Here is a 57336-nt window from a genome sequence, read left to right on the forward strand (position 1 = left end):
CCCTAGCATCGCAGCCGTTGTCCATCGACCAAGAGGCATGGGTATGCGCGCAGCCACCAAGACAACGCGCTCCTCCCGCCTCGGGCTGCGAGCCACCCCCGAGCAAGAGGCCGTGCTGCGTCGCGCGGCAGACGTGGTCCACAAATCGCTGACTGACTTCATCCTCGACGCCGCCTATCAGGCTGCCGAGCAGACGCTTCTCGATCAGCGCCTTTTCCTGGTTTCCGGCGACCAATACCAGGACCTTCTGGAGATGCTGGACCGCCCGGAATCCGTCAATCCCGGCCTGGATAATCTGTTTTCGCGGCGGCCGCCGTGGGTTGAGAAGTGAGCTTATCGGCCCCTGTATCGCTTGACGTGCATCATGTTGCGGGTGGCTGGCCGGTGTTTCTCACACGCCCCTCAAGGCGTATGCTCTCACCATGGGAGGGCTTTGAAGTGTGGAGGGAACCGGGCTTGAAGTTTGAATGGAGCGGGACCAAGGCGATATCAAACCAACAGAAGCACGGTGTGAGTTTCGAAGAAGCAAGTACCGTGTTCGCAGATTTTCTGTCGATCACGGTTGCTGATCCTTTCCACCCATCCACAGAATCACGCTTCGTGACGGTTGGCCTATCAAAGGGACAACGGTTGCTCGTTGTTGTCCATAAGGATCAGGGGGACGTTATCCGACTGATATCCGCTAGGGTGGCGACAGCCCAGGAAAGAAAGAGGTACGAAAGCGATGGGTAAGGAAGACGACGAAATGCTAGGGGAATACGACTTTTCCCACGGTGTGCGCGGAAAATACGCAGAACGCTATCGGGAAGCCAGGAATATTGTCAGGCTGGATGACGATGTTGCCGCCATGTTTAGCAGTTCCCAGGAAGTCAACGAAGCCTTGAGGGCGCTCGGTAAGATCATCCGACAACATTCCGGCGGAACGGTTGAGAAATCAGACCAGGGTTGAGTTTGGCTGGGTGGTGTTCCTCACGCGCCCCTCAAGGCGTATGCTCGCAGACCAGGATGAGAGCTTCCTCACACGACCCGGGGAGGCGGGCTGGTCGCGTTCCACCCATGCAGCCCGCTCGGTCGAGGAGCCCATCTTCATGGGTATCATTGGATGTAGTAGGTCTGTTGGTCGATTGAGCAACACTTGAGGGTGTCACAATGGAACAGAAGCATCTCACCAAATACGTAAGACTGGCGATCGCAGGTCTGCTGGTCTCGGGAACGGTCTGGCTGGCTGGTTGTGGCCAGACCAGCTACACGGAAGAGGAACGGCTTGAGCGCGCTCGGGATTACCTGGCCACCGGCGAGGTGCGCGCCAGCATCATCGAATATCGCAACCTGTTGCAGGAAAACCCGGACCACGTGGATGCCCGCTGGGAACTGGGTCGGGTGCACCTGGAGATGGGTGAGCCGGCGGCAGCGCTCTCGGAGTTTCGCCGGGCGCATTCCCTGGGGTGGGATGATCCCGAATCGGTCATCTACATGGCCCGGGCGCGTCTGATGCAGGGTGAGTTCCAGACTGTTCGGGCGCAATTGCAGGCCCATGAGGCCAATGAATTCGAAGATCCTCTGGAATTTCACCTGCTGCTGGCCCGTGCCCATCTGGGGGTGAATGATCCGGAAGCGGCGGTCGCGGAGCTGGAAGCGGCACTGGAGTTGGATCCAGCGCATGCCCCCTCCCTGACCACCCTGGCCCAGGTGCGGGCCTTGCAGGGCGATATGGATCGGGCCAAGGCACTGTTGGCCGAGGCACTGGCGGAGGATCCGCAGCATGCGCCGGCCTGGTCGCTCTCCGGTGACATCCACCGCAGCGAGGGCAATCTGGAGGAGGCCGCCGAGGCCTATACGCGGGTGATCGAGTCGGCGCCCAACCCCTATATGGGGCATTTCAACCGCGCCCTCACGCGGGTGGCACTGCAATCCTTCGAGGATGCAAAGGTGGATCTGAAGGCCCTGCGCGAGCTGGGGCCGGATCTGCCGGCGACGTCTTATATCAGTGGTCTGGTGAGCTTCCATGAACAGGACCATCAGGCCGCGGTGAGGTCCATGGAGGAAACCCTGCGCCTCAATCCGGACTATCTGCCGGCCCGGTTCTTTGCTGGGGCGAGTCATTTTGCCCTGGGAAATACCCAGCAGGCCGATACGCATTTGTCTCGTTATCTACGGGGCAATCCGCAGTCTGCGGCAGCCAATCGCCTGCTGGCCGCCGTGCGCATGCAGAGCGGCCAGGTGGACGATGCCGAGGCCCTGCTGAAGCGGGTGCTGGCCGAGGACGAGGCGGATCGGGTGGCGCTTGAATTGATGGCGGGCGTGCATGCCTCCCGAGGCGATATGCAGGCCAGTATCGATCTGATGCGTCGGCGGGTGGATCTGGATCCCGACTCCTTGCAGGCACGCATGAACCTGGCCCGTGCGCTGATGCAGGGGGGCGATCGCGTGGGTGGTCTGCGTGAACTGGAGACCATCAGTGAAATGGCGCCCGAGGCGGAAGGTCTCGAATTGGCGGGTGTGGTGCGCATGCTCGAAGAGCGGCAGTTCGAACAGGCCTTGAGCAAGGCCGACGAGTTTGCTGAACAAAATCCCGATGCCCCCTCCATTCAGAACCTGAGGGCCATTGCCCTGTTCGGGCTTGGGCGCGCCGAGGAGGGTGTGGCGGCCTTCGAAGAGGCCCGTCGACTGGACCCGGGTAACGTGACGGCCACCCGCAACCTGGCCATGCTCAAGCTGCGTATGGAAGGTGCGGAGGAGGCGCGTGAGGTGATGGAGTCGGGCCTGGAGGCCAATCCCGAGAATGTGCGCCTGCTGATGTTGATGGCGGAGTTCGAGGTGGAGCAGGGTGAACCGGCCGAGGCCGGGCAGTACCTGCAGCGGGCGGTGGAGGCTGGCCCCGATGCCCTGGAACCTCGGATCGTGCTGGCTCGCTATCGTCTGCAGACGGGGGAGCCGGAAGAGGCCCTGACGGTGCTCGAGGGCGTTCAAGAACAGCACGGTGACAATGCCGCTGTGCTGGAAGTGCTGTCCATGGCCCAGGTGTCGGCGGGTCAGCTTGACCAGGGGATCACCACTCTGCGTCGTCTGGCCGAGTTGCGACCGGACTCCCCCGAGGTGAATTTCCGACTGGCCATTGCCCAGGGGCAGGCGGAGCGTCTCGGTGAGGCCCGCCGTTCCCTGGAGCGGGTGCTGGCGCGGGATGAAAACCATGCTGGAGCGCTGGTCACCCTGGCGCGTCTTGAGCGTCAGGAGGGACGTGAAGCGCAGGCCATGACCCTGGCGCGTCGCATGCAGGACCTGGATGCGACGCGGGCCGTGGGTCATCTCATGGAAGGGGATATCCTGGCCGCGAGGGAGGATTATGCGGAGGCGGCGAACGCCTACGCATCTTCCTATGAGGCGCAGGTGTCCAGTGAGGTGGCCATGAAGCGCTTTGAGGTCAAGCGCCGTGCCGGTGATGAGGCCGAGGCCCGCAAACAGATGCGTGAGCACCTGGAGAACTTCCCGGACGATCACCAATCGCGCATGATGCTGGCCACCACCGTGCTGAGTGCTGGTGATATGGCGGCAGCCCGGGAGGATTACGAGATCCTGGTCGAGCGTTTTCCCGACAACCCCATTGTGCTGAACAACCTCTCCTATATCTATCAGCGGCAAGGGGATGAGCGCTCTCTGGAACTGGCCCAGCGAGCCCATGAGTTGCAGCCGGAAAGCCCAAGCATCAAGGACACCCTGGGTATGGCCCTGCTAGATCATGGAGACCCGTCCCGGGCCCTGGAGTTGATCCGCGAGGCCCGTGAGGCCCTGCCTGATGAGGCCGCCGTCGGCTATCACTATGCTGTGGCCCTGGAGCGCAATGGCCGCCAGGATGAGGCCGCCTCAGTGCTGCGCGAACTGCTGGCCGAGGCCGGGGAGTTTACCGAGCGTCAGGAGGCGGAAGAGTTACTGAGTCGATTGGAATCCTGATGATTAATGTGAAGGAACCAGGGTTCGCTAGAGACGCTCCCTTCTCCCACTCGGGGGAGAAGGGCCGGGGATGAGGGGGTGGGGTAGGCACTGTGCCGGTCCTTCCCCCTCACCCCAACCCCTCTCCCCGGTGGGGAGAGGGGCTTGTAGCGTATCTTTCATCATCTGGGGTGACTCACCACCGTGATGCATGAGCGTTAACCCAGTTCATACTGCCGCAATTTCTTCCTCAACGTCCCCCGATTCAACCCCAGGTACTGGGCCGCGCGGCTCTGGTTGCCGTCGCAGTGGCGTAGCACGCATTCCAGCAGGGGGCGTTCCACTTCCTCGATCACCATTCGGTAGAGGTTGTCCGGTTCGTGCCCATCGAGCTTGGCAAAATATTCGGTCAGGGCCTGTTCCACGGCCACGGCCAGGGTTTCGCTTTCCTGGGTGCTCTCCAACATGGGCTGATTCATGCCGCAATGTCCTCGGCTTGGCAAAGCGTCTGGAAGTATTGGTCCAGGGGGGCCTGCTGGGCGGCGCGGGTCGGTGCTCGCAGGATCTCGGGGCGCACCTGCTCGGCGCCGGGGCGGCCGGCCAGGTACCAACCAATGTGCTTTCTTGCCACGCGCACACCCACCGATTCCCCATAGAATGCGTACAGGGCATCCAGGTGTTCGTTCATGATCGCCCGAACCTCCCTTAGCCCCGGTTCGGACGGGATCTCGCCTGTGGCCAGGGTTTGGGCGATGCGCCGGAAGATCCAGGGCTGCCCCTGGGCGCCGCGGCCGATCATGAGGGCGTCGGCGCCGGTGACTTCACGCGCGTGAAGTGCCTCTTCTGGGGTGCGGATGTCGCCATTGGCGATCACGGGTATCTGCACGGTCTGCTTCACCTGGGCAATCCCCGCGTAATCCACCGGGTCGGTGTAGCGGCAGGCGCCGGTGCGGCCGTGCACCGCCAGGGCCTGGATACCGCTGTGTTCGGCGATGCGGGCGATGATGGGGGCATTGACGTGGGCCCGGTCGATGCCCAGCCGGATCTTGAGTGTCACGGGCACGGAGGATGCCGCCACCACGGCCTTGAGTATCTGCCGCACCCGATCCTCATCCCCCAGCAGGGCCGCCCCGGCGGCGCGGTTCACCACCTTCTTGGCGGGGCAGCCCATGTTGATGTCGATGATCTGCGCCCCGCGCTCGATGGCGCCCGCTGCGGCCTGAGCCATCATGGTCGGATCATACCCGGCGATCTGCACGCTGCGGGGGCCTGCCTCGCCGCGCTGGTCCAGGCGCAGGCGGGATTTATCCGTGCTCCACAGCCGGGTATCCGAATGCACCATCTCGGACACGGCCAGGCCGGCGCCCAGGCGTCGGCAAAGTTGACGAAAGGGCCGGTCGGTGATGCCTGCCATGGGGGCCAGGATCAACGGGGTGTCCAGGATGTGGGGTCCGATCTGCATGGGTCCAGGGGGCGTTGGGAAGCACGACGGTGCGACGGACCGTTCATGATACCCATGGGGGGGCGGTGGTTAAAGCTTGACTCGCCGTCAATCAGAGGAATCGGAACTCGTAGGCCACCGCCTCGCCGCCCGGGTCCTTGAGTTCCAGTCGGAGTTCGGCACTTTGGCCCGGTGGGATGGGGGAGGCGGGGCCGGGCAGGTAGTCCAGGGGCTGGAAGCGACGGGCGGCCAGGGGGCGGCCCATCACGTCCATGAAGGTGAGCTCCACGATGGGGTGGGGCTGGGCGAATCCGGCCTGATTCTCGATGAGAGCCGTCACCATGAGGGCGTCGGGCTGGTCCGGGTGACTGGCGACCTGGCGCTGCGCGATGCGCAGGGCGCTCAGGTCGCGGCGTTCCGGCAGCGGGCAGTCCAGCGGGGTGCAGGCGGCGCGCACCCAGGGCTCCAGGGGTTCCATGGCCAGGAGTTGATAGCGCTCCTGATAGGCCACCTGGCCACCCAGCAGGAGGATAAGGGCCAGGCAGGCGCTGCCCCAGGCCAGGGTGCGGGCGGTGCTGCGTGTCCGGGTGCCCGAGCGTTCCAGATCCTCGCGCAGTGCATGAGGAATGCCAGGGTCTGCAGTCGAACCCGGCTCATCGGATACGGGTGGAAAGACGTCTTCGAAAGGGCTACTGGTCTGGCCTAGCGGCACCGCCGGCCGGGATTGGCCGGGGCGGTGGGTGTCGTCGTAGCGTTGTACGCCGAAGGCGCCGGGGTTGAGGGCGCGACGCCGGGGGCGGGGTGGGTCTTCCGGCGTGTTGGTGTCGTCGGTCATTGGTCCGGGTCGCCTTGTTCGCGGCCAGGGCCGCTCCCACAGGGGGTTCCTGCTATTGTCGGCGGGTGCCTTCCAGGAGGGTCCAGCCTTCCTGCTGGTCGGCGATGCGCATCTCGAACCAGCGTTCATAGCATGACATCAGGTCATTGGCCTGGCGGTCCAGCAGGCCGGCCAGGATGATCCGGCCACCGGGGCGAGTGCGTCCGGCCAAGGCCGGGGCCAGTGCCATCAGCGGGCTGGCCAGGATGTTGGCCAGGGTCAGATCAAAGCACGCATCCTCCGGGAGGACGTCCGGCAGGCCGGTGATCAGTTGCTCATCGGGGATGTCATTGCGCTGGGCATTCTCCCGGGTGGCGGTCATGGCCTGGGGGTCGATGTCCACGGCCCAGGTACTTTGGGCCCCCAGTTTCAGGGCGCCGATGGCCAGGATGCCGGAACCACAACCATAGTCCAGGACCTCCTGTTCCTGCGGTGGATGGGCGTCCAGCCAGCGCAGGCACATGGCCGTGGTGGGGTGGGTGCCGGTACCGAAGGCCAGGCCCGGGTCCAGGCGGATGTTCACAGCGTCGGCATCCGGGGTCTCGTGCCAGGTGGGTACGATCCACAGGCGCTGGCCAAAGCGGATGGGATGAAAGTCATCCATGCAGGCCCGCACCCAGTCACGGTCCGGCAGCACCTCATGGTGGATGCGCGAGGCGTCCATGGCCAGTTCCGCTGCCAGGATGTGGGTGAGTTCATCCAGGTCGATGTCGGGCTGGAACAGCCCGGTCACCAGCAGGTCTGGCCACAGGGGCTCCTCGCCGGGCAGCGGCTCCAGCAGCGGTACGTCACCGGCATCGCGCAGCATCACGGAGACCGCCCCATGACCCAGCAGGGCATCCTCGACGGCTTCAGTCTGTTCCGCCTTGGCGGGGAGGGTGATCTGAATCATGGGGTGTTCTCGCGTACTGCGTGCATGGCGCTCAAAGCTTGAGCTTCTTCTCGAGATAATGGATGTCGGTGCCGCCATTCTGGAAGGACACATCGGCCAGCAGATCCCGGTGCAAGGGGATGTTGGTCTTGATGCCTTCCACCACGATCTCCGACAGGGCGCCACGCATGCGGGCGATGGCGATGTCCCGGGTGGCTCCGAAGCTCACCAGCTTGCCGATCATGGAGTCGTAATAGGGCGGCACCTTGTAGCCATTATAGATATGGGTGTCCACACGGATACCGGGACCGCCGGGCGCATGGTACTGGCTGATGGTGCCCGGTGAGGGCATGAAGTTGGCTGGATCCTCCGCGTTGATGCGGCATTCGATGGAATGGCCGCGCAATACCACTTCCTCTTGAGTGATGCTCAAGGGGTGTCCCGCTGCCACCATGATCTGCTCACGGACGATATCCAGGCCGGTGACCATCTCCGTGACCGGGTGCTCCACCTGTACACGGGTGTTCATCTCGATGAAGAAGAACTCGCCGTCTTCGTAGAGAAACTCGAAGGTACCGGCGCCCCGGTAGCCGATGGTGCGGCAGGCCTCGGCACAGCGATCGCCGATGCGCTTGCGCTGTTCATCCGTGATGCCGGGGGCGGGGGCTTCCTCGATCACCTTCTGGTGGCGGCGCTGCATGGAGCAGTCCCGCTCGCCCAGGCTGATGGCGTTGCCATGCTCGTCGGCGATCACCTGGAATTCCACATGGCGGGGCTTTTCCAGGTATTTCTCCATGTAGACCACGGGGTTGTTGAAGGCCGAGGCGGCCTCGCTGCGGGTCAGGGAGATGGCGTTGATCAGTGCGCCGTCGGAATGCACCACGCGCATGCCGCGCCCGCCACCGCCACCGGCCGCCTTGATGATCACCGGGTAGCCGATCTTGCGGGCCAGTTCCAGGTTGGCTTCAGGGTCGTCGCCCAGGGCTCCGCCGGAGCCCGGCACGCAGGGCACGCCGGCTTTTTGCATGGCGTCCTTGGCGGAGACCTTGTCACCCATCAGGCGGATGGTGTCGGCTCGAGGGCCGATGAAGACAAAGCCGCTGGACTCCACCCGCTCGGCAAAATCCGCATTCTCCGAGAGGAAGCCGTAGCCCGGGTGGATGGCCTCGGCGTCGGTGACCTCGGCGGCGCTGATGATGGCGGGCACGTTCAGGTAACTGTCGGTGGAGCGGGCCGGGCCGATGCAGACGGACTCGTCCGCCAGGCGCACGTGCTTGAGGTCGCGGTCGGCATCGGAATGCACGGCCACGGTCTTGATGCCCATCTCTCTACAGGCCCGCAGGATGCGCAGGGCGATCTCGCCCCGGTTGGCAATCAGTATCTTGTCAAACATGGGTGGCTGCCCCTCAGTCGATGATGAACATGGGCTCGCCGTATTCCACCGGCTGGCCGTTTTCCACCAGCACGGCCTTGATCACGCCGGCCTTGTCCGCCTCGATCTGGTTGAGCATCTTCATGGCCTCGATGATGCAGAGGGTATCCCCTTCCTCCACCGACTGGCCCACCTCGACAAAGGATTTGGCGCCTGGTGTGGGCGCCCGGTAGAAGGTGCCCACCATGGGGGCGATCACCTGATGCCCGGTGGGCAGGCTGGTGCTGCTGTCGCTCTCGGTGGGCGCGGCTGCCGGGGTGGGGGGGGGCGCGGGTGCCGCCGCTTGCGGAGTGCCGCCGGGCACCATGAAGTTCTGCGGCATCATGAAGGCCTGACCGGTGTTCTGGGCCGCCCGGGTGATGCGCACGGATTCCTCTCCCTCCTGGATCTCGATCTCGTTAATGCCGGATTCTTCCAGTAGTTCGATGAGTTTCTTGATCTTTCTGATATCCATGGTGCTCAGCTTCGGGTTGTCTGTTGGATGGCCGCCTCCAGCGCCAGCGCGTATCCCTGTGGCCCCAGACCGATGATCACACCGGCTGCCACGTCCGAAAGATAGGAGTGGTGGCGAAAGGCCTCGCGGGCGAAGGTGTTGGACAGATGCACTTCGATGAAAGGAATGGCAACGCCCAGCAGGGCGTCGCGCAAGGCGATGCTGGTGTGCGTGAAGGCCCCGGGGTTGATGAGGATGCAGTCCACGCCCTGAGTGCGCGCCTCATGGATGCGATCGATGAGGGCATGCTCGGCGTTGGACTGGAAGGCCTCCAGGGCATGACCCGCGTGGTGTGCCTGTTGCTGCAGGGACTGGACGATGTCATCCAGCGTTTGCGCGCCATAAATGCCCGGCTCGCGAGTGCCCAGGAGGTTCAGGTTGGGACCGTTCAGCAGCAGGAACTTGGCCATGTGGATTCACGCACGCTTGAAAGTGGGAAATACCCGACCTTTGCGGGATGAAACCGCAGCGATGCGCAGAGAAAGGACACCCCCCAAAGGTGCCCAGGATTGTGCCTCAAGGGCAGGGAGCTGTCCAGCCGCTAAATAAGGGAACAATGATTTTGCCCGGAGTTTGGGGCAAGTTCCGCGGAATTTGTGACGAGATTGGGGTGGGGCACGAGCCCCTCTCCCGCTCGCGGGAGAGGGGTTGGGGTGAGGGCAGTCACCTCACGGGGCTCACAACAGGGGCTTCATCTCCCGCTCCAGCGTGCCCCGCTTCAGCTCGCCCGCATGGATGTACCGCACCTTGCCGTCCCGATCCAGCAGCACGCTGTAGGGCAGGCTGCCATAGCGGTTGCCATAGGCACTGGCCACATCCATGGCAGCGTCCTCACCGATGAGGACGGGGAAGTTGATGCCGTAGGTGTCGATGAAGTCACTCACTGCCTGGTGTTCATCCAGGGCCACGCCGACGATGGTCAGGCCCTGTTCCTCGTATTCTTCCTGGATTTCCACGAACAGGGGCATCTCCTTGCGGCACGGCGGGCACCAGGTGGCCCAGAAGTTCACCAGCACCACACGGTCGTCCCACTCGCTGATATGACGGGATTCGCCGTCCATGTCGGGCAGTTTGAAATCCGGCCGCTGCTGGCCCTGCATGCCGCCACCGGTGAGGCCGCTGTTGGCCTGCGCGGCGGCCGGGGCCAGGGAGGTCGCGGTGAGGGTCATGCCCCCGGCGATCAGGGCGAGGGAGAGCAGGGGGGTGAGAAGGTGTCTTGGGGTCATGATGGCCAGGATCCGTTGTGATGTGTGATGTCAATGAAGTCTGTGAGTGGAAATGAGCCCCCTCTACCGTTTGCGGGAGGGGCGTTGGGGTGTGGATGGACTTTGCATGCTGCCTTCCGTTTCCCCTCATCCCCGGCCCTTCTCCCCGGCGGGGAGAAGGGAGCCTTTTCCGTGGGGCAGGGGTCCATATTGCCCCTCTCCCGCTGGCGGGAGAGGGGTTGGGGTGAGGGTGCGCTGTTGCCAGCGTCACCCCCGTTCAAATGCCAGGTTCACATGCTCCAGGAACGGCTCGGCTGCCTTGTATCCCATCATCCGGTAAGCCCGCCGTTCCTCCCCCTCGGCATTGAAAAAGATCATGGCCGGTGGACCGAACAGCTCGAAGTGCCGCATCAACTCCCGGTGTTCGGGGGTGTTGCCGGTCACGTCCGCCTTGAGCAGACGGGCGCCGGAGAGGGCGGCTACCACGTCCGGGGCCTGGAAAGTGGTGCGTTCCATGCGAACGCAGTCCACACACCAGTCGGCGTAGAAGTCCAGGACCACCGGCTGGCCCGACTCGCGGGCTGCCTCCAGTTCACGCTCCAGATCCGACAGGCTCTCCACCGGGCGGAACGAGAGGCTGGCCTGCTCGCTGGCGGCGCTACCGCCGCTCAGGGCCAGCCCGCTCAGGGGGCGGAGCACATCCTTGCCCCCGGAGGCAGCGCCGATCATCAGGATCACGCCGTAGACCAGGATCACCAGGCCCAGGCCCTTCCACAGGGCTCGCCAGCCCCTGGCGGCGTCTGGCAGGGAGGTCAGCGCGCCCATGTACACGGCGGAGACGATCAACAGGGCCGACCACAGTAGCATGGTCACCTGTGCGGGCATCACCCGCTCCAGCAGCCAGATGCCCATGCCCAGCAGCAGCACACCGAACACCGCCTTGACGGTATCCATCCAGGCGCCGGCGCGGGGCAGAAGCTTCCCGGCTGAGGTGCCCAGGATCAGCAGCGGCAGCCCCATGCCCATGCTCAGGCTGAACAGCGCCAGCCCCCCCAGAAACGTATCACCGGTCTGGCTGATGTACAGCAGCGCCCCCACCAGCGGGGCGGTGACACAGGGGCCGACGATCAGGGCAGAGAGAAACCCCATGATGCCCGCGCCGACCAACGTGCCTCCCTGTTGCTGGTTGGAGACGGCGGAGAGCCGGGTCTGGATGGACGCGGGCATCTGCAGTTCGAAAAAGCCGAACATGGACAGGGCCAGGGCGATGAAGATGGCCACGAAGCCGCCGATGATCCAGGGGTTCTGGAAGGCCGCTTGCAGGTTGGCCCCGGCCAGGCCGGCTATCACGCCCGCCACGGTATAGGTGAGGGCCATGGCCAGCACGAACACCAGGGAGATGAGGAAGGCCTTGCGGGTGGTTAGATCCTTCTGTCCCAGGATGATGTTGGACAGGATGGGGATCATGGGAAACACGCAGGGCGTGAAGGTGAGCAGCAGGCCAAAACCAAAGAAGGCCAGGGCCACCAGCCAGACGCGACCATCCGCCAGTTGACCTGCCACACGATCCTGTTCCGAGATCGGGCCGGCGGGTGGGGCGTTAGTGGTGGTAGCGTCGTCTTCCACGGCGCCGCGGAGGTCGTTCAGATCCAGTGAGGCGGTCTGAAACTGCGGCGGATAGCACACGCCGATATCGGCGCAACCCTGGGACCGGGCCTGCAGGTCCAGAGTGTCCGGGGCGTCATCGGTGCGGGTGAGGGGGATTTGTACGCGGATACGATCCCGGTAGGTCTCCACCTGCCCGAAGAACTCGTCCTCTTTGGTGGTGCCCGCCGGACGCCGGGGCTCGCCCAGTTCGATGCCGTCAGTCTGCGATTCGAAACGGAACTGCTCGCCGTAAAGGTAATAGCCGTCGGCGATCACCCATTCCGCCACCACCGTGTCTGCGTCGGCCATGTAGGCATCGAAGGCAAAGGCCTGTTCCGGTGGCAGCAGTTCATCTTCCATTCCCATCTGCGCCAGTGCCGATCCCGACGGCACCAGCAGGAGAAGGAGGAGGGGAAGCAGAAGCCGTTTCAGCAGCGACAAATCCATCATGGGTCCGTGGTGTCCTCTATCCAGTCCAGGTAGCCTTCAAGTCCGTGGGTGATTGGAACCGCAATGATCTCCGGAAGTTCATAGGGGTGCTCGTCCAGCAGGGCCTCTTCCAGTGCCTCGTAGCACTCCGCCCGGGATTTGATCAGTAGCACATGTTCCGAGTCTTCCTGGATCTCGCCCTCCCATTCATAGATGGAAGTGGAGGCGGGCAACACGGTGACACAGGCCGCCAGGCGTTTTTCCACCAGGAGTCCGCCGATCTCCCGGGCGCGGGCCTCATCGTCCAGTGTGGTGATGATCAACAGGGGTTCTTGCATGGTCGCTCCAGGGGGTGCAACTGAGGATGAGGCTCGAGTGTAAGTGCTGCCTCAGGGTAGTACCACCCACGCCGACATCCCTGCGCGCAGCCGATGCCCCTCGGGTGGATCAAAGGCCACCCACACCTGGAAGGTATCCGGGGTGTCCTCACGGGACTCCAGTGACACCCGCCTGACCCGTCCCTGAAATTCCTGGTCTCCTACCCGCACGTGTGCCTCGGTGCCCGGTTCCAGTTCGGTGGCACCCTGGCTTGAGACCTCCAGTGTCGCCAGCATGGGGTGGGCCACGGCCAGGGTCACCAGGGGCTGTACCTGCAAGGTGTTTTGTATCACCTGGCCTGGATGCACATGCCGGGCTACCACCAGGGCCTCCATGGGCGCTTTCACCTGACTGTATTCCAGGTTCAGGCGCGCCTGGGTGAGTTCCGCCAGGGCGCCTTGGTGAGCGGCCCGGGCCATGGACTGATCGATCTCCGCCAGGGCCAGCTCCCGGCTGGAAATCAGGGCCTGGTCATACATCTCCCGGGTGCGTTCATATTCCCGTTCGGCCTCCTCGCGGGCCAGTTTGAGGCGCTGTGCCTGGGCTTGGGCGCGCTCCAGCTCGGCCCGGGAGGCGCGGCCATCCAGGGTCACCAGCAGATCTCCCGCAGCGACGCGATCCCCGGACTGAATCTTCACCGCCGTCACGGTCCCCGAGACCGGACTGCCCAGTTCCATCCGTGTCGACCAGTCCAGTCGGGCCGGTGTCTCGTTAGAGAGACCTTCCTCGGCCAGGGTGCTCAGGGGGATGAGCAGCAGGGTGATCAGGAAAAAAGGGAAGAAAGGGAAAAAAGGGGGCAAAAAAGGGGACAGACCCCTTTTCTGTGCGCGCCGCTGGCGCGCGGAAAAGGGGTCTGTCCCCTTTTTTGCCCCCTTTCTCATGTTTGTTATCCCCATCGTTGCGATCCCTTGGTTGGCTATTCGTGGTCGATGCCCGTGAGCGTTGGCAGGGAGGATTCCAGCGGGCTGAAGCCGGGTTGACGGGTGAGCAGGGCCAGACGTTCCCAGGCCAGAGCCAGCAGGAATTCGATCTCGGCGGTGAGCAGCAGGGCCTCGGACTGTCGGGTCATGGCATCACCCAGGTCGGTGGCCACTTCCATCTCGTACAGGCTGCGACTGCGGTCCAGATACAAATCCCGATAATCAGCATGGACCTGGGCCTGCTCGCGTCGGGTGGTCAGGTGCTGGATGCGCTGCCAGGTCTCCAGTACGTCCTGACGCAGGGTGTATTCCGCCTCGGCCAGGTCGGCCTGAGCCTCCAGGCGTTGAGCCTGCTCCCTGGCCGTGGCGGCATCCACGCGTCCGCCGGAATACAGGGGGATGTCGAGCACCAGCCCCAGGGCCAGCGGATTGCGGTCCCCACCGAATTCCCGGCTCCACCAGCCGGCTTCTGCCTCTGCATGCAGGAGGGGGCGGCCCTCGGCCCGCTGGGCGGCGACGCGTTGGCCGGCGGCCTCCACCTCCAGGCGCAAGGCACGCAGTTGCGGGTTGTGGTGCTCGGCGATATTCCACAAGGCTTCCAGATCCGGTAGATCCCGGTGATTGCCTGGCAGATCAGGCCGGCGCAGGCGATCCGGTATGTCATCGGGATACCCCAGGATCAAGGCCAATTGCTGGCGCGCGGCCCGGGTGCGTTGCAGGCTGGCATGGCGTTGTATTCGTGCGCCCTGGTAGCGATTCTCCCGGGCCATCAGATCGATGTCGGAGATCTGCTCCAGGGCGTGGCGCTCGCGCAATCGATTGAGTTCCACGAATTCCACCGCCATGGCCTCGTTGTCCCGGGCGTAGGTGAGATCCGCCAGCAATACCTGGAAATACGCTCGCATGATCTCCAGGCGCCGCTGGGCGCGGATGTCGGTCAGCGCCAGTGTCTCGCTCCTCAGGGTAGTCTCGGCGGCGGCCTGCTGATGACGGGTGCGGCCAAAGTCATGCAGCGTCTTGCGGGCCTGGAGCAGGGCGCGGGAGTCGTCGTGGCGATCAATGGGGGCCCGGTCGTTGGGTTCGATCCAGCGGGGGGTGAGTCGCAGCCCGATCTCCAGGTCATCGCGGCTCTCGGCCAGGGCTTTATCCGCCTCGGCCGACCGTTGACGGGCCTGCCCCTGGATCAGACGGGGATGGGTCGGGCTGGCCTGCTCCAGGGCATCCATGAGGGTGAGGGGGCGGGACAGTTCATTGGCCCGTATGGGGGGCTGCACGGGCAGCATCAGCGCGAGGCACACCAACGGGCCCAGGACCCGGATCGTGCGTTGAGGTTGCATGGGGTCGATCCGGACGCAGTTCAGCCGCCCCGGGCCTCCTGCTGGCGCTCACGCCGGTAACGGCTGAAAGACTGGTCTTCATAGTGACCGCCCTCCACGTATTCGCCCAGCCAGAGGAACTCCTCCACACTGGAGGTGGGGCCGGTCAGCCGGGCGATGGGTTCGCCGTCCAGGTTGAAGAACTGGAATACCGGCGTGGCCCGCACGCCGTGTTCCTCAAAGGCCCAGGCCTGTTCGGTGGTGGATTCACCCTGGAAGTCGGTGATCTGAATGGCGCCTTCCACATCCACGGAAAAGTTGGCGAAGTGGGCGTTGTAGTACTCCTGCACCTGGCGCTGATTGAGCACGTTGTCCTTCATGCGGTGGCAGAAGGGGCAGGCATCCATCTCGAAAAAGATAAGGATGCCCTTCTTGCCTTCGTCCCGAGCCAGTTCCAGTTCCCCCTGGAAATCGCCGAAGGTGGTGCGGAAGAAGTGCGCGTAAGGGTCGCGCTCCTCGGCCCCGACCTGGCTTGCCAGGGGCAGGATGAGGGCCAGGTTCAGCAGCAGGCTGATGAGCAGGGGCGGGCTGGGGTGGTCCGTTCTGGGGTGGCGGGTGCGCATGGCATATCTCCTGCGGTTCGATCCGTGAATGTCAATTTAATATATCCGCGGGAGATATGGAAAGAAGTTTTTGTTGGGGTGGGCGGTCGTCGGATTTGTGCCCGCCGCATTCCCCTCATCCCCGGCCCTTCTCCCCCGAGGGGAGAAGGGAGTCATGGTTTCCATGCTCTCCAAGGGAAGAGAGTCCTGGACTCTAAGCCCACCAGGGGAGGAAGAGGCATGGATCCTGTGCCCCGCAGGGAAAGGTGATTGAAGCCCCTCTCCCGCTGGCGGGAGAGGGGTTGGGGTGAGGGTGAGGGTGGAGGCTTACCGATCCCGATCCTTTTCCGGCGGTTCCACCTCCGGCCTGTTCTCCTCCTCTCGCTCCCATTCCCCATCGATGGTCTGCCCGCCCCCCGGGCGGCGCGGGTCGCCAGCTGGCCCGGCCCCGGGGTGCGGCCCCTGGCCCCGGTACTCGGTGTACACGTTCCGGGCATGGGTATGGGCCATGAACACGCCGCGACTGATCAGGTACTTGGCCATCACACGGCGGCTGCCCGGGAGCAGGCAGGCAAAGCCCGCCACGTCAGTGACAAACCCCGGGGTGAGCAGCAGGGCGCCGCCGACGATGAGGAAGAAGCCTTCCACCAGTTCGGTGGCCGGCAGTTGTCCGCGATCCATGCTTTGCTGCACCCGCGTGAGCGTAGCCAGGCCCTGGCGACGCAGCAGGGCGGCGCCGACCACTGCGGTGAGCACCACCAGGCCCACCGTCGCCCAGACGCCGATGATCCCGCCCACCTGGATCAGGACGTAGATTTCCACCAGCGGGACGGTGAAAAAGAAGATGAGGAGGATCGGAAAGACAGGCATGGCGAGGGGTTTCCGTTGGGTTTGGGTTGTTTATAACAGCGCCACGACGGGCGCGTAAACCGCGACCCCTGGGCTTGCAGTCAACGGGGACGGATTGAAATCCGTCCCTTGGCGCAGTGGGGGTGCAAGCCGCGGGCTCTGGGCTTGCCGTGAATGGGGACGGATTGAAATCCGTTCCCGTTAAGCTTTTTGTCGATTGTTCCCCCTTGACATCCCCAAGTGCGTTACTATCATTGGCACTCACCGAGGGGGAGTGCTAACAAGCCCCCGGGACAGACACGAAAAACCCGTCCAATTGATTTATTTGAGGAGTTAAGGCCCATGAATATCCGTCCGTTGCACGACCGGGTGATCATCAAGCGCATGGAAGAAGAGCGCACCAGCCCCGGTGGGATCGTGATCCCCGACAGTGCTGCCGAGAAGCCGATCCGCGGCGAAGTGGTGGCCGTTGGTCACGGCAAGATCCTCGAGAACGGCGACGTCCGTGCCCTGGATCTGAAGGTGGGTGACAAGGTCATCTTCGGCAAGTACTCCGGCACCGAAGTCAAGGTGGACGGTCAGGATCTCCTCGTCATGCGTGAGGAAGACGTGATGGCCGTGGTGGAAGGCTGATCAGGCCCTCCCCAAACCCCGAACAGAAACATTTGAAGAGGATCCAGCAAGTATGAGCGCAAAAGAAGTCCGTTTTGGTGATGACGCACGTGGCCGCATGGTCAAGGGCGTTAACGTTCTGGCCAACGCTGTCAAGGTGACCCTGGGCCCCAAGGGCCGTAACGTGGTCCTGGAAAAATCCTTCGGTGCCCCCACCGTGACCAAGGACGGCGTGTCCGTGGCCAAGGAAATCGAACTGGAAGACAAGTTCGAGAACATGGGCGCGCAGATGGTGAAGGAAGTCTCCTCGCAGACCTCCGACGTGGCCGGTGACGGCACCACCACCGCCACCGTGCTGGCCCAGGCCATCGTCCGTGAAGGCATGAAGGCCGTGACCGCCGGCATGAACCCCATGGACCTCAAGCGCGGTATCGACAAGGCCGTGATCGCCGCCGTGGCGGAGCTGGCCAAGCTGTCCAAGCCCTGCACCGACAACCGTGCCATTGCCCAGGTGGGCACCATCTCTGCCAACTCCGATGAGTCCGTGGGCGAGATCATCGCCGAGGCCATGGAGAAGGTGGGCAAGGAAGGCGTCATCACCGTGGAAGAAGGCTCCTCCCTGGAAAACCACCTGGACGTGGTGGAAGGCATGCAGTTCGACCGCGGCTACCTGTCCCCCTACTTCGTCAACAACCAGCAGAACATGTCCGCCGAGCTGGATGACTGCTTCGTGCTGCTGTGCGACAAGAAGATCTCCAACATCCGCGAACTGCTGCCCCTGCTGGAAGGAGTGGCCAAGTCCGGCAAGCCCCTGCTGATCATCGCCGAGGACATCGAAGGTGAGGCCCTGGCCACGTTGGTGGTGAACTCCATCCGCGGCATCGTCAAGGTCGCCGCTGTGAAGGCACCGGGCTTCGGCGATCGTCGCAAGGCCATGCTGCAGGATATCGCCGTACTCACCGGCGGTCAGGTCATCTCCGAAGAGGTGGGTCTGTCCCTGGAGAAGGCCACCGTGGACGACCTGGGTCAGGCCAAGCGCATCGTGGTCACCAAGGAAAACACCACCATCATCGACGGTGCCGGTCGCGAGGCAGAAATCAAGGCTCGCGTGGACCAGATCCGTGCCCAGATCGAAGAAGCCACCTCCGATTACGACAAGGAGAAGCTGCAGGAGCGCGTCGCCAAGCTGGCCGGCGGTGTGGCCGTGATCAAGGTGGGTGCTGCCACCGAAGTGGAAATGAAGGAGAAGAAGGCCCGCGTGGAAGACGCCCTGCACGCGACCCGTGCCGCGGTGGAAGAAGGCGTGGTGCCTGGCGGCGGTGTCGCTCTGGTGCGTGCCCTGGAAGGCATGAAGGACCTCAAGGGTGCCAACCACGATCAGGATATGGGCATCAGCCTGGCCAAGCTGGCCATGGAAGAGCCCCTGCGCCAGATCGTTTACAACTGCGGCGAAGAGCCGGCAGTGGTCATGAACAAGGTGCGTGAGCTCAAGGGCAACCAGGGCTACAATGCCGCCACCGGCGAGTTCGGCGACATGATCGAGATGGGTATCCTGGACCCCACCAAGGTGACCCGCACTGCGCTGCAGAACGCCGGTTCCGTGGCTGGTCTGATCATCACCACCGAGGCTATGGTGGCCGAACTGCCCAAGAAGGACGAGCCTGCCATGGGCGGCGGCGACATGGGTGGCATGGGCGGTATGGGTGGCATGGGCATGATGTAATCGCCCGCGTCATCAACGCGTGAATCTGCCCTTGGCAGTCTGCAAAGCCCCGCCTCGTGCGGGGCTTTGTTGTTGTGTGACCCGGGCCACTACGCATCCGGGCCTGATATCTTGTATCGTGTAATAGACGCGAAACGAAAGAAGGAGAAAAGAATATGCAAAAAATGACTTTGACCTGTGGCGTTGGGCTGGCCACCGTGCTGATGCTCACGGGCATTTCAACCGTGTCGGCCTCCACCGGTTACACCGTGGATCCGCGGGGCACCGTGGTGCGCGACGGCTCCGGTGGTTGCGTGCAGACGCCACGCTGGGAAAAGGATCTGGCCATCGAGGGTTGCCCCGGCTACGAGGCACCTGAGCCGGCACCGCGCGCCGAGCCTGAGCCTGCGCCTGCCCCTGAGCTGGCTCCGGAACCGCGTTATGAAACCATCACCCTGGGCTCCGAAGTGCTGTTCGCCACCGGCAAGCACGCACTGAGCCCTGCGGCCACCGCCGAGCTGGACGCCGTGGCCCGTCGCATCATGGATGCGGGTTCGGAACTGGAGCGGGTGATGATCTCCGGCCATACCGACAGCACCGGCCCCCGTTCCCTGAATGAGCGTCTGTCCCAGGATCGCGCTGATGCCGTCAAGGACTACCTGGTCGACCAGGGCGTGCCGGCCGATAAAATGCAGACCGTGGGCTATGGGCCGGATCGTCCGCAGGCCTATAACGACACGGCAGAAGGCCGCATGGCCAACCGTCGTGTCGAGATCCGCATCGAGAAGACCGAGCGGGTGAACTAAACTCCGCCGGCCCTCACCCCAGCCCCTCTCCCGCTAGCGGGAGAGGGGATTTACCCTAGCTGCCGATCCGTCATAACCTGAGCACTCCACTCAGTCGCCGGTCGGCCCATGTCCCATTCTTCCTCCTCTCCGAATACCTCCCAGCTGACACTCTCCGTCGGCGGTATGGGCTGCGCATCCTGCGTGGGACGCGTGGAAGATGCCCTGCGCGCAGTGCCTGGCGTGGATCGGGTCAGCGTCAACCTGGCCACCGAAAAGGCCACCCTCGAAAGCGACAATGACCTGCCCAACCCCGACGCCCTGCGCCAGGCGGTGAAGGACGCCGGCTATCAGGTCGAAACCGACTCGCTGGTGCTGGATGTGCAGGGCATGAACTGTGGTTCCTGCGCCAGTCGCGTGCAGCAGGTGCTGGATCAGTCACCGGGTGTGGTGGAGGCTGCAGTGAACCTGGCCAATGGTCAGGCTCGGGTGACGGTGCTGACGGGCTCAGTGACCGCCTCGGAACTGGCCGGCCGCGTGACCGAGGCAGGTTACCCCAGTCAACCCCTGGAAGCCGGTCCCGACCGAGAGGATCGCGAACGCGCCAAGCGCACGGCCGAACTCACCGGTTTGCGCCGTGCCGTGATCCTGGCCGCCACCCTGGCATTGCCTGTGGTGGTGCTGGATATGGGGGGGCATTTCATTCCTGCCTTTGGCGATGCTGTGCACGGTGCCCTGGGCACCCAGACGGTGTATCTGCTGTTTTTCGTGCTGGCCACCGTCGCGCAGTTCGGCCCTGGGCTACGTTTTTATCGCAAGGGGTGGCCGGCCTTGTTGCGTGGCGTCCCGGACATGAACTCACTGGTGATGCTGGGCACCTCGGCGGCCTATGGGTATTCGGTGGTGGCCACCTTCCTGCCCGGGGTGCTACCGGCGGAGTCGGTCCATGTGTACTACGAGGCCTCCATGGTGATCATCACCCTGGTGCTGGTGGGCCGCTTCCTGGAGGCCCGGGCCAAGGGCGCCACCTCCGAGGCCATCCGCAAACTCATGGGACTCAGGCCCCGCGGCGCCCGGGTGTGGCGAGATGGCGCCTGGCAGGACGTGGATGTGGAGCAGGTACAGGTGGACGAACGGATCCAGGTTCGGCCGGGAGAGCGCATCCCGGTGGATGGTGAGGTGGTGGAAGGGCAGTCCTGGGTGGATGAGTCCATGATCACCGGTGAGCCCATTCCAGTGGACAAGCAGGCAGGGGAGCAGGTGGTCGGGGGCACCATCAACGGGCAGGGAGCCCTGACCGTTCAGGCCACGCGAGTGGGTGCCGACACCGTGCTGGCGCAGATCATCCGGATGGTGGAGTCGGCCCAGGCGTCACGATTGCCGATCCAGAATCTGGTGGATCAGGTCACCCGCTATTTTGTGCCCGTGGTCATCGGCGTGGCCTTGCTTACCTTCATGGTATGGATGATTTTCGGACCCGCCCCGGCGCTCACCCTGGCCCTGGTCAATGCCGTGGCCGTGCTGATCATTGCCTGCCCCTGCGCCATGGGGTTGGCCACGCCCACCTCCATCATGGTGGGCACCGGCAAGGGTGCGGAGATGGGGGTGCTGTTTCGCGGGGGGGATGCCCTGCAGGCCCTCAGGGATGTGGATGTGGTGGCCATGGACAAGACCGGCACCCTCACCCAGGGGCGCCCGGAACTCACCGATGTGGTTGTCCAGGGGGGGCTGTCCCGGGATCGGGTACTGGCCCTGGCCGGGGCCCTGGAGTCCCGCTCCGAGCATCCGGTGGCTCAGGCCATTGTGCGGGCCGCCCAGGCGCCCGATGCGAACGCAGGGTCGCTGGAGGTGCAGGATTTTGAAGCCCTCCCTGGCAAGGGGGTGAGTGGTACGGTGGAGGGTGGTGCGGTGTGCATCGGCTCCTGGCGTTATTTGGAGGAATCGGGGGTGGATGCCGAATCGGCCCGTGAGGCCGCCGAGTCCCTGGCGGAGCAGGGTCGCACGCCATTGCTGATGGCCGTGGACGGGCAGTTGACGGCCCTGCTGGGCGTGGCCGATCCGCCCAAGGCGTCCGCCCGGCAAACGGTGCAGCGTTTGCACGACCTGGGTTTGAAGGTGGTGATGATCACCGGCGATAACCGCCGCACCGCCGAGGCGGTGGCCCGGGATCTGGGCATCGACCAGGTGCTGGCGGAGGTGCTGCCCGAGGGCAAGGCCGATGAGGTGGCTCGCCTGCGGGGCGACGGCAGTACCCGGGTGGCCTTTGTGGGGGATGGGATCAACGACGCCCCGGCCCTGGCAGGGGCGGATGTGGGCATCGCCATCGGCTCGGGCACGGATGTGGCCATGGAGTCGGCGGATGTGGTGCTCATGTCGGATGATCTGGGCAACGTGGTCAATGCCATCGCCTTGTCCCGGGCCACACTGCGCAACATCAAGCAGAACCTCTTCTGTGCCTTCGTCTACAACGTCACCTTGCTGCCGGTAGCCGCCGGGGTGCTGTATCCCGTGTTCGGGTTGCTGCTCTCGCCGGTGTTCGCGGCCGCCGCCATGTCCCTGTCTTCGGTGTCGGTGCTCAGCAACGCCCTGCGGCTCAAGCGATTCCGTCCAGAAAAAATGTCATCGGCGGCTTGACATGAAAATGAGAACGAGTATTATTTAAGTCGTGTGTCGCTTTTCTCTTCTCTTCTCGCATGCTTAGGGGCCCGGTCGGGCCCCTTTTTTTGTGTGCGACTTGCTGAGCTTGAGACCGACCTTGATGATGCGGTTGCCCGAGACTTCCCGCACCACCAGTTCCACACCGGTCAGTTGCAATCGGTCACCCACCACCGGCTGGGTGTTCAGGGAGCGGCGCAGGAACTCGTCCAGGGTGAGTCCGCGTGCCTCCTCGGGCACGGTGATTCCGTAGGCCAGGGACAGGTCATCCAGTATTGCCACCCCGTTGAGTACGAACTCCCCGAAGAACTGGCGTTCCGACAGGCGTTCGGGGGCCTCGCTGGCCACGAACAGACGGTCCAGGGCCTTCAAATCCTGGGGAGCGGCCATGAGATAGAGGTAGTCCCCCGCGCGCAGATCCAGCATGTTCAGGGCATCCAGCAACACCTTGTCGCGCAGGTGAGCCACGACCCGCACGCTGCGGGGCAGGGTGAAACTGGTCCACTTCTCGCGCACCACCGGGGTGGTTTCCACCAGCCGATACCCCACCAATTCCAGTTCCTGCTGCCCGGGGATGTCCAGTTCCACCCGCTGCACCAGATGGCTGGTGGGAGGCACTTCCAGCTTGAACAGGCGTGCGAAGGATGAGACCGTCCAGCCCTGGACCAGCAGCGAGATCAGCACTACGAAGAAGACGATGTTGAACAGCATCTCCGCCTCGTCAATCCCGGCCAGGAAGGGAAACAGGGCCAGGATGATGGGCACGGCCCCGCGCAGCCCCACCCAGCCCACAAAGACCTGTTCGCGCCAGGGGAAGCGAAATGGCAGCAGGCACAGCCAGACAGCGATGGGACGGGCCACCAGGATCAGCACGGCGGCGATGAGCAGGGCATCCACGGCCACCGGCACCAACTCGGAGGGCGTGACCAGTACCCCCAGCATCAGGAACATGCCGATCTGAGCGAGCTGGGCAATGCCGTCATGAAAGCGGTTGATGTACTGGGAGGCCTGTAGTGGTCGGTTGCCCAGCAGCAGGCCGGCCAGGTAGATGGCCAGAAAGCCACTGCCATCCATGATCGCGGCCACGCCAAAGATGCTCAGCCCCCCGGCCATGGCAGCCAGCGGATACAGGCCCTGGGGGATGTCCAGGCGGTTGATGAGCCAGGTCAGGCCCAGTCCGCCGGCCAGCCCCACCACGGCCCCCAGCCCGATCTGGCGGATAAACTCCCAGAGTACCGTCAGGCCCATGTTGCTGTGACCGCCCACGATGAGTTCAATGAAGGCGATGGTCAGAAAGATGGCCATGGGATCGTTGCTGCCGGATTCGATCTCCAGTGTGGCGCCGACGCGCTGCTTGAGCTCCAGCCCCCGGGAGTGGAGCAGGGAGAACACTGCGGCCGCGTCGGTGGAGCCGACAATGGCCCCCAGCAGCAGGCCCACCATCCAGTTCACTTCCAGCCACCAGGCCGCGAAGGCCCCGGTGAGGCCGGCGGTGATCATCACGCCGATGGTGGCCAGCCCCAGGGCCGGCTTGAGCCCCACCCGGAAGCTGGAGATGGGCGTGCGCATGCCCCCATCGAAGAGGATGATGGCCAGGGCCAGGCTGCCGAACAGATGCGCGATCTGCACATCCTTGAACTCGATGCCCCCGGGGCCTTCCTCCCCCATCAGCATGCCGATGAGCAGGAACACCAGCAGCAGGGGCACGCCCAGCCGCCGCGTGATCACGCCGGCCAGTACGCTGGCGAGCAGCACCAGGCTGCCCATGAGAATGATCTGATTGGTGAGATCCATCGTCAAATTCTATCAGTCGGACGTTTCATTACCTAACCTGATAAGGCTCAGCGCTCATGTATCACGGTGGTGAGTCACCCCGATGATGAAAGACACGCTCCAGGCCCCTCTCCCCTCAGGGGAGAGGGGTTGGGGTGAGGGGGCGAGGACTGGCACGGTGCCTGCCTCACCCCCTCATCCCCGGCCCTTCTCCCCCGTGGGGGAGAAGGGGGTGCCTGTAGTGGAACTGTGTTCTGTCGCGTTAACCCAGCAGGCTTTTCAGGTTGCTCAGGTGGGCCTTGCCGGTCAGCTTGACCTCCTCCGGGTCCTGAGGCTTGGCATCCGGCCATTCCAGGAATTCTTCCGGTAATTCCTGCAGGAAGCGACTGGGTTCACAGTCCACGATCTCGCCGTAACGGGTGCGTCGGCAAGCATAGGTGAGAGTGAGGCCCTTCTGGGCTCGGGTGATCCCCACATAGGCCAGGCGGCGTTCCTCCTCCAGTGTGTCTTCCTCCAAGCTCACCCGGTGGGGCAGCAATTCCTCTTCCATGCCCACCAGGAACACATAGGGGAACTCCAGGCCCTTGGCCGCGTGCAGGGTCATCAGGTGCACCCCGTCCGCCTCGGCCTCGCCCCCGGCCCGGTCCAGGATGTCCATCAGCGTCATATGCGCCACGATCTCGCCGATGTTCTTGCCTCCGGCGGCCCCCTCCCTGGAGAGCCTTCCCATCCAGTCCAGCACCTCGTTCACGTTCTCCATGCGCCGGCTGGCCGCCTTGGGGTTGGCGCTCTGTTCCAGCAGCCAGTCCTCGTAGCGCATGTCCTCCACCAGAGTGCGGGCCACCTGGGCCGGATCTTCCTGGCCGGCCTTCATGCTGTGTTCTCGCAGCCAGTCGGCAAAGCCCTGCACACGGCCCACGGCGCGACTCGACAGCACCTCCGTCAGGCCCATCTCCTGGCTGGCGGTGAACAGGCTCACATGGCGTGATGAGGCGTATTCTCCCAGTTTTTCCAGGGTGCTAGCGCCGATCTCACGGCGGGGGACGTTGACGATGCGCAGGAAGGCGCTGTCATCATCCGGATTGGACAGCAGGCGCAGATAGGCCAATACATCTTTCACTTCGGCACGCTCGAAAAAGGACTGCCCACCGCTGACCTTGTAGGGGAGGCTGTTCTCCCGCAGCAACTTCTCGAACACCCGCGCCTGATGGTTGCCCCGGTAGAGGATGGCGTAGTCCTTGTAGTCGGTGCGGTGCTTGAAACGGTGCTTCATGATTTCCGACACCACCCGCGTGGCCTCATGCTCACCGTCCTTGCAGGGCAGGATGCGAATCGCTTCCCCCTTGCCCAGGCCACTCCAGAGGCGTTTTTCAAACACGTGAGGGTTGTTGGCAATCAATCGGTTGGCGGTCTGCAGGATCACGTTGGTGGAGCGGTAGTTCTGCTCCAGCTTGATGATTTTCAGGCGCGGGAAGTCCTCCTGCAGGGTGACCAGGTTCTCCGGGCGGGCACCGCGCCAGGCGTAGATGGACTGGTCATCATCACCCACCGCCGTGAGACCCCCCTCCACGTCCACCAGCAGTTTCACCAGCCGGTACTGGCAGGCATTGGTGTCCTGGTACTCATCCACCAGCAGATGCCGCAGGCGATGACGCCAGCGCTCGCGCACCTCGGGGTTTTCCTCCATCAGGCGCACTGGCAGGATGATCAGGTCATCGAAATCCACGGCGTTATAGGCCTTCAGGGCCCGCTGATAGGCGGCATACAGGCGGGCCTGGCCGGCCTCCACCTCGTCGGCCGCGTGGGACAGGGCCGCGTCGGCGCTGATCAGGTCGTTTTTCCAGCGGCTGATCCGATGCCGTGCGGCTTCCACCTCCACCCCTTCGTCATCGCGATGGGTCAGTTGCTTGAGCAGGGACAGGGCATCGGCGGCGTCGAAGATGGTGAAGCCAGGCCGGTAGCCCAGTTGCCGGATCTCGCGGCGGATGAAGTCCAGCCCCAGGGTGTGGAAGGTGGAGACCGTCAGTCCCCGGCTCTCCTCCCGGGAGAGCAGCTTGCCGGCCCGCTCCTTCATCTCCCGGGCGGCCTTGTTGGTGAAGGTGATGGCGGCGATATGCCGCGGCGCCATGCCCTTGTCCCGGATGAGGTGGGCGATCTTCTGGGTGATCACGCGGGTCTTGCCGCTGCCGGCACCGGCCAGCACCAGCAGGGGACCGTCCACGTACTCGACGGCGGCGCGTTGTTGCGGGTTGAGTGTATCCATGGGGCGCCAGGGGCGAAGGGCAGGGGGCGTCGTATTGTACCCGCGAGGCCGGTCGGCTGACAGGCGTGGGTTGTCGTCGTTGCGCCGGTGCCCGCCGTCTCCCCCTCATCCCCGGCCCTTCTCCCCCGAGGGGAGAAGGGAGCAATAGAGCCTCTCTCCCCTGAGGGGGGAAGGGAGCAATAGAGCCCCTCTCCCCGGCGGGGAGAGGGGTTGGGGTGAGGGGGCGGTATCATCGATGATCCATGAATCCGATGATGCCCAAGGATCACTGCATGCACATTACCCCCCAGGGCTGGCTCCACCCCGCCACCCACATCCCCTCTCCCAACCACGACCCACGCCCGCCGGGCATGGCCCCCGAACTGATCGTGATCCATGCCATCAGCCTGCCCCCCGGGCAGTTCGGCGGGCCGTGGATCGACCGCTTGTTTACCAACGCCCTGGACCCCGCCGACCATCCCTATTTTGAACAGATCCACACCCTCAGGGTGTCGGCCCATTTGCTGGTGCGTCGGGAGGGTGCGCTGGTCCAGTATGTGCCTTTTCATGAGCGGGCCTGGCATGCCGGGGTTTCCCGGTTTGCAGGGCGCGAACGTTGTAACGATTTTTCCATCGGTATCGAACTGGAGGGCGCAGATGATGCCCCCTTTGCTGCGGTGCAGTATGAGCGCGCATCCGAGGTGATTGAGGTGCTGGGAAAACACTATGAGGGCTTGCAAGGCGCCCCCATTGTCGGGCACTCGGATATTGCCCCGGGGCGCAAGACGGATCCCGGGCCCTGCTTTGACTGGCGATGGTTTGAGGCGTGCCTGGGCAGGCCCTGCCACAAGGGGTAAACCCAGGTTGCCTTCTTGGGTTTGTGGTGTTTCCCGAAACCAGATCAAGTGATCGGGATTTAGTAAACCCGCGGGGGGGATTTTGCTATTGTTTGACCTTGCATGCAGAAATTCGAACAACGAAACTTTGTTCACCCTCTTAACCTTGGAAATCCACCATGTCTCTGATCACCATTCTCATCGCTGTCGTTGTGGAACGTCTGACCCACGCCATTGAGAACCTGCGGAGCTTCACGTGGTTGCCCCGCTTCACCGGCATGATTCGGGCACGCGCAGAGGGCTTTGGCCTGGGAGGTACGGCCGCCCTCGTGGTGACCCTGGCCGTGCCGCTGGTCATCGTGGCCGTGATCTTCCAACTGTTGGGCGGGCTGTTGGCCGGTCTTGTCGGGCTGTTGCTGGGTTTGATCGTGCTGCTGTTCTGCCTGGGGCCCCGGGATCTGAACCGGCAGGTGGATGCCTACCTGGAGGCGGGGGCCATGAAGGATGAGGACCGTGAACTGAAGCACGCCCGGGAATTGCTGGGTGAGGATAACGTGCCCGACGATGCCGCCGAGCGTTCCAGCGCTGTGCTGCAAAAGGCCCTGTCCGAGAGCAATCCCCGACTGTTCGCCGTGCTGTTCTGGTTCGTGATTCTGGGCCCCCTGGGTGCCGTGCTCTATCGGCTCTCCCACCTGCTGCAGACCCCCATGGCTCAGGAAGGTGATGAGAAGCCGCAGGCCGAGTCGGCCGAGGACGGCTTCCGGCAGGCGGCGGTGCGTCTGGTGGCCCTGCTGGACTGGATCCCGGCCCGTCTGGTGGCCCTGGGGTATGCCCTCACCGGCACCTTTGACCGGGCCTTTCCGGTGCTGCGCAGCAACTTCACCGGTCCGCTGGCCGGCATGGCCGAACAGAACGAACGCCTGCTGCGCGAGGCTGGCTGCGAAGCGGTGCAGTTGGACGACGTGGACATGAAGGATCCGCTGGAAGCCCGTTCCGCCGTGGAGAGCGCCTCCAACCTGGTGTTCCGTACCCTGATCGCCTTCGTGGCGGTGCTGGCCCTGCTGACCATCGTTGGCCTGGCCTGATCAGGTGTTGAATGATCTGTATTGATCTGCTGCGTCATGGTGAGCCGACCGGCGGCCTGCGGTATCGGGGCAGCGGGGTGGACGATCCCCTCACACAAGAGGGCTGGCGGCAGATGTGGGAAGCGGTGGGTGGCCAGATGAACCCGGGTGGCCCCTGGGATCGTCTGGTCAGCTCGCCCATGGCCCGCTGCCAGGATTTTGCCGAACAATTGTCGCAGCGTCTGAGCCTGCCCCTGGCCATTGAGCCCGCGATCCGCGAGGTGGGGTTCGGGGCCTGGGAGGGGCGCAGTCACGATGACCTCAAGCTCAACCGCCTTGATGAATACCTGGCTTTTTTTCAGGATCCCGTGAAATCCCGGCCCGAAGGGGCGGAACCCCTGGGCGAATTCCGGGGGCGGGTGTCTGATGCCCTGGCGCGGGTGGAAACCCGTTACCGTGGTCAGCACGTGCTCCTGGTGACCCATGCGGGCGTGATCCGCGCCGGCATCTGCGCGGCCCTGGATGTGCCCCTGGAGGCCATGTATCGCATCAAGGTGCCCTATGCGGGACTCACCCGCCTGCGCCGCGACGAGCGGGGGTTGATGCTGGAGTTCGTGAACCGCACCCGGGTGTCGTGAAAGGCCGGGTAGCCCCAGCCGTGTTAACCTTGAAGGCCTTAAAAACTTTCAGGGGATCTTCATGAATCCATTCCTCAAGACTGCCATTGATGCCGCGCTCAAGGCCCAGGGCGTGATCCAGCGCCATTATCGTCAGGGCGTGGAGGTGGAGCTCAAACCGGACCAGACGCCCGTGACCATTGCCGATCTGGACTCGGAGAAGGCCATCAAATCCGTGATTTTCGGGGCCTTCCCCGATCATGGCACCTATGGCGAGGAGACCGGCCAGGAGCGCATGGACTCGGAATACCTCTGGTTGATCGATCCCATCGATGGCACCAAGAGTTTCGTGCGTCGTTACCCCTTTTTTTCCACCCAGATTGCCCTGCGCCATGGTGAGGATCTGGTGGTGGGGGTGTCGAATGCCCCGGAATTCGAGGAAATGGCCTATGCCGCCAAGGGGGAGGGTGCCTTCCTGGGGGAGCAGGCCATCCGGGTAAGCGATGTCACCACCCTGGAGGACGCCACCCTGTCCCTGGGTAACATCAAGACCCTGGCGGGCGGGCCGGGCTGGCAGGGCCTGGCGGAGATCGTGCGACGGGTCAACCGCACCCGGGGTTACGGCGATTTCTACCACTACCACCTGCTGGCCTCGGGTCGCATCGACCTGGTGGTGGAGTCGGACGTGAACATCCTGGACATCGCCGCCCTGGCGGTGGTGGTGCGCGAGGCCGGCGGGGTGTTCACCGATCTTCAGGGGCAGCCGCTCACCCTGGAGACCACCAGCGCGCTGGCGGCGGCCACGCCGGAACTCCATGCCGCCGCCCTCAAGATGCTGAACAGGTAGTCTGGGGGCATCGGATGCGCCAGCAGGGTCGTTCGCGAACGACCCGTACAGGTCATGGCACCCATCGATTCAAGTGAGGGGCGCGCAAAGGGGCGCTTCACCAGCATGGGCTGCAACGGCACCCGCCCGGGCAAATGAGGGGCGCGCGTAGGGGCGCTTCGGGAAGCGCCCGGCTGGGGTGCCCGATACCAGCGAGCTCTTCCGGGCTGGCCGGCGCCCTCAGGGCGCCGGCCCCCAGATCCCGTCCACCAGGCCTTCGGCTGGCTGAAAGCGGATCTTGTAGGCCATCTTGGGTGTTTGCGCGTTCCAGAAGCCCAGGTAGACGTAGGGCAGCCCCATGCGCCGGGCTGCCTGTATTTGCCAGAGGATGGCCAGTGTGCCCAGGCTGCGGGCCGCCAGGTCCGGGTCAAAGTAGGTATACACCGCCGACAGCCCCATGGGCACCTGATCCGTGACCGCCACGCCCACCAGTTGCTCGCCCAGGCGAAATTCCACGAGCTGTGTCTGGCCCCAGTGACTGGCCACGAACCCCCAGTAGCTCTCCGGCGTGGGATCATCCATGCCGCCGCCCTGATGACGGGTATTCACATAGCGTTCATATAGTTGGAAATGCGCCGGATCGAACGCCGATGGGCGGATCCGCACGGTGATGTCCTGATTGCGCGAGGCCACCCGGCGCTGATTGCGATCCGGGCGGAACCGGGCCACTGGTAGCCGTAAGGGCACGCAGGCATGACAGCCCCGGCATTGATGGCGATACACGTGATTGCCGCTGCGGCGAAAGCCCAGTTCGATCAGTCCGCCATACAGGGCCGGACTCATGGGCTGCTGAGGATCAGCAAACACGCTCACCATATCCCGATCCCCCAGGTACGGGCACACATCAGGGACCGTGGCGTAAAAGATCAGGGATTGGTTCCGGGGCACATGCACTTTCCGGCGGTTCCTATTGGCGTCAAAAAAAGGGCCGCAGGGGTGTATGCGGCCCGTAGGCGTGAAGATGGAGAACCCGCAAGTCAATCAGGTGACTGGCTCGGAGGCAGGAGACCCAGAATATGCCCCGCGAACCATAATACAAGCGTAGGACAATACCCTGTCGAAATCTCTGACATGGATCAGTTGAAAGCCGCGTGTGGAGCGGCTTTACGGCCTGTAAAAATCGTTTTATTCAATCATGTTATGATAGTTGGCTATCTGTGAAGCAACGGGACCGATTTTTATGAATTCCGACCGACTTAGAAAGCTTGAGAAAGAGATCGAACGCCGCATCATGATCCTGGATGGGGGTATGGGTACCACCATTCAAAACTACGGCCTGCAAGAGGCCGACTACCGCGGTGAGCGTTTCGCTGACTGGTCCTGCGACGTCAAGGGCAACAACGATCTGCTGGTTCTGACTCAGCCGAAGATCATTCGGGAGGTTCATGAAAAATTCCTCGAAGCCGGCGCCGATATCATCGAGGCCAACACCTTCAATGCCACCCGCATTGCCATGGCCGACTACGAGATGGAAGACCTGGTGCCGGAGATCAACCGCGAAGCGGTGCGCCTGGCACGCGAAGCGGCGGATGCCTGGACGGAAAAGACCCCGGACCGCCCTCGCTTCGTGGCCGGCATCCTCGGCCCCACCAACCGTACCGCCAGCATCTCCCCGGATGTGAACGACCCGGGCAAGCGCAACACCCACTTCGATGCGCTGGTGGATGCCTACAAGGAAGCCGCCGACAATATGATCGATGGCGGTGTGGACATCCTGCTGATCGAAACGGTCTTCGACACCCTGAACGCCAAGGCAGCGGTGTTTGCCGTGGAAACCGTCTTCGACGAGCGCGGTGAGCGCTGGCCGGTGATGATCTCCGGCACCATTACCGATGCCTCCGGCCGGACCCTCACCGGGCAGACCACCGAGGCCTTCTGGAACTCCCTGCGCCACGCCCAGCCCTTCTCCGTGGGCCTGAACTGCGCCCTGGGGCCCAAGGATATGCGCCCCTACGTGGAGGAGCTCTCCCGGATCGCCGACACCCGCGTCTCGGCTCACCCCAACGCCGGTCTGCCCAACGAATTCGGTGGCTACGACGAGACCCCCGAGCAGGTGGCCGAAGAAGTGGCGCGCTGGGCCAAGGAAGGGCATCTGAACATCGTTGGCGGTTGCTGTGGTACCCAGCCCGACCACATCCGCGCCATCCGCGAGGCCGTAAAGGAATACGAGCCGCGCCAGATCCCCGACATCCCGCCGGCCTGCCGCCTGTCCGGCCTTGAGCCCTTCAACATCGACCCAGAAACCCTGTTCGTCAACGTGGGTGAGCGCACCAACGTGACCGGCAGTGCCCGCTTCAAGCGCCTGATCAAGGACGGCGACTTCGAAACCGCCCTGGAAGTGGCTGCCGAGCAGGTGCAGAACGGCGCCCAGGTCATCGACGTGAACATGGATGAAGGCATGCTCGATGCCATGGAAGTGATGCCGCGTTTCCTGAACCTGGCCGCCGCCGAGCCGGATATCTCCCGGGTGCCGGTGATGATCGACTCCTCCAAGTGGGAAGTGATCGAGGCCGGCCTCAAGTGCATCCAGGGCAAGGGGATCGTGAACTCCATCTCCCTGAAGGAGGGCGAGGAGAACTTCATCTACCAGGCCAAGATGCTGCGTCGCTATGGTGCTGCTGTGGTCGTCATGGCCTTTGACGAAGAAGGCCAGGCCGACACCCAGGCACGCAAGGTGGAGATCTGTCAGCGGGCCTACAAGATCCTCACCGAGCAGGTGGGCTTCCCGGCCGAGGACATCATCTTCGACCCCAACATCTTTGCCATTGCTACCGGTATCGAGGAGCACAACAACTACGGCGTGGACTTCATCGAGGCCACCCGCGAGATCAAGAACACCCTGCCGCACGCCATGGTGTCCGGTGGCGTATCCAACGTCTCCTTCTCCTTCCGGGGCAACAACCCGGTGCGCGAGGCCATTCACGCCGTGTTCCTGTATCACGCCATCAAGGCGGGCATGGACATGGGCATCGTCAACGCCGGCCAGCTGGCGGTGTATGACGAGATCCCCGAAAAGCTGCGCGAGGCCGTGGAAGACGTGGTCCTCAACCGCCGCGATGACGCCACCGAGCGCCTGCTGGACCTGGCCGAGGAATTCCGCGGCAGCGGCGCCGAGGCCAAGAAGGAAGACCTGGCCTGGCGCGAACTGCCGGTGGCCGAGCGCCTGCGGCACGCCCTGGTCAAGGGGATCGATGCCTACGTGGTGGAGGACGTGGAAGAGGCCCGTCAGACCTTCGAACGGCCCATCCAGGTCATCGAAGGGCCGTTGATGGATGGCATGAACGTGGTTGGCGACCTGTTCGGTGCCGGCAAGATGTTCCTGCCCCAGGTGGTGAAGTCCGCCCGCGTCATGAAAAAGGGCGTGGCCCACCTGATCCCTTACATCGAGGCCGAGAAGACCGACGACTCGAAAAACAATGGCCGCATTCTCATGGCCACGGTGAAGGGCGACGTGCACGACATCGGTAAGAACATCGTCGGTGTGGTGCTCCAGTGCAACAACTTCGAGGTCATCGACATCGGCGTGATGGTGCCGGGCCAGAAGATCCTTGAGGCCGCCCAGGAGCACAAGGTGGACGTCATTGGCCTGTCCGGCCTGATCACGCCCTCCCTGGAAGAGATGTCCAACTTTGCCGCCGAACTGCAGCGCGTGGGCCTGAAGACCCCGCTCATGGTGGGCGGCGCCACCACCTCCCGGGCCCATACCGCGGTGAAGATCTCGCCCCAGTACGAAGGCCCCACCGTCTGGGTGAAGGATGCCTCCCGCGCCGTAGGCGTGGCCCAGAGCCTGGTCAGCCCGGAACTGCGCGGCCCCTATGCCGAGAAGATCTCCAAGGAATACGCCGAGGTGCGCGAGCAGCACGGTGCCCGCCAGAAAAAGCAGGACTGGCTCAAGCTGGCCGAGGCCCGCGCCAACAAGGCTCCCATCGACTGGTCCGGCTACACCCCGCCGCGCCCGGCAGTGCTGGATGGCGACACCGGCATGGACAAGGGCGGCCCGGCTCCTAAGATCCTGCGCACCGAAGGCCAGGACAGCGTGCTGCTGCGCTTCGAGGACTACCCGCTGGACAGGCTGGTGGACTACATTGACTGGACCCCGTTCTTCCGCGCCTGGGACCTGCATGCCGCCTATCCGCGCATCCTGGATGACGAAGTGGTCGGCGAAGAGGCCCGCAAGCTGTTCGAGGACGCCAAGCCGATGCTGCAGCAGATCATCGACGAAGGCTGGCTCAAGGCCAGTGGTGTGGTGGGCTTCTTCCGCGCCAACAGCGTGGACGAGGACGACATCCAGCTGTTCAAGGACGAGGCCGGCAACGAGGAGTTGATGCGCCTGCACAATGTGCGTCAGCAGACCCGCAAGCCGCGCCAGGCCCCCAATATGTGTCTGGCGGACTTCGTGGCCCCCAAGGACACGGGTCTGAATGACTACCTGGGTGCCTTTGCCGTGACCACCGGTGGCGACATCGACAAGCACGTGGAACGCTTCGAGAAAGGCAACGACGACTACTCCGCCATCATGCTCAAGGCCCTGGCCGACCGCCTGGCGGAGGCCTTTGCCGAGCACATGCACGCGCGGGTGCGCCGTGAGTTCTGGGGCTACGCTCCGGATGAGGGCCTGAGCAACGAAGAACTCATCAAGGAGAAGTACCAGGGCATCCGCCCGGCACCCGGCTACCCGGCCTGCCCGGAGCACACCGAGAAGGGCCTGCTGTGGGAGCTGATCGATCCGGTGGAAAATGCCGGCATGACCCTGACCGACAGCTTCGCCATGGACCCGGCCTCGTCCGTGTCCGGCTTCTACTTCTCGCACCCGGAGTCGCGCTACTTCGGCGTGGGCAAGCTCAACCGGGACCAGGTGGAAGACTACGCCAAGCGCAAGGGCATGGACCTGGACGACGCCCAGCGCTGGCTGGCGCCGAACCTGGGTTACGATCCGGACTGATCGCGCCCTCACCCCCGGCCCCTCTCCCCGAGGGGAGAGGGGAGCATGGCGTAGGCTCTGGAGGTGAGTGTCCTCTCTCCCTATTGCTGGGGAGGGCAATGATGCAGGCCCTGGGGTGGGTGTGACCTGCGCCGGGTGTCGACCGCAGGGATGCGGTCGTCAAGCCTCCAGGGAAGGATTCACGGCGTCCCGGCGCGGGTCATACCCACCCCAGGGCCGTCCCGCAAGCCACCCGTCCTCCCTGCTTGCCCGAAGTCGTATCGCAAGCCCCCTGCCTGCCCGTCCAGCGAGCCCTCCGCCCCATACCGGGGGCGCCTCGACACCCCCCTGTCAACCGCATTTTCCGCTATCCTAATCGGCCACCCAAACCCCATCCTGTGCCGGAGCAACACCCCATGTCGGACGCACCCGAATCGGAACACGACGAACACCGCCTGACCCTGCGCAATACGCGTGTGGATGATTACAAGGACATTGAAGAGATCATGGAAGCGGTGTACCAGGGCCTGGACGGTGCCTGGACCCGGGAACAGTTCGAATCCCAGATCAACCGCTTCCCCGAAGGCCAGATCTGCATCGAGGACAACGGCAAGGTCGTGGCCGCTGCCATCAGCCTCATCGTCGACTACCGCCGCTGGGGCGATCGGCATCGCTACTGGGAAATCACCGGCAAGGGTTACCTCACCACCCACGACCCCGACGGCGACACCCTCTATGGTGTCGATGTCTTCGTGCATCCCGAATACCGCGGCCTGCGCCTGGGGCGACGCCTCTACGATGCCCGCAAGGAAGTGTGCGAAAAGCTCAACCTGCGCGCCATTGTCGCCGGTGGCCGCATCCCGGGTTACTACAACCACCGGGAAGAAATGAGCCCGCAACAATACGTGGAACTGGTCAAATCCAAGGAAATCATCGATCCGGTGCTCACCTTCCAGCTTTCCAACGACTTCCACGTACGCCGGATCATCAATGACTACCTGCCTGACGACAAGGAATCCCAGGCCTATGCCACCCTGCTGGAATGGATCAACATCTACTACGACGAAAAGGAAAAACTCATCGGCGGCACCAAGCAGGTGGTGCGGGTCGGTGCCGTGCAGTGGCAGATGCGTCCCCTGAACTCCCTGGATGACCTGCTGCAGCAGATGGAATACTTCGTGGATGCCGTCTCCGGTTACCAGTCGGACATCATTCTGTTTCCCGAATTCTTCAACGGCCCCCTGATGGCCCAGTTCAATCAGGAAAACACGGCCGAGGCCGTGCGCCACCTGGCGGAATATACCGAGCCCCTGCGCCAGGAAATGGTCAAGCTTGCCCTGTCCTACAACATCAACATCGTTGCCGGGAGTATGCCCGAGTACGAAGACCAGGAACTGCGCAACGTCTCCTACCTGTGTCGACGTGACGGCAGCTGGGACAAACAGTACAAACTGCACATCACCCCGGACGAGCGCGCCTACTGGGGCCTGCGCGGCGGCAACGACGTTCGCATCTTCGACACCGACTTCGGCAAGATCGGCATCCTCATCTGCTACGACGTGGAATTCCCCGAACTGCCCCGCATCCTCGCCGAGCAGGGCCTGCAGGTGCTGTTCGTCCCCTTCTGGACGGATACCAAGAACGCCTACCTGCGCGTACGCCGCTGCGCCCAGGCCCGCGCCATCGAAAACGAATGCTACGTGGTCATCTCCGGCAGCGTCGGCAACCTGCCCAGGGTGGAAAACATGGACATGCAATACTCCCAGGCCGCCGTGTTCACCCCCTCCGACTTCGCCTTCCCCCACGACGCCGTGGCCGCCGAAGCCACCCCCAACACCGAGATGACCCTCATCGCCGACCTGGACCTGGACAACCTCAAGGAACTGCGTACCCACGGCAGCGTCCGCAACCTGGTCGACCGCCGCCTCGACCTCTACAGCGTCCGCTGGAAACGCTGAGTGACCTATTGGTTGTAGTTCTGAAGCAGTCATGAGCCCCTCTCCCGATGGCGGGAGAGGGGTTGGGGTGAGGGTGGAGAGGGTGGCACGATGTCCTCCGCCCCCCCCCCTCATCCCCGGCCCTTCTCCCCCGGGGGGAGAAGGGAGTCAGGCATTCCCTGGTCGGGCCCCAATGTGTCCGGGCCAGTCGGGGTGGGGTATTCCTTGGAGCGGGTGTCAGCCGCGGGAAGCGGCTGTCCAAGCCTACATGGACGTATTCACGGCGTCCCGCGGAAAGAGATACCCCGCACCAACAGGCCTGCCACCCAGCCCCAACTCACCGCCCCAGCCTAGGCACCGTCTCCTGCATCGGGTCCAACACCTCCTCAACTTCCTCCACCGGCCCCAACACCTCCAGCAACGCCAACTCAAAGATCAATGTCTCCCCCGGACCGATCACATCCCCCATCCGGCCGCCCCCGTAACCCAATTGATAAGGCACCACCAACCGCGCCTCGCTGCCCGCGGGGAGATTCACCAATGCCTCCTGCCAACCGGGGATCATATCCTCGACCGTCACCACGGACGGCACCTCCCGACGATAAGAGCTATCAAAGACACGCCCATCCAGATGCATCCCACGGTAATGCACCACCACCCGGTCCTCCCGTTCCGGCACCGGCCCATCACCCAGCTCCAGCACCTCCACCTGCAGGCCACTGGACAACGTCACCACCCCCGGTCGTGCCGCATTGGCCGACCGGTAGGCATCCCCCTCCTCAATATTCAACTCCGCCAACAACGCCTCCTCCGCCCGCTGCTCTGGTGTCAACCCACAACTGCGGGCACCCACAAAAATGATTACCAGCGAGATCAGACTGACCACCGCCAGAAACAACACATTACGCAACAGCGAAGCAAGCATCGTTGGTATCCCACGCCCTACCAGGGAATATCCGCCCCATTGATATCCATGAACCGCCCCGCATCCGCCGGTGTGATGTCATCCATCAGCCCCCGCAGCGCCGTTGCACTCTCCGTGACCGTCATCTCCGCACTGGGGCCCCCCATGTCCGTCAGCACCCAGCCCGGATGCATCGCCACCACCGTGATCCCCCGGGGCTGCAGATCCAGCGCCGCGCTGGCCACCACTGCGTTCAGGGCCGCCTTCGTGGACCGGTACACATACAAGCCGCCCGAACCATTGTCCGCGATGCTGCCCATCTTGCTGGTGATGTTCACCATCAGGCGCCGATCACTCTCCGCCACCCGGTCTACCAGCGCCTCCATCATCTTCAGCGGCGCCACCGTGTTCACCCGGAACGTATCCATCCAGGCCTCCACATCCGTATCGCCAAAAGGCGTTGCCGGGCCAAAGGCCCCCGCGTTATTGATGAGAATATCCAGCGGCGTATCCCCCAGCATGTCCACCATGGCCTGAATCTGTGCCGGGTGGGTCACATCCAGCGGATGCAGGCTCACTTGGCCCTGTTTGCTGGCGGCCAGCCGGCTCAGATCCCGCGCGCTCTCCGGATTGCGGCAACAGGCAAACACCCGAAAACCCGCGTCGGCGAACTGACGGGTCATTTCCAGACCGATGCCGCGGTTGGCCCCGGTGATGAGTACGGTTTCAGACATGTCAGGCAATCCTCCCAAGTGGAATATGATGATGGCTTGATGATGAACCGCCCCGGGGCCGCTATCAAGGCGCCGACGAAAGGAAGCGCCCACCAGACTGACAGGTCGAGACCTCACCGGGGTTACGGCTACACTTGCCGCGGGGCATACTGAAGATCAGAACAACCACCGTGGAATATGGGGGAAGGGCCAATGACTTCACCGACCGATACCACCGGGCCGCAGGATGACGCACCACTGATTCTTGTGGTGGACGACTCCCGGGTGATGCGCCAGGCGCTCAACAAGATCCTGCGGCGGCGCTATCAGGTGGTGGATGCCCCCGACGGCATGGAGGCCTGGACCCTGCTGGAGCAGAATCCCGGGATCGCCTGCGTATTCACCGACCTCTCCATGCCCCAGCTGGACGGCTACGGCCTGTTGCAGCGCATTCGTGACAGTGACGACACCCGTCTCAAAGCCCTCCCCGTGGTGATCGTCACCGGCAACGAGGACGACGAAGGCACCCGGCGCAAGGCTGCCGAGCGCGGCGCCAATGACGTGGTGATGAAGCCGTTTCGCGCCGACAATGTATTGGAGACCACCGAGCAACTCCTGGCAGGGGGCGCGGCGGCCCCCCTCACACCTCCGGCAGAACCCACCTCCCAGCCTGTGCCGGAACCCCACCCCGACACGGCAGCGCTTGCGAACGCCCAGACCGAAATCAAGAACCTGCGCGAGCAACTGGAACACGCCCAGACCCAGGCCCGGGCCGCCGTCAAGGAACGGGAACGGCTACAGGGAGACATGCGCCAGCTGCGCACCGAACTCATGCTGCGCCAGCAGACCTCGGACGAACGGGAAGCCAAGGACCGCATCGCCGCTCTGGAGGCCGAACTGGCCCAGGGTCGCGAGGCCCTGGAAGAGGCCGAACGGACCCATGGACAGCTACGTACCCGGCTGCGTGAACAGCAGGAAGAGGCCAGTCGCGCCCAGGAGCGCGTGGAAGGGTTGCAAGGGGAGCTGCGGGAAGCCTCTGCCCAACTGCTGGAGCGCGATGCCCAGGTCCGGGAGGCCGCCACGGCCCGGGAACAGGCCCAGGAGGAACTCCACGCCCTGCGCCAGGAGCCAGCCGAGGGGGATGCGGACGAAGTACGCCGACTCAAGGCTGAACTGGAATCTGCTCGGGAACGCACGGGTGCCGCTGAGCGCGCCTTGGCCAGCTCCAACGGCGAGGCCCCTGCGGAACCGCAAGGCAATCTTCAGGCCCGGGCGGAGGCCGCGGAACTGGCTCGTCTGCAGGTGGAGGACGAACTGGTACAGGCCATCTCGCGGGTGGAACGTCTGGAGCAGGAGCGCGAGACCTCACAGGGCGAAGTGCGTACCCTGCGCGGTGAGCTGAATCTGCTGGAGAAGAAGCAACAGGAGCTGCAGCGCCAGGAGGCGGAAAAGCGCAGACACCTGGAAGCCCAACTCTCCGAGGCCCTGGATACCCTGGAACGCTCCGTGCCCCGGGGGGATGAGAACGCAGCGCCTCAACAGCCCGCCAAGCCCGCGGCCGGCCCGGCGGATCAGGTGTCCCTGGATGGCGTCGACCGCCCGACCTCCCCGGAACGCCCATCCCCCCAGAGCGCCCGCGACACCTCGGTGCATCGCTGGGAGGAAAACCAGCAACGCCGACGATTCCAGCGCAATCTGGCCCTGGCGGGCGTGGGTGTCGTTGCCCTGGCGCTGCTGGCATTTTTTCTGGGCGGGGCGCTGCTGTAGGCCCCGGGGAGGGGAGGGTTGAGGAGCGTGTTTCCTGTCCATGCATCAGGATGCTCCCGAACGCTGAGGGTGTATGATTGGGTCACGTGTCCTGGGCGGCGTGATCTGGTCTATCATCCAGAGGAGTCTGCCCGCTCACGCCTGGCAGTGGAGAATCGGGGGATGGCATGTCACTGAGTATTGAAAAACTGGTGGAACAGGGGTCGGGACTGGTCTCTCTGCCCGCGGTGGCCAGCCGCTTGAATGCCATGGTGGACGATGATGAATCCACCGCAGCCGATATTGGCCAAGTGATCAGCCAGGATCCGGCGCTCACCATTCGCCTGCTGCAGGTGGCCAACAGCCCCTTCTACGGCCTCTCCCACCGCATCGATACCATCACCCGGGCCGTACAGGTGATTGGCACCCGCCAGATCCGCGACCTGGTACTGGCGACCACCGTGACCAAGGCATTCGATGGCATCCCCAACGATCTGATGTCCATGGAGGACTTCTGGCGTCACAGTATTTATTGCGGCCTGGTGGCCCGGTTGCTCAGCGAAGATCTCAAGATGCGCGATGGCGAAACCATGTTCATTGCCGGTCTGCTGCACGATATCGGGCGCTTGCTGATCTTCAACCGCGAGCCCGATGAGGCCCACGAGGCCTTCCTGCTGGGGCTGCAGAACGCCGGTCGCATGCCCCCGCAGAAGGCGGAGCGGGACGTGCTGGGCTATGACCATGCCCAGGTGGGGGGTGAATTGGCGGCCCACTGGCATCTGCCCGAAAAGCTGCTGGCCTGCATCCGCTACCATCATGAACCCACCGCGGCCAAGGAGCATCAGACCGCCGTGGCCCTGGTGCACATTGCCAACACCGTTGCCCACATGGCCGAAGTGGACACCCGCGACCCCAGGGATGCCCCGCCCATCCAGCCCGAGGCCTGGGAGCGCTCTGGCCTTGATCCCTCCGTGCTGCCGTCCATCATCGATCGGGCCCAGCATCAGGTGGTGGAGGTAGAGGCCCTGATCCTCGATCATGGATGACATGTCCTCTTGTACCTGGCGACCCCGATGCCGATGCGGATGGTGGGGGCTGCTGGTATTGGTGGCCCTGGGACTGGCAGGTTGTGCCACCGGGCCCCAGTTCGATACCCGGGACACCCTGTCCGCTCTCACTCCGTCACAGGTGGCCTTGTCCGAGGAGGGGGCTGCCGGGGCGCGCGTGGTCTGGGGCGGTATGATCGTCAATACCCGCAACCTGGAGCAGGCCACCCAGGTGGAGATTCTGGCCTATCCCCTGGACCGCCAGCAGCGCCCCCGGACCGATCGTACGCAGCAAGGGCGTTTCATGGCCCGGGTGCCCGGTTACCTGGAAAGCGTGGACTACAGCCCCGGTCGTTTGCTTACGGTCACGGGCAGGCTGGAGAAGGTCGTCACTGGTCAGGTGGGTGACACCCCCTATCGTTACCCCGTGATGGCAGTGGACAATGATTACCTGTGGCCGCAGGAGGCCGACCCGGTGAACACGCGCCCGCGTTTCAATATCGGTATCGGTGTCATACTGAGCAACTGAGACCCTCGTGACCGAGTTCATGGAGCTTATGGAGAATGAGCATCAACTCTGGTTCACTCGCCGCAATGGAGAGGTGAGGGGACCCTATCCGGAACGGTTGATCCGCAGCTACCTATTGCTGGGGCGGCTGCGCATGGATGACGAGGTCAGCCTGGACCAGCAGCGTTGGTATGCCCTCCGCTCCCAGCCTCACCTGATCCCGGTGGAGTTCTACGATACTGACACCCCGGAAGGGCGAGAGCGTCTGCTGCAGGCCAAGCGCCGCGAGGACGAGCGCTCCCCCGAACGTCGGGCCCGACCCTATCCCGATGAGCTGTCCTCCCAGACGGATCAGCGGGCGGGCGATCGCCGTCGCCCCGAACCCCCCGAACTGGTCAGTCACCGCTACCAGCGGGTGCAGTTGCTGCAGTCGCCCAAGCCTTCGAGCAATCTCCCGCAGGGGCCGCGCCTCTGGATCGGGCTGGCGGTCGGGCTGCTGGGCCTGTTGTTGTTGCTGTGGCTGGGAATGGACCGTCAGGAGCCGGACGCTGCGGCAGACTGCCTGGCGCCGGCCCAGCCGGGGGTCAACTGGAGCTACTGCCGCATGGTGGGCATGGACCTGCGCGGGCAGGATCTCACTGGTGCAAACCTGAGCAACGCGGACCTGCTGGGTGCCAATCTGTCGGAAGCACGCCTGGTTGGGGCAGACCTTGGTTATGCAGATCTCAGGCGGGCCCGGCTGAACCAGGCCGATCTGAGCGGCGCGCGCCTCACCGGTGCGATGCTCCAGGAAACCGTGCTCACCGACGCCCGCCTCGCGGGTGCCGACCTGAGCCATGCTGACCTGCGTGGCGCCCGGCTGGACCATGCCGATCTGACGGGTGCCATTCTCAGTCGTGCCCTCTGGACCGACGGCCGCGTCTGCGCTTCTGGCTCGATAGGCACCTGCGAATCACCGTGAGGGATCGCCGATCATCTCCAGGCAGGGGACGTGCGTGTCAAGAATGGCCTGGCGGATCACCTCGATGGCCTTGGGGCGCGGGAAGCTGGTGCGCCAGGCCAGGGCCACCTGACGGGTGGGCACCGGCTCCTGGAAGCGACGAATGGAGAGCAGGTGCTGGGCATAACGATCTGCACCCGCGGCCGAGCAGGGCAGGATGGTGACCCCCATGCCTGTGACCACCATGTGGCGGATGGTCTCCAGGGAACTGCCCTCCACCGTGTGCTGGATGCTGTTGCCCGAGGACATGGTGGCGTGGCAGTCCGGACAGAAGTGCAATACCTGCTCCCGGAAACAATGGCCCGCGCCCAGCAGCAGCAGGGTTTCCCTGGCCAACTCGTTGATGTCCAGTTTCTGCCGTCGGCTCAAGGGGTGATCCGCCGGCAGCACGGCCACGAAAGGCTCTGAATACAGGGGCAGGGTGACCACGCCGGGTTGCTCGAAGGGCATGGCCACGATGATGGCGTCCAGCTCTCCCTGCTTGAGACTCTCCGCCAGCCGGGCGGTGTAGTTCTCCTCGATGATCAGCGGCAGTTTGGGGGCGCGCCGGTGTACCTCGGGCACCAGATGGGGCAGAAGATAGGGGCCGATGGTGTGAATGGCCCCCAGGCGCAGGGGGCCACAGAGTTGATCCCGCCCCTGTCGGGCGATGGTGGTCAGACTGTCTGCCTCCTCCAGCACTCGCTGGGCCTGGCGAACCACCTGATCCCCCACCGGGGTGATACTCACCTCCGTCTTGCTGCGCTCGAACAGCACCACCCCGAGTTCCTCCTCCAGTTTCTTCACGGCCACACTCAGCGTGGGCTGACTGACGTGGCAGGCCTCGGCCGCCCGGCCAAAATGCCGTTCGCGGGCCACCGCGACGATGTAGCGAAATTCGGTCAGGGTCATGTCGGCAAATTGTCCAGCGGTGACGGTGATCCCGAGTGTACTGAACGAGACTGGGTGAAGGCCATCACGGTGATCAGCGCCGCGCGAGACATTCTTCAACGGCCCGTGCGAGTGCCCGATTCCACCGGGATTTCGGCACCGGTGGGGGCGGTCGGGGGGGCGCATGGCGTGTTATGATCCTGGCAACCGCGACCCCCGGATGGCGGGGCCCACATTCACTTCAGCGAGGCCATACATGGCATCCCTGCTCGACAGGCTGCGGAGCGGATGGGCCGCATTCCTGCCCGATCATGTGCCCGTCGCCTTCAAGCTTGGTCTGACCATCTGCGCGCTGATCGTCACCTGCATGGCCCTGGTGGGCGTGGTGATCCTCAATCAGCAAAGTGCCCTGCTGCGCAGTCAGATGGACGATTTCGGTCAGGCCATGGTGATGCAACTGGCGGAGTCCTCCAAGGAACTGGTGCTTGCCGACGACAGCCTGGCCCTCAACGCCCTCATCACCAACCTGGCCGGCAGCGAGGCCGTGCTGGGCGCCGCCGTCTTCGACCGGGACGGCGAACGGCTGGCCCATTCCGGCATGATCCCGACGAAAAAGGGGACAGACACCTTTTCCGAGGAAAAGGTGTCTGTCCCCTTTTTAGCCTTCTCCGACACCGAGGCCACCGCCTACCGCGGCGAGATCCGTTTTCAGGACATCACCCTGGGGTCCGCCATGGTGACCCTGAGCCGTTCAGCCCAGCAGATCGGTACCCGCACCACGACCCAGGCCATCATCCTCACCACCGTGTTCATGAGTGTGCTGGGTGGCGTCGCAGCCTTCATCATGGGGCAGCGTCTGTCTCGCCCGGTGCATCGCCTGGTGGAGGCCACCCGCGCCATCGGTGATGGTGATTACCGCTATCGCCTGCCGGATGGGCGCCGGGATGAGATTGGCCACCTGATGTCGGCCTTCAATCGCATGGCTCAGGGGTTGCTGGAAAAATCCCAGGTGGAGGGGGCCCTGAGTCGTTACGTGTCGGCGGGCGTGGCCCGGGAGATCATGAGCAATCTGGACCGGGTGAGCCTGGGCGGGCGCCAGGTGGAGGCCTCGGTCATGTTCGCCGACATCGCCGGGTTCACCCGGCTGTCCGAGACCATGGATCCGGATCAGGTGGCGCGGCTGCTCAACGAATACTTCACCCACATCAGCCATATTGCCCGGCAGCATCAAGGCAGCATCGACAAGTTCATGGGAGATGGCGTGATGGTGGTCTTTGGCGTGACCGACGAGGATCCGGACCACCGCTTCCATGCCATTGCCAGTGGCGTCATGCTGCAGCATCTGGTGTCCCGGCTCAACCGGGTGCGCGAGGAGGGTGGCCAGGAGGCCGTCCGTTTCCGGGTGGGGATCAATAGCGGCCCCATGATGGCGGGCAACATGGGGGCAGAGGACCGCATGCAATATACGGTGGTGGGGGATGCGGTAAACCTGGCCTCGCGCCTGATGACCGCCGCGGAGCCTGGCCAGGTACTGATCCATCAGGCACTGTTCGATGACCCGGATATCCGCTGGCGGGTACGCGGCCAGCCCTATCGTTCCATTGCCATCCGCGGCAAGTCCCAGCCCGTGGCCACCTGCCAGGTACATGATCTGAGCGACCTGTACCAGGAGGCGATGGAACGGCAGATCGAACGGCTGCTGTGCCGGGAGCGGATCACATGAGGCATGAGGCGCCACCCTGGGCTGCCCTGATGCCGGTGGGCCTGCTGATGCTGCTGGTCGGGTGTGCCACCCTGGAGGTGGAAACCACGACGCTGACCGAAAAGGTGGATGCAGCTTTTAACGCCCATGAATACCAGCGTGCCCAGACCCTTCTGGCACAGTTGCCCCAGGAGGATCGCACCGCGCGAATGATATCCCGGGAAGCGTGGCTGGCGCGGATGACCCGGCACCTGGAGCAGGCGATCCTGATGCAGGCGGCGGCTCAACTGCGGCGTGAGCAGTGGCTGGACGCCCTGGCGTCCTATGACCGGGGGCTGGCCATGCTGCCGGACAGTGCCGCCCTGCGGGCCGCGCGGGACACGGCCAGGGCCCAGCATGAGGGTCGCCTGACCGACCTGCAGGTGCGCTTGCTCATGGCCCGTGGACGTTCTCTGGCCGCCTTGCGCCCCATTTACGCGGAATTGATCCGGGTGGATCCCGCGGATGTGGCTGCCGCACGGGAACTGGAGCGCATCCGCGAGGAATCCCGGGAGGTGGCCGATGACCTGCAGACACTGGGCCGACTGGCCCTGGCGGCCGAGGAGTTGCGTCTGGCCGTGGATGCCTTGAGCCTGTCTCAGGCCCTGAGGCCGGCGGATGATACCCTGGAGATGCTCCACGCGGCTCAGCAGGCGAGGGCGGACATCCTGGCGACCCAGCGCCAGGCCGATCATGCCCGCCGTCAGGCAGCCTGGGAGGCCCGCTCCCGGGAATTGTTCGATCGCTACCACGAGGCCATGCAGTCGGGCGACCTGACTGCCGCCAGCCGACACCTCAAGGGGCTTGAGCGCACGCGCCCGCGGGATGACTCCCTGCCGCGCCTGCAGCGGGAACTGGATCAGGCCATCGATACCCGCATCACCCTGGGCCTGGAGGAGGGGCGGCGTCAGTACCTGGACGGAGACATCGAGCGGGCGGTGGAGACCTGGCGCGAACTTCTGGATCTGCGCCCCAACCATGTCGAGCTCCAGGCCCATGTGCAGCGTGCAGAGCGGGTGCTGGAGTCCCTGCGGGGGCTGGAAGGGGAGACGCCGCCAGTGACGGTGCCCGTGCCCCAGCCCATCCTGGATGTGGGAGAGCCGGCCGCCGAGGCGCAATAGCAGACAGGGCCCCCCGCGCCTGCTAAGGTTGCGATCTTTCATCAGAACCGCCGTACCCCTCTGGACACCCCATGGACTCTCAGCAGACCCCGCATTCGGAAGACCCCCGTTTTCACACTGAACTGGACGGCACCCGCATCACCGTGCTGGGCACGGCCCATGTCTCCCAGATATCCGCTGATACGGTGAGCGAGTTGCTGCGTAGCGGCGATTACGATGCCGTGGCCGTGGAGCTCTGTCCCAGTCGGCATCATGCCATTGTTCGGCCCGATGACCTGTCCCGCATGAATCTGTTCCAGGTGCTGCGTCAGGGCAAGGTGCCCATGGTCACGGCCAGCCTGGCCCTGGGCGCCTACCAGCAGCGCCTGGCGGAGCAGTTCGGCATCGAGCCGGGGGCCGAGATGCGTGCCGCCATCAACGGGGCTCGCCAGGCCCATCTGCCGGTGCTGCTCATCGACCGGGAGGTGGGCACCACCCTGAAGCGCTGCTACCGCAACGTGCCCTGGTGGCGGCGCATGAATCTGTTCGGTGGTCTGATGGCCAGCGTCATGAGCCGTGAGCAGGTCACCGAGGCGGAGATCGAGCGCCTCAAGGGCGGCGACATGCTCGAATCCACCTTCAACCAGTTTGCCGAGGAATCCCGGGCCCTGTACGAGCCGCTGATCCAGGAGCGCGACCACTACATGGCTGCCCGCCTGCGACAGGAGGCCGCCAACAAGGATTATCGGCACATCCTGGCGGTGGTGGGCGCCGGGCATCTGTCCGGCATTCGCGAGGCCCTTCGGGAGCAAGGGGGCCAATCTCCCGACGAGGTGGTCGAGAGACTGGACAGGGAGCCTCCGCCGGCCCGCTGGCCCAGGTTGATCCCGTGGCTGATCGTGGCGCTGATCGTCACCGGTTTTGTCATCGGTTTTACCCGCAACCCGGATCTGGGCTGGCAATTGGTGGCCGACTGGGTGCTGATCAACGGCGGGCTGGCCGGATTGGGGGCCATCCTTGCCTCGGCCCATCCCTTGACGGTGGTCACCGCGGCGCTGGCGGCGCCCTTGACGTCACTCAATCCAACCATCGGGGTGGGCTTCGTGGCCGCCGCCATGGAAACCTGGCTGCGCAAGCCCACGGTGGGGGATTTTTCCCGCCTGCGCCAGGATACCGCTCGTTTCCGATGCTGGTGGCAGAACCGGGTCTCCCGGGTGCTGCTGGTGTTCATCCTGACCACCCTGGGCTCGGCCATCGGCACCTATGCAGCGGGGTTCCGGATTGCTGAGCGCCTGCTGGGGGGGTAAGTCCAGCGAGGGCCTTAATCCGCCCATTCGATCCGGTCGCGACCGCCATGCTTGGCGCGATACATGGCCTGATCGGCCCGCTTGAACAGACTGGCCGGGCTGTCGTCAGGGTGCTGCAGGGCCACACCGATGCTTGCGGTGATCCAGATCTGCTCGCCTGCATCCAGCGTCAGGGGGGCGCTGCGTATCACCTCCTGCACGCGCCCCGCCGCCGTGGCGGCCGATTCGGCGTCGGTCTCGCTCAGCACGATCACGAATTCCTCGCCACCGTAACGGAACACCATGTCACTCTTGCGGGTGAGGGCACTCAGCCGTTCCGCCACCGCCACCAGCACGTGATCACCGGCCTGATGGCCATGGGTATCGTTCACCCGCTTGAATAGGTCCACATCCACCACCAGCATGCAGACCTGTCGCCCGGAGCGGGACGCCATGGCCAGTTCCCGGTCCACCATGCGGGTCATGGAGATCCGGTTCAGCAGGCCGGTGAGCGGATCGGTCTGGGCCGAGGTGAGGGCCTGGTGATAGAGCAGGGCATTGCGCAGAGGGTAGGTGAGGGCGCTCAGGGCCTCTTCCAGCGCGATGAGTTCGCTCTCCTTGAACTTGCGCCCCCGCAGCAACCGGATCTGGCCGATCTCCGTGCGCTCCACCATGAGGTTGTAGCTGCATACATGCCGGGATAGGCGACCGCGACTGATGTGGATGCCCATGTCCGGCTGGTCGAAGGTCAGCCCGTCGTGGGGCACCATGCCGGCGACTGCATTGGCGAAGATCTCCAGCAACTCTTCCAGATCCAGGGTGGTCTGCAGCCGATGCAGCATCATGGCCGGGGTGATGGCCGGTACGCTGGGGGCGTGACGCTCGGATTGCGCCAGGCCGCCCTGGAGTAGTTGGGGGCCCGCCATCAGGGTGTTGTCGCCATTGTTGGCCTGTTCCAGCATGGGGCGTATGACATGTCGCATGACAGGGTCTCGGCTGAGTTTGCCCTGTCTGATGCGATTTTCGTGCCATGATAATAACTTCATTTGAAACAATGAAGTGCATGTTCTTTCTTCGGCGGTGCCGGAAATCCGGCGTCCCGGGCTGCAGGGTTTTGCCGCCGTGCGTCAGAATCCCGTGATGCCTGAGAGCGATCCGGACTGATACACTCCGCCACCATGCTCCGATTCGATCATCTCACCCTGCGCCGCGGCACCAAGGTCCTTTTCGAGGATGCCGATCTCACCATCCACCCCGGCTGGCGGGTGGGCCTCACGGGCGCCAATGGCACCGGTAAGTCCAGCCTGTTCGCCTTGCTGCAGGGGGAACTGGGGGCCGACCAGGGTGAGTGTTCCCTGCCATCGGACTGGGTGATCGCCCACGTGGCCCAGGAGGTGGAGGCCAGCGAGCGCTCCGCCCTGGACTATGTCATGGATGGGGATGAAGAGTTGCGCCGCCTGCAGGCGGCCGTGGCCGAGGCAGAGGCGGCCCGGAACGACAGTGACCTGGGTGAGTTGCATGCCCGACTGGATGCCATCGACGCCTGGACCGCCGAGAGCCGTGCCGGGCGGTTGCTGCACGGCCTGGGGTTCAAGCCAGGACAGGAGGTGGCGCCCATGGCGTCGTTCTCCGGTGGCTGGCGCATGCGCCTGAACCTGGCTAAGGCCCTGATGTGCCGCTCCGACCTGCTGCTGCTGGATGAGCCCACCAACCATCTGGACCTGGAAGCGGTGCTCTGGCTGGAGCAGTGGCTGGGGGGGTATCCGGGGACTCTGCTGCTCATTTCTCACGATCGGGACTTCCTTGACCGGGTGGTGACCCACGTGGCCCATATCGAACGGGGCGGCATGACCCTGTACACCGGCAACTACTCCGCCTTTGAGCAGGTCCGCGCCGAGACCCTGGCCCTGCAGCAGGCCCAGCACGAGCGTCAGCAGCGGGAGATCGCCCACATGGAGCGCTTCGTGGAGCGTTTCAGGGCCAAGGCCACCAAGGCCCGCCAGGCCCAGAGCCGTCTCAAGGCCCTGGAGCGCATGACCCGGGTGGCGCCCGCCCATGCGGATTCCCCCTTTCGCTTCAGCTTTCGGGCCCCGCGGCGCTTGCCGGATCCTCTGCTCAAGCTGGATAAGGCCTGTGCTGGTTACGGAGATCCAGCCGTGCTGCAGGGGGTGGAGCTGTCCCTGCATCCTGGCGAGCGCCTGGGGTTGCTGGGCCCCAACGGGGCTGGCAAGTCCACCCTGATCCGGCTTATGGCCGGGACGCTGATGCCGCTGGCCGGCGACCGGGAGCCGGCGCCGGATCTGAAGGTGGGCTATTTTGCTCAGCATCAGCTGGAGCAACTGGACAGCCAAGCCAGTCCGCTGCTGCATCTGCAGCGCCTGGATGAGAAGGCCCGGGAGCAGGAGTTACGGGATTTTCTGGGGGGCTTTGGTTTCCATGGCGATCAGGCCCTGGACCCGGTGGGGCCATTCTCCGGTGGCGAGAAGGCCCGGCTGGTGCTGGGGCTGCTGGTGTATCAGCGCCCGAATCTGTTGTTGCTGGACGAACCCACCAACCACCTGGACATGGACATGCGCTACGCCCTGGAGCAGGCCCTGCAGGGGTTCGAGGGGGCGCTGGTGCTGGTGTCCCATGACCGTCACATGCTGCGCAGCGTCTGCGATGAGCTGCTGCTGGTGGCCGACGGGCAGGCGGTGGAATTCGACGGTGATCTGGAGGATTACCGGGCCTGGCTGGCGGCCCGGGAGAAGGCCGCCGATGCGGCCCGGGATATGAACCGGGACGTGGGAGAGCAGAGCGCCGCCTCCCGCAAGGCTCGGCGCCGGGACGAGGCGGAGCAGCGACGCCGACAAAAGCCCCTCAGGGACAAGGTGGCCAAGCTGGAAAAGGCCCATGCCCGTCTGGAGGAGGAACGCACCTCACTGGAGGCGGAACTGGCCGACCCCAGCCTGTACGAGGCCGACGGAAAGGCCCGACTCCAGGAGTTGCTGGGGCGTCAGGCCCAGGTCAACCGGGAGTTGGAGGATGTGGAGGGGCAGTGGATGGAGGCTTGCGAGACCCTGGAGCAGGCCGACTGATCCCCGTTACCCCTCCTCAGGCACCCCGCAGCGCCCAAAGAACTGATAGTGGTCAAAGGCCTCGGCGATGCCACCCGCATGGGTGGCATCGGAGAAATACACCCGCTTGAAGCCATACAGCCGCTCCAGCTCTTGCTGGTGATTGCCCACCACCACCCCCAGGGTGCTGCCGCGGAGCATGTCCTCGTCGTTGCCCGAATCCCCGGCCACCAGCACCCGCTCCAGCGGAATGCCCCACTTGTCGGCGAAATAACGTACCGCGAACCCCTTGGAGGCCCGCGACGGTAACAGGTCCAGGTAATGGTCGTGGGAATAGATGATGTTGGCGTGCAGATCCTTCTGGTGCAGCAGACGCTCGATCTCCTTCATGGAGGGGGACAGGCTGGGGTCCACGAAGAAACTGATCTTGTGGCGGCGCTGATCCACCTTGGGCTGCAACTGGATGCCCGGCAGTTCCAGCAGGGCCTCGCGCAGTGCCTCCGGTTGCCAGCGGTAATCGATGTGCCGGGCCCAACCTTCGTCCTTGGTCATCTCCGGGCCATAGTGGATCTCCGAGCCCACCGAGGTGATCATCAGGTCCGGCGTGGGTACGCCCCATTCCTTGAGGATGTCGATGGCCGAATCCAGGCGCCGGCCGGTGGCAATACCGAAGGCCACGTCGCGACCTTCGTCCTTGAGTCGGTGCAGCATGGCGCGCAGCCCGGCCTTGTCCCCGAGCAGGGTGTTGTCGATATCCGAGATCAGGGCCCGATCGGCCTTGGCCAGCTTGCCGGACAGGCGCTGCTGGCCCCGACGGCTGCGGCTGGCCTCGCGGCGCAGGCTCTTGATGCGCTTGACATAGTTCTGGGCATGGCCCTCCCAGGCATAGTGCTTGCGAACCCCCTTGAGACCGCGATCCGAGAGCTTCTTCCAGCGCTCGGCATCGCTGAGGATGTCGAAGATGGCCTGGCTCATGCCGGCCGCATCCAGGGGGTCCACCAGCACCCCGTTCTGGCAGTAGCGCAGGATGTCCCGGGGGCCGCCATCATCGGTGGCCACAAAGGGCGCGCCGCTGGCGGAGGCCTCGATCAGGGTGAGGCCGAAGGGCTCGGTCAGTGCCGGATTCACGAAGACACCCCGGGTGCGGGTGACCAGACGGTACAGGTCCGGCACGTCATCGGCGCTGTGGTACTTGGGATAGGCCACGGAACCGTACAGGTCGTGATCGTCGATGAGCATGAGTACTTCGGTGAGCACGTCCCGGGCGCCCCGGTCCAGTTCACGGATGCTGTCCCGGTTGCCGGCGACGATCACCAGGTTGGCCAACTCCCGCAACTCCGGGTGTTCGGCGAAGGCCTTCACCAGGGTGGGGATGTTCTTGCGCTCGTCGGGGCGTGACAACGCCATGACCATGGGCTTGTCCGGCTTTTTCAGGAATCGGGCCAGGGTCTTGTAAATGGGCGGTCGCGGTGAGCGGGCCTTGGGAGGATGAAAACGCCGCAGATCGGTACCCGGTGGGATCACCACCATGCGCTCGGGCTGGTAGTGATCGTAGGAGGCATACTGCTCCTCCACCTCCTGCTGGGTGCTGGCGATCACCATGTAGGCGTTGCCCAGCGCCTCCTCCTCGGCCTCGATGCGCCGGCTGATGCTGTAGCGGGATTCGATCTCCTTCTCGCTGGCCCCCTTGGCCAATAGACGTTCCCGCTTGACCCGGCCCAGGGAGTGTCCGGTCTGCACCAGGGGTACGCCCATCAGGTTGGCCACCCGCACCGCCACATGGCCGGCATCGGCGTAGTGGCCGTGTACCACGTCCGGCAACAGGCCCACGCTCCGGATGTGCTTGATGGCGTTGTCGGCAAAGCAGTCCAGATAGGGCCAGAGCTTCTCCTTACGCAGGTAGCGCCGCGGGCCGCAGTCCAGACGGACGATGCGCACGCCTTCGCCCAGATCCTCCTCCGGCTGAGCGTAATCATCCGAGACCCGGCTATCCACCACCCGGCGGGTAAGCAGATCCACCCGGCCCACCTCCGGGTGGCCGCCCAGAGCCCGGGCCATTTCCACCACATACTTGATCTGACCGCCGGTATCCGCGTCCCGGCCCAGTTCCAGGTTCTCGCCACGCACCAGGCCATGGACGCTCACCAGAACGATATACAAACCCTCGCCTTGGGTTGCCTTGCTTTGGGTCTTTTTCATGCCTTCTCAAATCCCTTCAGACTCAATACGTCCAGAGTGGACGGATCATCGATGAACTTATGGGTGAGGATCAGCGCGGTGGCGGACCAGGTCTGGTTGTAATTGGCGCGACGCCCGATCAGTCGACCGTTGCGGCCATCGTAATACTCGGGCCAGCCGTTGGCGGCCAGGCGTCGAGTGGCCGCTTCCCGCGCCCGCAGGGCCAGGTCGCCGCGACCGGCATGCAGTGCCGCCGCCGTGAAGGCCCAGAGCAGGGCGGGCCAGTTGCCGCCATTGTGATACGACCAGGGGATGTTCTTGGGGTCCGAGCCGGTCTTGAGGCGCCATTCCTCGCCCTGCATGGCGGGAAAGCACAACTTCACCGGCATCATGCCCATCAGGTCATCCCAGCGCTGGTCATACAGGTGCATCACTCGCCTGGACTGCGATTCATCGGCAAGCCCGAACAGCACCGACAGCAGGTTGCCCAGGGCAAAGAAGCGAAAATCCATGCGCCCCGGGCCCAGGTTACCCACCAGGTAGCCTGCATCCAGGGGCAGCCAGTCGCTCACCCAGTCGGGGATGCTCTCCGGATGAATGTTCAGGGCGTTTTCCGAGTCGTAGCCGAAGATCTCGGTCCGGAAGCGGTGGATGCGGTTGAGCCGATCATCATCCAGCCAGTAATAATGACGCACATAATCCACCAATTGTTCCAGACGTTTGGTGGATTGTTCGCGCACGCCCTGGTTGTCGGGTTCGGTGTCATCCAGCATGGCCAGCGCAGCCTTGAGGGCCCCGAAGAACAGCGACTGGATCTCCAGGGGGTGTCCATATACGCCCATGCGCCGATCCACCATGAACGAGCCATCGGGCACCAGCAGGGTGGGGAAGATCTCGAAGCGATCCTGCAGGCAGATGTTCAGGATCATGCGGATACCCCGCTGACACTCGCGCGAGCGGGTGAAGGCGGTATCCCCGGAAACCCGTTCATAGGCTACCAGCAGGATCAGCCACCACATCATGGAGTCCACCGGGGCCACCCGGCCGATGGCGCGGTCGCCAAAGTCGGTGTGGATCTCTTCCTGGCCCTGCTCATTGCACAGCACGCGGAAGCTGGCGGGCATCACCTTGGCCACGGCCCGGTGTCCTTCCACCTCCTCCTGCTGGTCACGCAGCTTGAGCACCAGGGAAAGGAAGTTGCGCACGATGTCACCGCGGCCATCCAGCAGAAACACCAGCGCCGAGGGGACAAAGTCGCGCACAAAGCAGTCCGAGTAATTGTCCGCTGGTGCATGGGAGTCGAGGCTGGCAATGGTGCCCACGACATCCCCCCGGTGATACACCAGGGAGGCCTCGAGCAGCCGGTAGGCGGAGCGGATGGGGTCGGTCAAGCGCGAAGATCCTCGGTGGCGTGGGGGGGGGGAGGTGAGGTTTACGTGGGCACCACCGGTCGGGGCGGAGGGGAGCCGGGCCGGGCAAACAGATAACCCTGAACATAGTCCACGGCATGGGCCTTGAGCCACTGCCATTCGGCCTTTTCCTCCACCCCCTCGGCAATGGTCGTGATGCCCAGGTCGTGGGCCATCTCGATGAGTTTGGCGAGCACCTTCTGCTTGAAGGCATCCTGATCCACCTGGCTCACCAGGGCCCGGTCGAATTTCACGAAGTCGGGTTTCAGTTCCGAAAGCAGGTTCAGTGAGGCATAACCGGCCCCCAGGTCGTCCAGGGCCACCTGGAAACCGGCCTCGCGGTAGAAGTCCACGATGCGCCGCAGGTGCCCCGAGTCACTCACCTCTTCCGATTCCACCACCTCGAACACCAGTCGATCGGCGTCGGCCCCCAGGCGCTCCACTTCGTCCAGGGTAGTCTTCAGGCAATAGGTGGGATCGTAGATGGTGGTGGGATTGAAGTTGATGAACACCCGCCCATCAAAACCGTGCCCCACGGCCTGGCGGATGGCATTGACGCGCGCCGCACGATCCAGCTGGAACATCATCCGGGAGGCGCGGGCCTGGCCAAAGAGTCGGTCCGGGAAGACCAGGCTCCGATCTTCGTCGGACAGATAGCCCCGCACCAGGGCTTCATGGGCGAAAATATGTGCCGGATCCTGGCAATGGACAATGGGCTGGAAGTGGAAGATGAAGCGTTCCGCCTCGATCAGGTCGGCCAGCCAGCCGCTGCCCGCGCGGGCCAGCAGGGTCATCAGGCTTTGGGTGTGTGGCAGGGTGGCCAGGGTGAAGGCCTCGCCCTCGGGGAGGAACACGGCGCGGCAATCGATGATCTCTGCCTCGCTCAGGTGTTGGCGCAAGGTGGCGTCCATGGCCCCGGGGCCGCCGGTGGACACAGGGACTTCCAGCACCCCGGGGTGGGTTTCTCTGGCCGGAACCCCCAGGCCATTCAACTGCCGTTTGAGGGCCTTGAGGGTGTGAGACAAAAAGGGGGCCAGGAACAGGCTGCCCGGGCCCTGGGAACTGCGTTCAATGACCTGGCAATCTACACATCTCATTCTGTTCATTCCCCCTGGGCGGTATTCTCCTGGAGCCTTTGCCGACCAGAATGGTCCAATGCCCTGAAGGCATGCCCCATGATGCCGTGAGCTGTTCATGCTCCGAGGGGATCATACCCGATCCATTGTCAGCGTTGAAAATATGAGGTGTTTCATGACGCGGAAGATCAGTCAATCCGATGCCCAGTGGCGGGAAACGCTCAGCCCGGAGGCCTACCGGGTGACCCGCAAGGCGGGCACCGAGCCGCCATTCACCGGTGAGTATTACGACCACAAGGAGCCAGGCCTGTACCGCTGCATCTGTTGCGGTGCGCCGTTGTTCTCCAGTGAGCACAAGTATGATTCGGGCAGCGGTTGGCCCAGTTACTGGCAGCCAGTGGACGAGCAGGCGGTGACCGAGCATACCGACCGCAGCCTGCTGATGAAGCGGGTGGAGGTGCGCTGCGCCTCCTGTGACGCCCACTTGGGGCACGTATTCAACGACGGGCCCCATCCCACCGGGCTGCGCTACTGCATCAATTCCGCCGCCCTGGATTTCGAGTCGTCGGAGACGAAAAGTCCAGATCCGGACCGCGCGGGATGATGCCACTGGGGTTCAGGTGCTTGTGGCTGCCATAGTAGTGGGTCTTGATGTGGTCCATGTTCACCGTGGCGGCCACACCCGGCACCTGGTAGAGCTCGCGGGTGTATTCCCACAGGTGGGGGTAGTCGATGAGGCGGCGGCGGTTGCACTTGAAGTGGCTGTAGTACACGGCGTCGAAACGCACCAAGGTGGTGAACAGTCGCCAGTCCGCTTCGGTGATCTGGTCTCCGGCGAGATACGGCTGTCGGGATAGACGCTCCTCCACCCAGTCCAGGGTGTCGAACAGCTTCTCGTAGTTCCGCTCGTAGGCCGTCTGCTCGGTGGCAAAGCCGCAGCGGTAGACACCGTTGTTCAGGTTTTCGTAGATGCGCTCGTTGACCAGGTCGATCTCCCCGCGCAGGTCCTTTGGATAGTAATCCGAACGCCGGTCGATGAAGGCGTCGAAGGCGCTGTTGAACATGCGGATGATCTCCGCCGATTCGTTGTTGACGATGGTGCGGCGCTTCTTGTCCCAGAGGGTGGGCACCGTGATGATCCCGGTGTATTCCGGGTCCGCCAGGGTGTAGGCCTGATGAAGAAATTCGAGGCCGTTCACTTGGTCGGGGGTGCTGCCCGGGTAGGGATGAAAGTTCCAGCCCTCGTCCAGCATGTAGGGATTCACCACGGACACGCTGATCAGATCCCCCAGCCCCTTGAGGGCCCGGAAGATCAGGGTGCGATGGGCCCAGGGGCAGGCCAGGCAGACATACAGATGATAGCGGTCCGGTTCGGCGGCAAAGCCCCCCTCGCCGCTGGGCCCGGGGGCCCCGTCCGGGGTGATCCAGTGACGGAACTGGGAGTCCTGACGGATGAATTCGCCATCCTCGGTCTCTGCGGCCAGCCAGTCGCTGCGCAACTGGCCCTTGATGAGCAGACTCATGATGCCTCCCTGGGCAATGGTGGACCGGTCTGAGCCCCGAACCGTGGCGATCCGCTGGCCCCGGCCCATGGGTATCATCCCATGAGACCGGGATGCAGCAACAATCGTTCACCGTCCGCGTGAAGCGGCAGCCCCGACCGAAGCTTTCGTACGTGCGAAGCGGCAGCCCCGGCGGTGGGGCATCGTCGGGGCTGATGGCTGGCACATGCCCCCGTAGGGGCCGTTCGCGAACGGCCCGTGCGGTGTCTCTGAAATCGATGGCCTGTCGGGTGAGTGGGGGGGTATCCGCAGCCCCGGCGGGGCGCTTCCCGAAGCGCCCGTACGGGTGAAGCGGCGGCCCCAAGCAAAGCGCCCGACCGGGTGAGGCGGCGTCCCCAACCGAAGCTTTCGTACGTGCGAAGCGGCAGCCCCGGCGGTGGGGCATCGTCGGGGCTGATGGCTGGCACATGCCCCCGTAGGGGCCGTTCGCGAACGGCCCGTGCGGTGTCTCTGAAATCGATGGCCTGTCGGGTGGAGGTAGGGGCATCGGCAGCGGATGGGCTTTACCCCGGATTTTCTGGTAAAACGAGGGCGACTGCACAGGAGACCCGGTATTGTCCTTTCCGACGCTGCGCAAGGCGATTCTCGGCCCCACTGGCCTGATTGGCGTGTTGTTGCTGGCCGTGCTGGCGGGCAGCTTCAGCGATGCCCTGCGCCCCCTGGATGAAGGCCTGCGCAGTCTGGCCACCCGGCTGGTGCCGGACATGCGCCCCGGTGTGCCGGTCAC

49 protein-coding genes (1 of these 49 only partly in view) are annotated in these 57336 nt (G+C 64.2%); 24 read left to right on the forward strand and 25 right to left on the reverse strand.

Features of this window, described 5'->3' with window-relative positions:
- The 4 genes from LPW29_RS03235 to prsT form a co-directional block, all read left to right on the forward strand.
- Window positions 1-331, forward strand: a 331-nt coding sequence (locus LPW29_RS03235) for a type II toxin-antitoxin system TacA family antitoxin (protein ID WP_238626838.1), incomplete at its 5' end; no start/stop codon positions are given.
- A gap of 80 nt (window positions 332-411) precedes the next feature.
- Window positions 412-732 carry a BrnT family toxin gene (locus tag LPW29_RS03240; protein ID WP_370642852.1) on the forward strand — a complete coding sequence of 107 codons (321 nt, stop codon included), beginning with the start codon at window positions 412-414 and terminating at the stop codon, window positions 730-732.
- Complete coding sequence (locus tag LPW29_RS03245) at window positions 725-949, forward strand: hypothetical protein (RefSeq protein WP_238626840.1); 225 nt, start codon at window positions 725-727, stop codon at window positions 947-949. The genes LPW29_RS03240 and LPW29_RS03245 overlap by 8 nt, the downstream gene beginning before the upstream one ends.
- A 200-nt stretch (window positions 950-1149) precedes the next feature.
- Window positions 1150-3948: an XrtA/PEP-CTERM system TPR-repeat protein PrsT gene (prsT, locus tag LPW29_RS03250; RefSeq protein ID WP_238626841.1), complete on the forward strand. Its 2799-nt coding sequence runs from the start codon at window positions 1150-1152 to the stop codon at window positions 3946-3948.
- 197 nt (window positions 3949-4145) lie between these two features.
- Here the strand turns inward: prsT and fis are convergent, their stop codons facing one another.
- The 14 genes from fis to LPW29_RS03320 form a co-directional block, all read right to left on the reverse strand.
- Window positions 4146-4406 (reverse strand): DNA-binding transcriptional regulator Fis, encoded by a 261-nt coding sequence (fis, locus tag LPW29_RS03255; protein ID WP_238626842.1) that lies wholly within the window; start codon window positions 4404-4406, stop codon window positions 4146-4148.
- Window positions 4403-5389, reverse strand: coding sequence for a tRNA dihydrouridine synthase DusB (dusB, locus tag LPW29_RS03260; RefSeq protein ID WP_238626843.1), 987 nt, complete (start codon window positions 5387-5389; stop codon window positions 4403-4405). Before dusB ends, fis begins: the two co-directional genes overlap by 4 nt.
- A gap of 91 nt (window positions 5390-5480) precedes the next feature.
- Entirely contained in the window at window positions 5481-6203 is a 723-nt protein-coding gene (locus tag LPW29_RS03265) for a DUF3426 domain-containing protein (RefSeq protein ID WP_238626844.1), read from the reverse strand.
- Between the two features lie 52 nt (window positions 6204-6255).
- Window positions 6256-7134, reverse strand: coding sequence for a 50S ribosomal protein L11 methyltransferase (gene prmA / locus LPW29_RS03270; RefSeq protein WP_238626845.1), 879 nt, complete (start codon window positions 7132-7134; stop codon window positions 6256-6258).
- 31 nt (window positions 7135-7165) lie between these two features.
- Window positions 7166-8506 carry an acetyl-CoA carboxylase biotin carboxylase subunit gene (gene accC / locus LPW29_RS03275; protein WP_090251562.1) on the reverse strand — a complete coding sequence of 447 codons (1341 nt, stop codon included), beginning with the start codon at window positions 8504-8506 and terminating at the stop codon, window positions 7166-7168.
- A gap of 13 nt (window positions 8507-8519) precedes the next feature.
- Complete coding sequence (gene accB / locus LPW29_RS03280; RefSeq protein WP_238626846.1) at window positions 8520-8999, reverse strand: acetyl-CoA carboxylase biotin carboxyl carrier protein; 480 nt, start codon at window positions 8997-8999, stop codon at window positions 8520-8522.
- 5 nt (window positions 9000-9004) lie between these two features.
- Window positions 9005-9448, reverse strand: coding sequence for a type II 3-dehydroquinate dehydratase (gene aroQ / locus LPW29_RS03285; RefSeq protein ID WP_238626847.1), 444 nt, complete (start codon window positions 9446-9448; stop codon window positions 9005-9007).
- 267 nt (window positions 9449-9715) lie between these two features.
- Window positions 9716-10264 carry a TlpA family protein disulfide reductase gene (locus LPW29_RS03290; RefSeq protein WP_238626848.1) on the reverse strand — a complete coding sequence of 183 codons (549 nt, stop codon included), beginning with the start codon at window positions 10262-10264 and terminating at the stop codon, window positions 9716-9718.
- A 246-nt stretch (window positions 10265-10510) separates the two neighbouring features.
- Window positions 10511-12340: a protein-disulfide reductase DsbD gene (locus LPW29_RS03295; RefSeq protein ID WP_238626849.1), complete on the reverse strand. Its 1830-nt coding sequence runs from the start codon at window positions 12338-12340 to the stop codon at window positions 10511-10513.
- The gene (gene cutA / locus LPW29_RS03300; RefSeq protein WP_090251549.1) at window positions 12337-12657 is read right to left on the reverse strand and encodes a divalent-cation tolerance protein CutA; all 321 of its coding nucleotides are present in this window, start codon (window positions 12655-12657) and stop codon (window positions 12337-12339) included. Before cutA ends, LPW29_RS03295 begins: the two co-directional genes overlap by 4 nt.
- A gap of 51 nt (window positions 12658-12708) precedes the next feature.
- Window positions 12709-13497 (reverse strand): efflux RND transporter periplasmic adaptor subunit, encoded by a 789-nt coding sequence (locus LPW29_RS03305; RefSeq protein ID WP_238626850.1) that lies wholly within the window; start codon window positions 13495-13497, stop codon window positions 12709-12711.
- A 116-nt stretch (window positions 13498-13613) separates the two neighbouring features.
- A complete protein-coding gene (locus LPW29_RS03310; protein WP_238626851.1) occupies window positions 13614-14954 on the reverse strand; it encodes a TolC family protein in 1341 nt (446 codons plus the stop codon).
- 20 nt (window positions 14955-14974) lie between these two features.
- Window positions 14975-15556: a thioredoxin family protein gene (locus LPW29_RS03315; RefSeq protein WP_238626852.1), complete on the reverse strand. Its 582-nt coding sequence runs from the start codon at window positions 15554-15556 to the stop codon at window positions 14975-14977.
- Window positions 15557-15862: 306 nt separating this feature from the next.
- Entirely contained in the window at window positions 15863-16405 is a 543-nt protein-coding gene (locus tag LPW29_RS03320) for an FxsA family protein (protein ID WP_238626853.1), read from the reverse strand.
- A gap of 321 nt (window positions 16406-16726) precedes the next feature.
- On the opposite strand from LPW29_RS03320, the gene groES reads away from it, so the two are divergent.
- From groES to LPW29_RS03340, 4 genes are all read left to right on the forward strand, one after another.
- Window positions 16727-17017 (forward strand): co-chaperone GroES, encoded by a 291-nt coding sequence (gene groES / locus LPW29_RS03325; protein ID WP_090251539.1) that lies wholly within the window; start codon window positions 16727-16729, stop codon window positions 17015-17017.
- Window positions 17018-17069: 52 nt separating this feature from the next.
- Window positions 17070-18719: a chaperonin GroEL gene (groL, locus tag LPW29_RS03330; RefSeq protein ID WP_238626854.1), complete on the forward strand. Its 1650-nt coding sequence runs from the start codon at window positions 17070-17072 to the stop codon at window positions 18717-18719.
- A gap of 155 nt (window positions 18720-18874) precedes the next feature.
- Window positions 18875-19504: an OmpA family protein gene (locus LPW29_RS03335; protein WP_238626855.1), complete on the forward strand. Its 630-nt coding sequence runs from the start codon at window positions 18875-18877 to the stop codon at window positions 19502-19504.
- 108 nt (window positions 19505-19612) lie between these two features.
- Window positions 19613-22117: a heavy metal translocating P-type ATPase gene (locus LPW29_RS03340; RefSeq protein WP_238626856.1), complete on the forward strand. Its 2505-nt coding sequence runs from the start codon at window positions 19613-19615 to the stop codon at window positions 22115-22117.
- Between the two features lie 63 nt (window positions 22118-22180).
- Here the strand turns inward: LPW29_RS03340 and LPW29_RS03345 are convergent, their stop codons facing one another.
- Together LPW29_RS03345 and rep are read right to left on the reverse strand one after the other, a co-directional pair.
- On the reverse strand, window positions 22181-23932 hold the full coding sequence (locus LPW29_RS03345) for a potassium/proton antiporter (RefSeq protein WP_238626857.1): 1752 nt from the start codon (window positions 23930-23932) through the stop codon (window positions 22181-22183).
- A 241-nt stretch (window positions 23933-24173) separates the two neighbouring features.
- The gene (gene rep / locus LPW29_RS03350; RefSeq protein ID WP_238626858.1) at window positions 24174-26174 is read right to left on the reverse strand and encodes a DNA helicase Rep; all 2001 of its coding nucleotides are present in this window, start codon (window positions 26172-26174) and stop codon (window positions 24174-24176) included.
- Window positions 26175-26446: 272 nt separating this feature from the next.
- On the opposite strand from rep, the gene ampD reads away from it, so the two are divergent.
- The 4 genes from ampD to LPW29_RS03370 all read left to right on the forward strand — a co-directional run bounded on the left by ampD (window position 26447) and on the right by LPW29_RS03370 (window position 29517).
- Window positions 26447-27010, forward strand: a complete 564-nt coding sequence (ampD, locus tag LPW29_RS03355) for a 1,6-anhydro-N-acetylmuramyl-L-alanine amidase AmpD (RefSeq protein ID WP_238626859.1) — start codon at window positions 26447-26449, stop codon at window positions 27008-27010.
- Window positions 27011-27168: 158 nt separating this feature from the next.
- Window positions 27169-28074 carry a regulatory signaling modulator protein AmpE gene (gene ampE, locus LPW29_RS03360; protein WP_238626860.1) on the forward strand — a complete coding sequence of 302 codons (906 nt, stop codon included), beginning with the start codon at window positions 27169-27171 and terminating at the stop codon, window positions 28072-28074.
- Window positions 28075-28085: 11 nt separating this feature from the next.
- Window positions 28086-28691: a histidine phosphatase family protein gene (locus LPW29_RS03365; RefSeq protein ID WP_255705777.1), complete on the forward strand. Its 606-nt coding sequence runs from the start codon at window positions 28086-28088 to the stop codon at window positions 28689-28691.
- Window positions 28692-28746: 55 nt separating this feature from the next.
- Window positions 28747-29517: an inositol monophosphatase family protein gene (locus tag LPW29_RS03370; RefSeq protein ID WP_238626912.1), complete on the forward strand. Its 771-nt coding sequence runs from the start codon at window positions 28747-28749 to the stop codon at window positions 29515-29517.
- Between the two features lie 219 nt (window positions 29518-29736).
- Here the strand turns inward: LPW29_RS03370 and LPW29_RS03375 are convergent, their stop codons facing one another.
- Window positions 29737-30444, reverse strand: a complete 708-nt coding sequence (locus tag LPW29_RS03375; RefSeq protein ID WP_238626861.1) for an arginyltransferase — start codon at window positions 30442-30444, stop codon at window positions 29737-29739.
- A gap of 292 nt (window positions 30445-30736) precedes the next feature.
- Here LPW29_RS03375 and metH point away from each other — a divergent pair, with 292 nt between their 5' ends.
- The gene (gene metH / locus LPW29_RS03380; protein WP_238626862.1) at window positions 30737-34498 is read left to right on the forward strand and encodes a methionine synthase; all 3762 of its coding nucleotides are present in this window, start codon (window positions 30737-30739) and stop codon (window positions 34496-34498) included.
- A gap of 395 nt (window positions 34499-34893) precedes the next feature.
- The gene (locus tag LPW29_RS03385; protein WP_090251514.1) at window positions 34894-36435 is read left to right on the forward strand and encodes a bifunctional GNAT family N-acetyltransferase/carbon-nitrogen hydrolase family protein; all 1542 of its coding nucleotides are present in this window, start codon (window positions 34894-34896) and stop codon (window positions 36433-36435) included.
- 316 nt (window positions 36436-36751) lie between these two features.
- Here LPW29_RS03385 and LPW29_RS03390 read toward each other — a convergent pair whose 3' ends face one another.
- A complete protein-coding gene (locus LPW29_RS03390; protein ID WP_238626864.1) occupies window positions 36752-37339 on the reverse strand; it encodes an FKBP-type peptidyl-prolyl cis-trans isomerase in 588 nt (195 codons plus the stop codon).
- Window positions 37340-37356: 17 nt separating this feature from the next.
- On the reverse strand, window positions 37357-38052 hold the full coding sequence (locus tag LPW29_RS03395) for an SDR family oxidoreductase (RefSeq protein ID WP_090251512.1): 696 nt from the start codon (window positions 38050-38052) through the stop codon (window positions 37357-37359).
- Between the two features lie 192 nt (window positions 38053-38244).
- Here LPW29_RS03395 and LPW29_RS03400 point away from each other — a divergent pair, with 192 nt between their 5' ends.
- The 4 genes from LPW29_RS03400 to LPW29_RS03415 all read left to right on the forward strand — a co-directional run bounded on the left by LPW29_RS03400 (window position 38245) and on the right by LPW29_RS03415 (window position 42292).
- Window positions 38245-39798: a response regulator gene (locus LPW29_RS03400; protein WP_238626865.1), complete on the forward strand. Its 1554-nt coding sequence runs from the start codon at window positions 38245-38247 to the stop codon at window positions 39796-39798.
- Between the two features lie 167 nt (window positions 39799-39965).
- Window positions 39966-40823 (forward strand): HDOD domain-containing protein, encoded by an 858-nt coding sequence (locus LPW29_RS03405; protein WP_090251505.1) that lies wholly within the window; start codon window positions 39966-39968, stop codon window positions 40821-40823.
- Window position 40824: 1 nt separating this feature from the next.
- A complete protein-coding gene (locus LPW29_RS03410) occupies window positions 40825-41352 on the forward strand; it encodes a Slp family lipoprotein (protein WP_090251618.1) in 528 nt (175 codons plus the stop codon).
- 19 nt (window positions 41353-41371) lie between these two features.
- Window positions 41372-42292, forward strand: coding sequence for a pentapeptide repeat-containing protein (locus LPW29_RS03415; protein ID WP_255705766.1), 921 nt, complete (start codon window positions 41372-41374; stop codon window positions 42290-42292).
- Here LPW29_RS03415 and LPW29_RS03420 read toward each other — a convergent pair.
- On the reverse strand, window positions 42284-43222 hold the full coding sequence (locus tag LPW29_RS03420; protein ID WP_090251502.1) for a hydrogen peroxide-inducible genes activator: 939 nt from the start codon (window positions 43220-43222) through the stop codon (window positions 42284-42286). The two genes, LPW29_RS03415 and LPW29_RS03420, sit on opposite strands and share 9 nt — an antisense overlap.
- 235 nt (window positions 43223-43457) lie before the next feature.
- Here LPW29_RS03420 and LPW29_RS03425 point away from each other — a divergent pair, with 235 nt between their 5' ends.
- The 3 genes from LPW29_RS03425 (at window position 43458) to LPW29_RS03435 (ending at window position 47349) form a co-directional block, all read left to right on the forward strand.
- The gene (locus LPW29_RS03425) at window positions 43458-44924 is read left to right on the forward strand and encodes an adenylate/guanylate cyclase domain-containing protein (RefSeq protein WP_238626868.1); all 1467 of its coding nucleotides are present in this window, start codon (window positions 43458-43460) and stop codon (window positions 44922-44924) included.
- Entirely contained in the window at window positions 44921-46063 is a 1143-nt protein-coding gene (locus LPW29_RS03430; RefSeq protein ID WP_143050425.1) for a hypothetical protein, read from the forward strand. The genes LPW29_RS03425 and LPW29_RS03430 overlap by 4 nt, the downstream gene beginning before the upstream one ends.
- Window positions 46064-46134: 71 nt before the next feature.
- A complete protein-coding gene (locus LPW29_RS03435; protein WP_238626869.1) occupies window positions 46135-47349 on the forward strand; it encodes a TraB/GumN family protein in 1215 nt (404 codons plus the stop codon).
- Between the two features lie 14 nt (window positions 47350-47363).
- Here the strand turns inward: LPW29_RS03435 and LPW29_RS03440 are convergent, their stop codons facing one another.
- A complete protein-coding gene (locus LPW29_RS03440) occupies window positions 47364-48311 on the reverse strand; it encodes a GGDEF domain-containing protein (protein WP_238626870.1) in 948 nt (315 codons plus the stop codon).
- Between the two features lie 195 nt (window positions 48312-48506).
- Here LPW29_RS03440 and LPW29_RS03445 point away from each other — a divergent pair, with 195 nt between their 5' ends.
- The gene (locus LPW29_RS03445; protein WP_238626872.1) at window positions 48507-50405 is read left to right on the forward strand and encodes an ATP-binding cassette domain-containing protein; all 1899 of its coding nucleotides are present in this window, start codon (window positions 48507-48509) and stop codon (window positions 50403-50405) included.
- A gap of 6 nt (window positions 50406-50411) precedes the next feature.
- On the opposite strand, the gene LPW29_RS03450 is transcribed toward LPW29_RS03445, so the two are convergent.
- Genes LPW29_RS03450 through LPW29_RS03460 form a run of 3 tightly spaced genes read right to left on the reverse strand, consistent with a single transcriptional unit; the run spans window position 50412 to window position 55068 of the window.
- Window positions 50412-52583, reverse strand: coding sequence for an HAD-IIB family hydrolase (locus LPW29_RS03450; protein ID WP_238626874.1), 2172 nt, complete (start codon window positions 52581-52583; stop codon window positions 50412-50414).
- Window positions 52580-53953 carry a glycoside hydrolase 100 family protein gene (locus tag LPW29_RS03455; RefSeq protein ID WP_238626876.1) on the reverse strand — a complete coding sequence of 458 codons (1374 nt, stop codon included), beginning with the start codon at window positions 53951-53953 and terminating at the stop codon, window positions 52580-52582. The genes LPW29_RS03450 and LPW29_RS03455 overlap by 4 nt, the downstream gene beginning before the upstream one ends.
- Before the next feature lie 41 nt (window positions 53954-53994).
- The gene (locus tag LPW29_RS03460) at window positions 53995-55068 is read right to left on the reverse strand and encodes an EAL domain-containing protein (protein WP_238626878.1); all 1074 of its coding nucleotides are present in this window, start codon (window positions 55066-55068) and stop codon (window positions 53995-53997) included.
- A gap of 154 nt (window positions 55069-55222) precedes the next feature.
- On the opposite strand from LPW29_RS03460, the gene msrB reads away from it, so the two are divergent.
- Window positions 55223-55651, forward strand: a complete 429-nt coding sequence (gene msrB / locus LPW29_RS03465) for a peptide-methionine (R)-S-oxide reductase MsrB (protein WP_238626880.1) — start codon at window positions 55223-55225, stop codon at window positions 55649-55651.
- On the opposite strand, the gene LPW29_RS03470 is transcribed toward msrB, so the two are convergent.
- Complete coding sequence (locus LPW29_RS03470; RefSeq protein WP_238626882.1) at window positions 55584-56570, reverse strand: glutathione S-transferase family protein; 987 nt, start codon at window positions 56568-56570, stop codon at window positions 55584-55586. The two genes, msrB and LPW29_RS03470, sit on opposite strands and share 68 nt — an antisense overlap.
- A 593-nt stretch (window positions 56571-57163) precedes the next feature.
- Between LPW29_RS03470 and LPW29_RS03475 the strand changes: the two genes are divergently transcribed.
- Window positions 57164-57336, forward strand: the beginning of a protein-coding gene (locus tag LPW29_RS03475; protein WP_238626883.1) for a protein kinase domain-containing protein. 2371 nt of this gene lie beyond the right edge of the window; only the first 173 of its 2544 coding nucleotides appear in the window; it begins with the start codon at window positions 57164-57166; its stop codon lies off the right edge, out of view.

Origin of the sequence: Ectothiorhodospira sp. 9100, assembly GCF_022227565.1 — a bacterium.
Taxonomy (GTDB): Bacteria; Pseudomonadota; Gammaproteobacteria; order Ectothiorhodospirales; family Ectothiorhodospiraceae; genus Ectothiorhodospira; species Ectothiorhodospira marina.

Excerpts from the sequence above, each read along its gene's own strand:
- LPW29_RS03240 (WP_370642852.1), top strand. The coding sequence starts at position 412 with ATGCTCTCACCATGGGAGGGCTTTGAAGTGTGGAGGGAACCGGGCTTG.
- LPW29_RS03245 (WP_238626840.1), top strand. The coding sequence starts at position 725 with ATGGGTAAGGAAGACGACGAAATGCTAGGGGAATACGACTTTTCCCAC.
- prsT (WP_238626841.1), top strand. The coding sequence starts at position 1,150 with ATGGAACAGAAGCATCTCACCAAATACGTAAGACTGGCGATCGCAGGT.
- fis (WP_238626842.1), bottom strand. The coding sequence starts at position 4,406 with ATGAATCAGCCCATGTTGGAGAGCACCCAGGAAAGCGAAACCCTGGCC.
- dusB (WP_238626843.1), bottom strand. The coding sequence starts at position 5,389 with ATGCAGATCGGACCCCACATCCTGGACACCCCGTTGATCCTGGCCCCC.
- LPW29_RS03265 (WP_238626844.1), bottom strand. The coding sequence starts at position 6,203 with ATGACCGACGACACCAACACGCCGGAAGACCCACCCCGCCCCCGGCGT.
- prmA (WP_238626845.1), bottom strand. The coding sequence starts at position 7,134 with ATGATTCAGATCACCCTCCCCGCCAAGGCGGAACAGACTGAAGCCGTC.
- accC (WP_090251562.1), bottom strand. The coding sequence starts at position 8,506 with ATGTTTGACAAGATACTGATTGCCAACCGGGGCGAGATCGCCCTGCGC.
- accB (WP_238626846.1), bottom strand. The coding sequence starts at position 8,999 with ATGGATATCAGAAAGATCAAGAAACTCATCGAACTACTGGAAGAATCC.
- aroQ (WP_238626847.1), bottom strand. The coding sequence starts at position 9,448 with ATGGCCAAGTTCCTGCTGCTGAACGGTCCCAACCTGAACCTCCTGGGC.
- LPW29_RS03290 (WP_238626848.1), bottom strand. The coding sequence starts at position 10,264 with ATGACCCCAAGACACCTTCTCACCCCCCTGCTCTCCCTCGCCCTGATC.
- LPW29_RS03295 (WP_238626849.1), bottom strand. The coding sequence starts at position 12,340 with ATGATGGATTTGTCGCTGCTGAAACGGCTTCTGCTTCCCCTCCTCCTT.
- cutA (WP_090251549.1), bottom strand. The coding sequence starts at position 12,657 with ATGCAAGAACCCCTGTTGATCATCACCACACTGGACGATGAGGCCCGC.
- LPW29_RS03310 (WP_238626851.1), bottom strand. The coding sequence starts at position 14,954 with ATGCAACCTCAACGCACGATCCGGGTCCTGGGCCCGTTGGTGTGCCTC.
- LPW29_RS03315 (WP_238626852.1), bottom strand. The coding sequence starts at position 15,556 with ATGCGCACCCGCCACCCCAGAACGGACCACCCCAGCCCGCCCCTGCTC.
- LPW29_RS03320 (WP_238626853.1), bottom strand. The coding sequence starts at position 16,405 with ATGCCTGTCTTTCCGATCCTCCTCATCTTCTTTTTCACCGTCCCGCTG.
- groES (WP_090251539.1), top strand. The coding sequence starts at position 16,727 with ATGAATATCCGTCCGTTGCACGACCGGGTGATCATCAAGCGCATGGAA.
- groL (WP_238626854.1), top strand. The coding sequence starts at position 17,070 with ATGAGCGCAAAAGAAGTCCGTTTTGGTGATGACGCACGTGGCCGCATG.
- LPW29_RS03335 (WP_238626855.1), top strand. The coding sequence starts at position 18,875 with ATGCAAAAAATGACTTTGACCTGTGGCGTTGGGCTGGCCACCGTGCTG.
- LPW29_RS03340 (WP_238626856.1), top strand. The coding sequence starts at position 19,613 with ATGTCCCATTCTTCCTCCTCTCCGAATACCTCCCAGCTGACACTCTCC.
- LPW29_RS03345 (WP_238626857.1), bottom strand. The coding sequence starts at position 23,932 with ATGGATCTCACCAATCAGATCATTCTCATGGGCAGCCTGGTGCTGCTC.
- rep (WP_238626858.1), bottom strand. The coding sequence starts at position 26,174 with ATGGATACACTCAACCCGCAACAACGCGCCGCCGTCGAGTACGTGGAC.
- ampD (WP_238626859.1), top strand. The coding sequence starts at position 26,447 with ATGCACATTACCCCCCAGGGCTGGCTCCACCCCGCCACCCACATCCCC.
- ampE (WP_238626860.1), top strand. The coding sequence starts at position 27,169 with ATGTCTCTGATCACCATTCTCATCGCTGTCGTTGTGGAACGTCTGACC.
- LPW29_RS03365 (WP_255705777.1), top strand. The coding sequence starts at position 28,086 with ATGATCTGTATTGATCTGCTGCGTCATGGTGAGCCGACCGGCGGCCTG.
- metH (WP_238626862.1), top strand. The coding sequence starts at position 30,737 with ATGAATTCCGACCGACTTAGAAAGCTTGAGAAAGAGATCGAACGCCGC.
- LPW29_RS03385 (WP_090251514.1), top strand. The coding sequence starts at position 34,894 with ATGTCGGACGCACCCGAATCGGAACACGACGAACACCGCCTGACCCTG.
- LPW29_RS03390 (WP_238626864.1), bottom strand. The coding sequence starts at position 37,339 with ATGCTTGCTTCGCTGTTGCGTAATGTGTTGTTTCTGGCGGTGGTCAGT.
- LPW29_RS03395 (WP_090251512.1), bottom strand. The coding sequence starts at position 38,052 with ATGTCTGAAACCGTACTCATCACCGGGGCCAACCGCGGCATCGGTCTG.
- LPW29_RS03400 (WP_238626865.1), top strand. The coding sequence starts at position 38,245 with ATGACTTCACCGACCGATACCACCGGGCCGCAGGATGACGCACCACTG.
- LPW29_RS03405 (WP_090251505.1), top strand. The coding sequence starts at position 39,966 with ATGTCACTGAGTATTGAAAAACTGGTGGAACAGGGGTCGGGACTGGTC.
- LPW29_RS03410 (WP_090251618.1), top strand. The coding sequence starts at position 40,825 with ATGTCCTCTTGTACCTGGCGACCCCGATGCCGATGCGGATGGTGGGGG.
- LPW29_RS03415 (WP_255705766.1), top strand. The coding sequence starts at position 41,372 with ATGGAGCTTATGGAGAATGAGCATCAACTCTGGTTCACTCGCCGCAAT.
- LPW29_RS03420 (WP_090251502.1), bottom strand. The coding sequence starts at position 43,222 with ATGACCCTGACCGAATTTCGCTACATCGTCGCGGTGGCCCGCGAACGG.
- LPW29_RS03425 (WP_238626868.1), top strand. The coding sequence starts at position 43,458 with ATGGCATCCCTGCTCGACAGGCTGCGGAGCGGATGGGCCGCATTCCTG.
- LPW29_RS03430 (WP_143050425.1), top strand. The coding sequence starts at position 44,921 with ATGAGGCATGAGGCGCCACCCTGGGCTGCCCTGATGCCGGTGGGCCTG.
- LPW29_RS03435 (WP_238626869.1), top strand. The coding sequence starts at position 46,135 with ATGGACTCTCAGCAGACCCCGCATTCGGAAGACCCCCGTTTTCACACT.
- LPW29_RS03440 (WP_238626870.1), bottom strand. The coding sequence starts at position 48,311 with ATGCGACATGTCATACGCCCCATGCTGGAACAGGCCAACAATGGCGAC.
- LPW29_RS03445 (WP_238626872.1), top strand. The coding sequence starts at position 48,507 with ATGCTCCGATTCGATCATCTCACCCTGCGCCGCGGCACCAAGGTCCTT.
- LPW29_RS03450 (WP_238626874.1), bottom strand. The coding sequence starts at position 52,583 with ATGAAAAAGACCCAAAGCAAGGCAACCCAAGGCGAGGGTTTGTATATC.
- LPW29_RS03460 (WP_238626878.1), bottom strand. The coding sequence starts at position 55,068 with ATGAGATGTGTAGATTGCCAGGTCATTGAACGCAGTTCCCAGGGCCCG.
- msrB (WP_238626880.1), top strand. The coding sequence starts at position 55,223 with ATGACGCGGAAGATCAGTCAATCCGATGCCCAGTGGCGGGAAACGCTC.
- LPW29_RS03470 (WP_238626882.1), bottom strand. The coding sequence starts at position 56,570 with ATGAGTCTGCTCATCAAGGGCCAGTTGCGCAGCGACTGGCTGGCCGCA.